Here is a 57,671-nt window from a genome sequence, read left to right as displayed (position 1 = left end):
CACACTTGACACTCGCAAGTCACCCAGGTCCGGCGAGCCGTCCGAGGAGTCGTAGACGGCGAACATGACCTGGACGACCGGGGTGTGCGCGAGGTCGCGCTCCGGCGCCAGCTCCTTGACCAGCCGCTCGAACGGCAGGTCCTCGTGCGCCTGGTCGGCCAGCCGGGCCACGCGGACGCGGTCGGCGAGGGTGGCGAAGTCCGGGTCGCCGGACAGGTCGCCGCGGGCGACGACGGTGTTCACGAAGAACCCGACCATGTGCTCCAGTTCGGCCCGGCCGCGGCCGGCGACCGGGGTGCCGACCGCGATGTCCGTGCGGCCGGTGTGCCGGCCGAGCACGACGTACGCGGCGGCGAGCAGGGTCATGAACGGCGTCGCGCCGACGGCCTTGCCCTGCTCGACCACGGCGGAGGCGGCGCCGGCGGGGATGGTGAAGCGGACCGACGCGCCGTGGTGGTCGCGCTGGGCCGGCCGCGGCCGGTCCGCGGGCAGCTCCAGGGTCTCCAGGCCCGCCAGCCGCTCCTTCCAGTACGCGAGGTCGGCGGTGTACGCGTCCACTCGGGACTGTTCCCAGGCCGCGAAGTCCGCGTAGGACAGTTCGATCGGCGGCAGCTCGGCACCGGTGTAGAGCTTGCGGAGGTCGTCCATCAGGATCGGCAGGGACCAGCCGTCGCAGGCGATGTGGTGGACGTTCAGGGCCAGGACGTGCCGCTCCGGCGCTTCCCGCACCAGCAGCGCCCGGAACACCGGGCCGGTGGCGAGGTCGAAGGGACGGCTGACGTACTCGGTCAGTACCGCGTCCAGGTCGCCTTCGACCACCGGCAGGTCGACCGGTGCCGGAGCCCCGATCACCTGGCGCGGCCGGTTGTCCTCCGCGGTGTACGTCGTGCGCAGGATCTCGTGCCGCGCCACCAGGGCGTCGAGCGACCGCCGGAGCGCGTCGACGTCGAGTGCGCCGTCGAGCCGCAGCAGGAGCGGCACCGCGTACTCGGCGCTGTCCGGGTCGAGGCGGTCGAGGAACCACAGGCGCTGCTGGCCCGCCGACAGCGGCAGCGGGCCACCGCGGTCGGCCGGGCCGAACGCCCGGGCCGGGGTGGCGGCCCGGCCGCGCAGCCGCTTCGCGAGCACCGCGGCCCGCAGCCGCGCGGCGCGCTCGGCGTCGGCCTCCGGGCGGATGTCGAACGTGGTCATGCGCTGGCCTCCTCGGAAAGGGAGTCGAGGAGCTCCTGCTCGGACATGCCGGCGAGCTCGGCCTCGATCTCGGTGTGGACCACGGCGGCGAGCGCGGCGACCGTGGTGGTCTGGAACAGCACGGGCAGGGGCAGGTCCACGCCGAACGCGGCCTGCAGCCGCATGCGGACCTTGGCGGCGAGCACGGAATGCCCGCCGAGGGCGAAGAAGTCGTCACCGAGCCCGACGCGGGGCACGCCCAGGACCTCGGCCCAGATGTCGGCGATCAGCCGCTCTTCCGGACTGCTCGGGGCGATGTAGTCCGCCGTCTCCTCGGCCGGTTCGGGCAGCGCGGCGCGGTCGAGCTTGCCGCTGGCGTTGACCGGCAGCTCGTCGAGCACGACGAACGCGCTCGGCACCAGGTGCTCCGGCAGCCGCTGCCCGAGGAACGTCCGCAGGTCCGCGGCCGTCACGTCGCCGGCGACGTAGGCGACCAGGCGTTTCTGGCCTGCCGGGTCGGGCTTGGCGAGCACGACCGCCGCGGTGAGCGCCGAGTGGGCCCGCAGCGCGGACTCGACTTCGCCGAGCTCGATGCGGAAGCCGCGGATCTTGACCTGGTCGTCGGTCCGGCCGAGGAACTCCAGGTCCCCGGCGCGGGTGCGGCGGACGAGGTCGCCGGTGCGGTACATCCGCCCACCGGCCGGGTTCGCCACGAACCGTTGGGCCGTCAGTCCCGGCCGGCCGAGGTAGCCGCGGGCGAGACCCGGGCTCGCGACGTACAGCTCACCCGCGACGCCGGGCGGCACCGGCTGGAGCCGGTCGTCCAGGACGTAGGCCTGCGTGTGCCGCAGTGCCTGGCCGATGGTCACCGCGGCGCCGACCACCAAGGGCTCCGACACCGTCGAGACGACCGTGGCCTCGGTCGGGCCGTACATGTTGAGCATCCGGCGGCCCGGCGCCCACTTCGCGACCAGCTCGGGCGGGCAGACGTCGCCGCCGACCACGACCGTCCGGAAGTCCGGCAGGTCCGGGTCCTCGACGGTGGCCAGCGCCGCGGGCGGGATCAGCGCGTGCGTCACGCGGCCCTCGGCGAGGACGTCCCGCAGCTGGTCGCCCAGCAGCGGGCCGGGTGGGGTGACGACCAGCGCGGCGCCGGTCATCAGGGACGCGCACAGCTCCAGGATCGAGGCGTCGAAGCTCGGCGAGACGTACTGCAGCACCCGATCGCCCGGGCCCACCCGGTAGGCGGCGATGGTGTTCGCCACCAGCGTGCCGAGGCCTGCGTGGCTGACGACGACGCCCTTCGGCCGTCCCGTCGAACCCGACGTGTAGATCACGTACGCCGCGTTCTCGGGCTTCACTTCGACGTCGAGCGGACTGTCGTCCATTGTGGACGTCGGCAGCTCTTCGAGCGTCAACACGGGGTTCGCGTCGTCGAGCATGTAGCGGATGCGCTCGGCCGGGTAGCTCGGGTCGATCGGGAGGAACGCCGCGCCGGTCTTGACGACCGCGAGCTGCGCGACGACCAGGTCGGCCGAGCGTGGCAGCAGCAGCGCGACCACCTTCTCCGGGCCGGCGCCTTGGCTCCGCAGTACCCGGGCCACGCGGTTGGCCGCCGCGTCCAGTTCGCCGTAGGTGAGCGAATCCGGTCCGGCCACGACGGCCGGAGCGTCCGGGGTCCGCCGCGCCTGCGCTTCGACCAGCCCGGCGAACGTCCCACCGGGAGCGGTGTCGTCCAGCGGCGCGAGTTCCGCCGCGTCGAGCATCGGGACGCGGTCGACCGGCCGGTGCGGCTCGGCCGCGAACCCGATCAGCAGCCGCAGGTAGCGCTCGGCGAACGCGGCGACCGTGTCCTCGTCGAACAACGCGACCGGGTACTCGAGGACGCCGCCGACCGTGCCGTCGGCCTGCTCACGCAGCACCATGGCGAGGTCGAACTTCGCCGCGCCCGTCTCGACCCCGACGGATTCGCAGTCCAGGCCGGCGAACTCCCAGCCGCCCTCGGACACCGTCTGCAACGCGAACATCAGCTGCACCAACGGGTTCCGGCTCGGGTCGCGGTCGGGCCGCAGCTCGGCGACGACCCGGTCGAACGGGACTTCCTGGTGGCTGAAGGAGTTCAGCGCCGTTTCGCGGACCCGGTCCAGCAGTTCGGTGAAGCCGGGCGAGCCGGTCAGGTCGGCGCGCAGGGCGAGGGTGTTGACGAACTGGCCGATGAGCCGCTCGGTGTCCGGGTGGTCCCGGCCGGCGACCGGGCTGCCGACCGCGAACTCCCGCAGCCCGGTGTGCCGGGCGACGAGCACCTGGAACCCGGCCAGCAGGGTCATGAACAGGCTCGCCCGGGCTTGCGCACCGACCTCGCCGAGGCGGGCGGCCAGGTCGGCGGGCACGCTGAACTCGTACCGCGCGCCCCGCGGGTCGCGCACCGGCGGCCGCGGGCGGTCGGTCGGCAGCTGCACCACCTGCGGCACACTCGCGAGCTGCGTCCGCCAGAACTCGACGTCCGCCTCGGTCGGTTGGGACCAGGCCGCGACGTCGGCGTACTGCACCGGCAACGGCGGCAGGTCGGCACCGGCGTAGAGGTCACGCAGCTCCTCGGCGAGGATGCCCTCCGACCAGCCGTCCAGCACGATGTGGTGCGCCGAGAGGACCAGGACGTGGTCGTCGTCGGCGAGCCGGCCGAGCGCGGCGGCGAACACCGGCCCGGTGGCGAGGTCGATGGGGTGCGGCCGAAGGAACGGCGCGATCTCGTCGATCTCGGTGACCGGCAACGGGACCGGGCCGGCCGCGTCGACGACCTGCTTCGGCTCGCCGTCGATCTCGACGAACCGGGTCCGCAGGATCTCGTGCCTGGCCACCAGCTTCGTCAGGGCCGCGGCGAGGGCGTCGACGTCGAGGGGACCGCGGAGGCGGACCGCGTTCGGCACCAGGTACTCCGCGCTCGACGGCGCCATCCGGTCGGCCAGCCACATGCCGACCTGCACCCCGGCCAGGGGCGCCGGGCCGTCGGGCCGCTTGGGGATGGCCTCGAACTCGCGCTTGGTGGCGCGGGCGACGGCGTCGGCCAGTTCCGCGACCGTGGGCGAGTCGAAGATGAGCCGGATCGGGATGTCCGCCGAGAGCCGCTTGCGCAGCTCGGCGACCACCCGGACACCGAGCAGGGAGTGTCCGCCCAGGTCGAAGAAGTTGTCGTCGGCACCGACCCGCTCGACGCCGAGGACGTGCTGCAGGACTTCGGCGACCAGTTCCGCGACCGGGCCTTCCGGAGCGCGGTACTCGGCGCCGGCCGCGGCCGGCGCGGGCAGCGCCTTGCGGTCGATCTTGCCGCTGGTCGTGGTCGGGAACTCGGGCAGCACGCTCAGCGCCGTCGGCACGAGGTAGACGGGCAGCCGGTCGCGCAGCTGCTCGCGGATTTCGGCTTCGGTGAGCGTGACGCCGGCCTGCGGGGTCACGTACCCGGCGAGCCGCTTGTCGCCCGGCACCGGCTGCCAGACCGTGACCGCGGCTTCGCGGACGCCGGGCAGTTCCAGGAGGACCTGCTCGACCTCGCCGGGCTCGACGCGGATGCCGCGGATCTTGACCTGCGAGTCCTGGCGGCCGAGGAAGGTCAGCGCGCCGTCGGGGGTGCGCAGGCCGCGGTCGCCGGTGCGGTACAGCCGCTCGCCGGGCTCGAACGGGCTGGCGAGGAACGCCGAGGCCGTCTTGCGCGGGTCGCCGAGGTAGCCGCGGGCCAGCCCGACGCCGCCGATGAACAGGTCACCGGGGACGCCGACCGGGACCGGCCGCAGGTGCTCGTCGAGGACGTGGATCTGGTTGTTGGCGATCGGCGAGCCGACGCTGACCGAGCCCGCGCCGTCCAAATCGGACCGGAGGCATTCGCGCATGGTCGAGTCGATCGAGACTTCGGTGGCGCCCCACTGGTTGTGCAGCGTTGCGGTGTCGCCCAGGCGGTCGAAGAACAGCTTCAGCAGTTCCGGCTGGAGGGCTTCGCCGCTGGTGATGACGTTGCGGACGGTCCTGAGCGCGGCGCGGTCGGCCGGCGTCAGCTGCTCCAGGAACAGCGTCAGCATGCTCGGGACGAACTGCAGGTTGGCGACGCGGTGCTTGATCGCGCCGGCCAGGATCGCGGCCGGGTCGCGGTGCAGGCCCGGCGGGATCAGGGCGACGCGCCCGCCGACGATGAGCGGCCACAGGCATTCCACGGCGGCGTCGTCGAAGACCAGGGTCGTCTTCTGCAGGACGCCTTCGCCCGGCTGGAGCCGATAGGTGTCCTGGTGCCAGCGGAGCCGGTTGACCCAGCCGCGGTGGGTGCTCGCGACACCCTTCGGCTTGCCGGTGGAGCCGGAGGTGTAGTAGATCGAGACGAGGTTGTCGGGGTGGGTGGTGTCTGTCGTATCCGGCGCTTCGCCGTCCAAATCGGACACTTCGAGGAAGGTGACCTCGCTGCTTTCCGGTGCCGGCGCGCCTTCGTTGACCAGGCAGACCGGCGAGTGGGCGTCGCCGAGGATGCCGAGGACGCGGGGTTCGGGGGCGTCGGTCTCGATCGGGACGAACGCGCCGCCTGCCTTGAGGATGGCGACCAGGCCGACGATGAGGTCGATGGACCGGTCCATCCGCAGGCCGACCGGGACGTCCGGGCCGACGCCGTGCTCGACCAGCCGCGCCGCGAGGACTCCGGCTCGGCGTTCGAGTTCGGCGTAGTCGATGTGGTCGTCGAGGTATTCGACGGCGATGGCGTTGGGAGTCTTTTTCGCTTGCTCGGTGATGAGGTGGTGGAGGCAGACGTCCTCGTCGTAGGCGACCTCCGTGTCGTTGACGCCGTGGACGAGGTGGTTCCGCTCGGTCTCGCTCAGGAGGTCCAGCTCGCCGACGGGGGTTTCGGGTGCCTCGGCGATCCGTTGCAGGAGAGTCGTGAAGTGGCCGGCCAGGCGCTCGATGGTGGTGGCGTCGAACAGGGCGGTCGGGTACTCGAAGATGCCGGTCAGGGCGCCGCCGGGGTCCTGGGCGAGGGCGAGTTCGAGGTCGAACTTGCTGACCTGGGTGTCGACGTCGAGCTTGTCGACGTCGAGCCCGGGCAGTGCCCAGCCGGCCTTTTCGTTGTTCTGCAGGGCGAACACGATCTGCACGAGGGGCGTGCGGGTGAGGTCGCGCTGCGGGCGGAGGAGCTCGACGATCCGGTCGAAGGGAACGTCGTCGTGGTCGAACGCGGCCAGCGTGGTGGTGCGGACCCGGCGGAGGAGGTCGGTGAAGGCGGGGTCGCCGGTCAGGTCCGCGCGCAGCGGCACGGTGTTGACGAAGTGCCCGATGAGCGGCTCGATCTGCGGGTGGCTGCGGCCCGACACCGGGGTGCCGATCGCGAAGTCCCGCATGGCGGTGTAGCGGCTGACGAGGACTTCGAAGGCGGCCAGGACGGTCATGAAGGGGCTGGCGCCGTGCTTCGCCCCGAGTTTCTGCAGGCGGTCGACGACCTCGGCGGGGACGTGCACGGGGGTCTTGGCGCCGGCGATGTCCCGGGTGAGCGGCCGCGGCCGATCGGCGGGCAACTCGGCGACGTGCGGCATGCCGTCGAGGGCTTGGCGCCAGAAGTCGAGCCCGGCTTGGTCATCGGCGGCGGCTTGCCAGGTGGCGACGTCGCCGAACTGAACGGGCAGGGCGGTGGGCTTGACACCGGCGTAGTGGTCGCGAAGTTCGGTTGCGAGGACGCCCATGGACCACCCGTCGGCGACGATGTGGTGCAGGAGCAGGACGAGGACGTGGTCGGTGTCCGAGATCCGGCCGAGGGCGGCCCGGAAGACGGGACCGTGCTCGAGGTCGAGCGGAACCTCGACCTGCGACCGGACGAAGGCGTCGATGTCGGTCACGTCGATGACCGGCAGCGGCACCTGCCGCACCGGGTCGACCACCTGCACCGGCTCCCCGTCCGCTTCCACGAACCGGCTCCGGAGCACTTCGTGCCGGGCCACTACCGCCGACAGCGCGCCCGCCAATGCCGCCACGTCGAGGTCTCCCCCGATGCGCAACGCCAACGGGACCAAGTACTCCGCCGAGCCCGGGGCGAGCCGCTCGGCGAACCACAACCCCCGCTGCACCGGTGACAACGGCGTGCGAACCCCGTGCCCACGCACCGGGATCGGCGCGAAGTCCACAGTGGATGCGTCCGGCACCAGCCGGGCCAACGAAGCAATCGTCGGGGCCTCGAACAGCGCCCGCACTCCCAGCCGGACGCCGAACTCCGTGCGCATCCGGCCGGTCACCTTCGCCGCCAGCAGCGAGTGCCCGCCCAGCGCGAAGAAGTTGTCCTCCACGCCCGGCGACGGAACCCCGAGCACATCCGCCCAGATCGCGGCCAGCGCGACCTCGATCGGAGTACGCGGAGCCACGTGCCCGGCGACGACCCGCTGCGGCGCGGGCAACGCCGCCCGGTCCAGCTTGCCGTTCGCGGTCCGCGGCAGCTCCGCCAAGGGCACGATCACCGACGGCACCAGGTACTCCGGCAACCGCGCCGCGGCGAACTCCGTCAGCACCGCCGGATCGACGGTCCCCACGACGTACGCCACCAACAGCCCGTCCCGGACCACGACCGCGGCCTGCGTGACCCCGTCGTGGCCGGCCAGCACGGCCTGCACCTCGCCCGGCTCGACGCGGAACCCGCGGATCTTGACCTGATCATCGGCGCGGCCGGCGTACTCGAGGACACCGGACGCGGTCCAGCGAGCCAGGTCACCCGTCCGGTACATCCGCGAACCCGCCACGAACGGCGAAGCCACGAACCGCTCAGCTGTCGCCCCCGGCGCGCCCAGGTAACCCCAGGCGGTGCCGACCCCGGACAGGTACAGCTCGCCGACGACCCCCGCCGGCACCGGCCGCAGCCGCGCGTCGAGGACGTACGCCTGCTTGCCGGTCAGCGGCCGGCCGATCGGCACCGGCCCGTCCACCGCCGTGACCTCGTGGAACGTGCTGAAGCCCATCGTTTCGGCCGGGCCGTACCCGTTGACCACCGCGACGTGCGGGTACGACCGCAGCACCTTCGCCAGGTGCGCGGGCGAGGCCGCCTCGCCGCCGGTCATCGCGCGGCGGACCGTCGCGAACACCGCCGGGTGCTCGTCGACCAGGAAGTTGAACAGGCTCGCCGAGACGTCCAGCACCGTGACGCCGTGCGCCACGACCAGCTCCTCGATCAACGCCGGCTCGGGCCGCTGCCCCGGCTGGAGCACGACCGTGCCGCCCGAAAGCAGCGGGCCGAGCAGCTGCGTGCCGAACGCGTCCCACGACACCGGCGCGCACTGCAGCCACACGTCGTCCGGGCCGAACCCGGCGTAGTCCTGGCCGGTCAGCGTGCCGGCGACCGCGCGGTGCGGGGCCGCGACCGCCTTCGGCACACCAGTGGAGCCGGAGGTGAACATGACGACGGCGAGGTCGTCCGGGCTGCCCGGCAGGCCGAGGACACCGCCGTCGCGGACGGCGATCGCGGCCGCGTCTTCGACGACGTCGATCCGCTTCCAGGGCAGGTCACGCCCGTCCGTGAGCACGACCGCGGCCGACGTCCGCCGCAACGCACCGACCAGGCGATCGGCCGGGAAGTCCGTGTCCAGCACGGTGTACGCGGCCCCCGCCTTGAGCACGGCGAGCAGCGCGACGGCCAGCCGCGGCGAGCGTCCGATGTGGACACCGACCAGGTCGCCCGGCCGGACGCCCTCGGCCACCAGGTGCCGGGCGAGCCGGTTGGCCTCGGTGTCGAGCTGCCCGTAGGTGAGCGGCGTGCCTTCGAAGACCAGCGCGGTCGCGTCCGGCGCCCAGGCCGCCTGCCGCTCGACCAGCTCGTGCAGCCGCATGGCCGGCGCGGTCACCTGAGTCGAGCCGAAAGCCAGCAGTTCGGCTCGTTCGCCGGCGCCGAGCACGTCCAGGTCTGCCACGGACACGTCCGGCGTGGTGACGGCCGCGGTGAGGAACCGGGCGAACCGCTCGGCGATCGCGGCAGCCGTGGCCGCATCGAACAGGTCGGTCGCGTACTCCAGCTGACCGCTCAGCCCCGCCGGGGTGCCATCGAGGGTGTGGTTCTCCTCGATGCCCGCGGTGAGGTCGAACTTGGCGACGTCCCGGCGGACCGTGACGCCCTCGGTGGCCAGCCCGGGCAGGCTGACCTGCGCGGTCGCGTTGTTCTGCAGCACCAGCATCACCTGGAACAGCGGGTGGCGGGCGGCCGAGCGCGCCGGGTTCAGCTCCTCGACGACCCGCTCGAACGGGACGTCGGCGTGCGCCAGCGCGGCCAGCCCGGCGTCGCGAACGCGGGTCAAGAGCTGCCGGAACGTCGGCTGCCCGGAGACGTCCGTGCGCAGGACCAGGGTGTTGACGAAGAACCCGGCGAGGTCGTCCAGAGCGGTGTCGCCACGCCCCGCGACGGCCGTACCCAGCGGCACGTCGTCCCCGGCGCCGAGCCGGGACAGCAGGGCCGCGAACCCGGCCTGCAGCGCCATGAACAGCGTCGCGCCGCTCCCCCGGGCCAGTTCGGTCAGTCCCTTGTGGACGTCCGCGCCGAGCGCGAACTCCACCGAGCCACCGCGGTGGCTCGCGACGGCCGGGCGGACCCGGTCGGCGGGCAGCGCCAGCTCCTCCGGTGCGCCGGCGAGGGCGTCGCGCCAGAACGCCAGCTGGCCGGCGATCTCCGGTTCGTCGAGGACTTCCCGCTGCCACAGCGTGTAGTCCGCGTACTGCACCGGCAGGGGTGTCCACTGTGGAGCATGACCGTCGAGGCGAGCCGCGTAAGCGGTGGCCAGGTCGCGCCACAGCGGCGCGGCGGACCAGCCGTCGGACGCGATGTGGTGCAGCACCAGCAGCAGGACGTGGTCGTCGGCGGACACCGTCACCAGGTGCGCCCGGATCGGCAGCTCGGCACGCAGGTCGAACACGTGCGCGGCGGCCTCGGCGAGGACGTCGTCCAGACCCTCCTCAGTGGACTCCACGAACGTCCACGGCACCTCGAAGGACGTCAAGATCTCCTGCCACGGTTCGCCTTCTTGCGACGGGAACACCGTCCGCAGCGACTCGTGCCGCTCGACGACGTCGGTCAACGCCGCTTGCAACGCGGCCACGTCGAGGGCACCGCGCAGGCGGAGCGCACGCGGGACGTCGTAGCCCGCGTTGGCCTCCTCGGCCTGGTCGACGAACCACAGCCGCTGCTGCGCGAACGACAGCGGCAGCCGCTCGGGCCGCTCGCGCCGGGCCACCGGCGGCCGGGCCGGAGCCGCGTCGCCGAGCACCTCGGCGAGCCCGGCGACGGCCGGCGTGCGGAACAGGTCCCGGATGCCCAGCTCGACACCGAGCACGGCCCGGACACGGCCGATCAGCCGGGCAGCCAGCAGTGAGTGCCCGCCCAGGTCGAAGAAACCGTCGTCCACGCCGACCTCGGGCAGCCCGAGCACCTCGGCGAACAGTCCGCAGAGGACGTTTTCGGTGACCGTCCGCGGCCGCCGCCGGGACGCCGCCGCGAAGTCCGGCGCGGGCAGCGCGCGGCGGTCGAGCTTGCCGTTCGCGGTCCGGGGCAGCTCGGACAGCGGCACGATCGCCGACGGCACCAGGTAGTCGGGCAGCCGCTCGGCCAGGTACGCCCGCAAAACCGCGGGCTCGGCCGAGCCGACGACGTAGCCGATCAGCCGCCCGTCGCGGACGACGACCGCAGCTTGCTCGACGCCGTCGTGCCGCGCCAGCACCGCCCGCACTTCGCCGGGTTCGACGCGGAAGCCGCGGACCTTGACCTGGTCGTCCGCGCGGCCGACGTACTCGAGGACGCCGTCGGCGCGCCAGCGCACCAGGTCGCCGGTGCGGTACATCCGCTCCCCCGGCAGATGCGGCGAAGCCACGAACCGCTCGGCCGTGGCGGCGGGCAGGCCGCGGTAGCCGTCGGCGAGCCCGTGGCCCGCGAGGTACAGCTCGCCCGTGACACCGGGGGCGACGAGCGACAGGTGCGCGTCGAGGACGTACGCGCGCTTGCTCGCCACCGGCCGGCCGATCGGGATGGCCGTGCCGCCGAGGTCCGCGGCGGTGATCGGGTGGAACGTCGTGTAGCCCATGCTCTCGGCCGGGCCGTACCCGTTGATCAGCTTGACGTCCGGGTACTCGCGCAGCGCCTTCGTGACGTGCTCGACCGACGCCGGCTCGCCACCGGTCATCGCCCGGCGCAGCACGGTGAAGACCTGCGGTTCCTGGTCGAGGAGGTAGTTGAACAGGCTCGCCGACGCGTGCAGCACGGTGACGCCGTGCTCGACGACCAGCGCCGCGATCCGCTCCGGCTCGGGGTTCTGGCCGGGCTGCAGGACCGTGCGACCGCCGTAGAGCAGCGCGCCGAAGAGCTGGAGCGCGAAGCCGTCCCACGAGACCGGCGCGCACTGCAGCCACACCTGGCCGGCGTCGAAGGTCGCGTAGCCCTGGCCCATGGTGGCGACGACCCCGCGGTGCGACGTCGCGACGCCCTTGGGAACGCCCGTCGAGCCGGACGTGAACATGACGCAGGCCAGGTCGGCCGGGGTCAGCTCGACGCCGGGGTTCGTGCGGTCGGCGTGGCTCGGCAGCGCCTTCAGGACCCGCTGCACGCCCGCCTGTTCGGTGACCGCGGCCAGCCGCTCGGCCGGGTAGCTCGGGTCCAGCAGGGTGTACGCGGCACCGGACTTGAGCACGCCGAGGACGGCGATCGCGAAGTCGAAGCCGCGCTCCATCAGGACCCCGACCACCTCGCCGCGGCGGACGCCGTCGTCGAGCAGGTGGTGGGCGACCTCGTTGGCGCGGGCGTTCAGCTCGCCGTAGGTCAGCGACTCGCCTTCGAACAGGATCGCGACGGCGCCGGGGTCCTGCCGCTCGACGATGGTGTGCAGGCAGTCCTGCGGCAGCGGCTCGGCCTCGACGGCGTTGCCCGCCGCCAGCACGAGGTCACGCTCGTCGGAGGTGAGCACGTCGTAGGCCGTCACCGGCTTCGCGGGAGCGTCGGCGATCTGCTCCAGCAGCCGCACGAACGCCGTCGCCAGGCGCTCGGCGGTGGCGGCGTCGAACAGCGCGGTCGCGTACTCGAAGGCACCGGTGATTCCCCCGCTGTGTTCCTCCAGAGCGAGGGTGAGGTCGAACTTGGCGACCGCGCGGGCCACCTCGTACGGCGCACACTCCACTTCGGACAGTGCGACCGGCGGGTTGTCCTGCTGCAGCACCAGCATCACCTGGAACAGCGGGTGCCGGGCGGCCGAGCGGGCCGGGTTCAGCTCCTCGACCAGGCGCTCGAACGGGACGTCGTCGTGCTCGAACGCGCTCAGGTCGGCTTCCCGGACGCGCTCGACCAGTTCGGCGAACGTCGGTGCGCCGCCGAGGTCCGTGCGCAGCACGACCGTGTTGACGAAGAAGCCGACGAGGTCGTCGAGCGCCGGGTCGGGGCGGCCGGCGACCGGGGTGCCGATCGGGATGTCGTCCCCGGCGCCGAACCGCGCCAGCAGCGTGGCGAGGGCGGCCTGCAGGACCATGAACAGCGTGGCGCGCCGCCCGGCCGCCAGCTCCAGGAGCCGCGCGTGCAGCTCGGCCGGGATTTCGACCGCCGCCGACCCGCCGGTGTGGTCCGCGGTGGCGGGCCGGACGCGGTCGTACGGCAGCGGCAGTTCCTCCGGCAGCCCGGCGAGCGCGTCCGCCCAGTAGGCGAGGTCGCTGTCGAGTTCTCGTTGCCACAGCGTGTAGTCCGCGTACTGCACCGGCAGCGGTGTCCACTCGGGAGCGAGGCCGCCCAGCCGGGCCGCGTAGGCGTCGGCCAGGTCGCGCAGCAGGACCGGGATCGACCAGCCGTCGCCCGCGATGTGGTGGGTCAGCACGAGCAGGACGTGCTCGTTCCCCTCGCTGAACAGCCACGACCGCACCGGCGGCGCGGCGGCCAGGTCGAACGGCGTCCGCGCGGCCTCGGCGACGGAGCCGGTGCCGGGCACGACCTCGAACGGGACCTCGAAGGAGTCCAGGACCACCTGGTACGGACCGGTCTCGTCCTCCGCGTAGTACGTGCGCAGGGCCTCGTGGCGACCGGCCACATCGGACAGTGCGGACGAGAGGGCCGAGGCGTCGACGTCGCCGCGCAGCCGCAGCGCGATCGGCATGTGGTACGCGGTGTCTTCACCGTCCATGCGCGCCAGGAACCACAGCCGCTCCTGACCCGGCGCCAGCGGCAGCCGGTCCGGCCGCGGCCGGCGCGTGACGGCCGGGCGCGCCGCGACGGCGTCACCGAGGCTCTCGCTGAGCCCCGCGACCGTCGGGGTCGCGAACAGCGCCCGCACGGTGACGTCGAGGCCGAGCACCGCGCGGATCCGCCCGGCCAGCCGGGTGGCCAGCAGCGAGTGGCCGCCCAGGTCGAAGAAGCCGTCGTCGATGCCGACCTCGGGCAGCCCGAGGACCTCGGCGAACAGCTCGCACAACGCGTGCTCGCGCGCGGTCCGCGGCACTCGGCCGGCGCCGGTTTCGAGGGCCGGCGCGGGCAGGGCCTTGCGGTCGAGCTTGCCGTTCGGCGTCCGGGGCAGCTCGTCGAGCAGCACGAACGCCGACGGGACCATGTACCCGGGCAGCGCGGCGGCCAGGTGGCGGCGCAGCTCCTCGGCGTCGACCGGCTCGCTGGGCACGACGTAGGCGACCAGGCGCTTGTCGCCGGGCCGGTCCTCGCGGACGACGACCGCGCGCAGCGCGACCGCCGGGTGCGCGGCCAGCACGGCCTCGATCTCGCCCAGCTCGATGCGGAAGCCGCGGATCTTGACCTGGTGGTCGACGCGGCCGAGGAACCGGATCTCGCCATCGCGGCGGCGGGCGACCAGGTCGCCGGTGCGGTACATCCGCTCCCCGGCCGCGAACGGCGACGCGACGAACCGGTCCGCGGTCAGGTCGGGCCGGCCGAGGTAGCCGCGCACGACACCGTCCCCGGCGATGTACAGTTCACCCGGCACCCCCGGCGGCACCGGCCGCAACGCGCGGTCGAGCACGTGGACCTGCGTGTTCGCGATGGCGGTGCCGATGGTCGGCGAGCCTTCGCCGACGCGGGCGGTCGTCGACCAAATCGTCGTCTCGGTCGGGCCGTACATGTTGGTGACCGACGCGGCCCGCGCCCGCAGCGCGACCGCGAGGTCGTCGGGCAGGGCTTCGCCGCCGACCAGGACGTGCACGTCCGACAGGTCGACCGGCTCGGCCAGCAAGGCGTGGAACAGGCTCGGCGTCGCCTGCAGGAGCGTGACGTCCTCGGCGAGCGCGGCCAGGGCGCGGGTGTCGCGCACGTCGTCACGGCTCGCGAGCACGACGGTCGCCCCGGCGAGCAGCGGCGCGAAGATCTCCAGGCCGGCGATGTCGAAGCCGACGGTCGTGACCGCGAGGAGCCGGTCGCCGGCGGTCATCCCGAACCGGTCCACCATGTCGAGGAGGAAGTTCAGCAGCGGCCGCCGCGGCACGACGACGCCCTTGGGGCGGCCGGTCGAGCCGGACGTGAAGATCACGTACGCCGGGCTGTCCGGCGACGCCGTGTGCTCGAGGTTGCCGGTCTCGTCGGCGAAGACGAGGTCGTCGCTGTGGAGGACGATGGCCGGGTCGGCGTCCTCCAGCATCATCGCCAGGCGGTCGGCCGGGTATTCGAGGTCGAGCGCGAGGTAGCCGGCGCCGGTCTTGAGCACGGCGAGCATCGCGATGATCAGCTGTTCGTCGCGCGGCAGGGCCAGGGCGACGTACCGCTCGGGCCCGGCGCCCCGGGACGCCAGGTGGTGGGCGAGGCGATTGGCCTGGGTGTTCAGCTCGGCGTAGGTCAAGGTCGTCGCGCCGAACTCCAGCGCCGGCGCGTCCGGGGTGGCCGCGGCCTGGGCTTCGAACAGCTCGATGACGGAGGTGTCCGGCAGCGGCAGCGCCGTCTCGCGGTTGGCCGTCTCGATGGCCGTGCGCTCGCCGTCCGACAGCAGGTCCACTGTGGACAAGGCGATCTCGGGCGCTTCGACGGCGGTCTCGAGCAGCCGGACGAACCGGGCGGCGAGGTCGGCCGCGGTGCCTTCGTCCAGGAGGTCGGTCGCGTACTCCAGGTACCCGCCGATGCCGGCCGGTTCCCCCTCGGCGCCGGTGTTCTCCTCCAGGTTGAGGGTGAGGTCGAACTTGGCGGTCTCGGTCGTCACCGGGACGTCCGCCGCGGCCAGGCCGGGCAGGGTCAGGTTGGTCGCGACGTTGTTCTGCAGCGCCAGCATGACCTGGAACAGCGGGTGCCGCGCGGTCGACCGCGCCGGGTTGAGCCGCTCGACGACCCGCTCGAACGGGACGTCGGCGTGGTCGAACGCGGTCAGCGCGGTTTCGCGGACCCGCCGCACGAGTTCCGTGGAAGTGGGATCGCCGCTGAGGTCGGTGCGCAGGACAAGCGTCGTGACGAAGAACCCGACGAGGTCGTCGAGCGCGGCGTCGGGGCGGCCGGCCGACGGGGTGCCGACGGCGACGTCGTCCCCGGCGCCGAGGCGGGACAGCAGCGCGGCGAACCCGGCTTGCAGGACCATGAACAGCGTTGCGTGCTCGCCCCGGGCGAGGTCGAGGAGCCGGGCGTGCAGGTCCGCGTCGAGACGGACGGGCAGCGTGGCCCCGCGGTGGCTCGCGACCGGCGGGCGCGGGTGGTCGAAGGGCAGGCTGATCTCGTCGGGCAGCCCGGCGAGCGCTTCGGCCCAGTAGCCGAGCGAGTCGTCGGTCAGCTCCTGTTGCCACAGCGCGTAGTCCGCGTACTGGACCGGCAGCGGAGTCCACTTCGGAGTCTCCCCGGCGACGCGGGCGGCGTACGCGGTGGACAGGTCACGCAGCAGCGGCGCGAAGGACCAGCCGTCGCTCGCGATGTGGTGGGTGACGATCACGAGGACGTGGTCGTTCTCCTCACGCAGCAACGCCGCGCGGATCGGCAGGTCGGTGGCCAGGTCGAACTCGCGCGCGGCGAACTCGGCGACGTCCACCGCTCCTTCGGTCCACGGCAGTTCGGTGAGCGGCCGGACTTCCTGGCGCGGCACGCCGTCGGTGTCCGGGAAGACCGTCCGCAGGGCCTCGTGGCGCTCGACCACGTCGGCGAACGCCCGGCGCAGCGCGGTGACGTCGAGGGCGCCGGTCAGCCGCAGCGCGCGGGGCACGTTGTAGGTCGCGCCGGCCTGGTCGAGCTGCTCGACGAACCACAGGCTGCGCTGCGCCGACGACAGCGGCAGGACGTCCGGCCGCGGCCGGGCCACGACGGCGGGCCGAGCGGCCCGGGCGCTCTCCAGGACGGCGGCCAGGCCGGCGACGGTCGGCGCGCGGAAGACGTCGGCGACGCCGATCCGGGCACCCAGCACCGAGCCGATGCGGGCGACGAGCCGGGCGGCGAGCAGCGAGTGCCCGCCGAGGGCGAAGAACCCCTCGTCGACGCCGACCGCCTCGACGCCGAGGACGTCGGCGAAGAGTCCACAGAGGACCTCCTCACGCGGGGTGCGCGGCGCGCGGGTCGTGCTCACGCGCTCGGGTGCGGGCAGCGCGCGGTGGTCGAGTTTCCCGTTGGCGGTCAGGGGAAGCGCGTCGAGGTGGACGAACGCGCTCGGCACCAGGTGTTCCGGCAGCCGTTCGGCGAGGTACGCGCGGAAGTCGGCAGGCTCGCCGACGACGTAGGCGACCAGCAGCTTCTGGCCGGGCCGGTCCTCACGGACGACGACGGCGGATTCGGTGACCGCCGGGTGCGTGCCCAGCGCGGTCCGGACCTCGCCCGGCTCGACGCGGAACCCGCGGATCTTGACCTGGTCGTCGGCGCGGCCGACGTACTCGAGGACGCCGTCGGCGCGGCGGCGCACCAGGTCGCCGGTGCGGTACATCCGCTCCCCCGTCTCGAACGGCGATGCGACGAACCGGACGGCCGTCAGTTCGGGGCGGCCGACGTAGCCGTCCGCGATGCCGCCGCCCGCCGCGTACAGCTCGCCGACGACGCCGGGTGCGACCGGCCGCAGCCGCTCGTCCAGGACGTAGGCGCGCTTGCCGTTCAGCGGCACGCCGATCGGGATGGGTGCGCCGAGATCCGCTGTGGTGACGCGGTGCGAGCTGACGAAGATCATGTTCTCGACCGGGCCGTAGGCGTTGGTGAACGCCACGTCCGAGAAGGTCTCCAAAGCCTTCGTCAGGTGCGCGACCGAGGCGACTTCGCCGCCGGTGTAGACGTTCCTGACCCGCGTGAAGACGGCCGGGTACTCGTCGATCAGGAAGTTGAGCAGGCTGGCCGAGAGGAACAGCGTCGTGACGCCGTGCCGCTCGACCAGGTCGGCGATGAGCGCCGGCTCGGGTTTCGGGCCGGGCTGCAGGACGCAGGCGGCGCCGGTGAGCAGGGCGCCGAACAGCTCGAACGCGAAGGCGTCCCAGGAGACGGGCGCGGTCTGCAGCCAGACGTCGTCGGTGTAGCCCTGGCCGAGGATCGTGGTGACGACGGCTTCGTGCGACGCGACGACACCCTTCGGCGTGCCGGTCGAGCCGGAGGTGAACATGACGCAGGCGGGGCCGGCCGGGGACACCGTGTTCTGCGGCGCCACCGACGTGGGCTTCGCGAAAGACAGGTCGTCGAGCACGATCGGCGCGTCGACCTGCTCGGCGAGGAGCTGACGGCGTTCGGCGGGGAACGACGGGTCCAGGAGCGTGTAGCCGCAGCCGGCCTTGAGCACGCCGAGGATCGCGGCGACCAGGTCCGGGCCGCGGTCGAGGCAGATGGCGACGATCCGGCCGGGCTCGACGCCGGTCAGGAGCGCGGCGACGCCGTTGGCGCGGGCGTCCAGCTCGACGTAGGTGACAACCTCGTCCTCGAACAGCAGGGCGGTGCGGTCCGGCGTGCGGCGGGCGTAGCCCTCGATGACCTCGTGCAGCGTCACGGCGGGCGCGGCGGGGGCGAGCAGGCCGCCCGTCTCGGCCTGGCGCCGCTCGGCCGGGTCGAGGAGGTCGAGGTCGCCGAGGCGGACGTCCGGGTTCGCGGCGACGGCGGCCAGGACGCGCAGGAGACGGCCGGCCAGCGTGGCGGCGGTGGCGCGGTCGAACAGGTCGCCCGCGAACTCCAGGAGGCCGGTCAGCTCGCCGTCGCGCTCCTCGAAGATCGCGGCCAGGTCGAACTTCGCGTACCCGATGTCGACCCGCTCGCCGGTGGCGCGGACGCCCGGCAGGTCCAGTTCGGCGGCGAGGTTGTTCTGCAGCACCAGGAGGACCTGGAACAGCGGGTGGCGGCCCAGCGAGCGGGCCGGGTTCAGCTCTTCGACGACCCGCTCGAACGGCACCTCGGAGTGCTCGAACGCGGCCAGGCAGGTTTCGCGGGCGCGGTCGAGGAGCTCGCGGAACGTCGGGTCGCCGCCGGTGGCCGTGCGCAGGACGACGGTGTTGACGAAGAACCCGACGAGGTCGTCGAGGGCGGCGTCCGTGCGGCCCGCGACCGGCGAGCCGACCGGGACGTCGTCGCCGGCGCCGAGACGGGTCAGCAGGGCGGCGAACGCGGCCTGCAGCACCATGAACAGCGTCGCGCCTTCCGCCGCGGCCAGGTCGGCCAGCTCGCGGTGGACGTCGGCGGGCACGTCCATCGGGACGACACCGCCGCGGTGGCTCGCGACCGCGGGACGCGGGCGATCGGTGGGCAGCGGCAGTTCCTCGGGCAGCCCGGCCAGGCTGTCACGCCAGTAGGCGAGGTCGCGCTCGACGGGGAGTTCCTTTTGCCACAGCGTGTAGTCCGCGTACTGGACCGGCAGCGGTGTCCACTTCGGAGGGTTCTGCTCGAGGCGGGCGGTGTAGGCCGCCGACAGGTCGCGCAGCAGCGGGGCGAACGACCAGCCGTCGCTCGCGATGTGGTGCACGACCAGCAGCAGCACCGCGGTGTCGCCGGGCAGGGAGAACAGCGTCGCGCGGATCGGCAGTTCGCGGGCGAGGTCGAAGCCCGCCTCGGTGGCGGCGGTCAGGTCGGCCGCCAGGGTGTCCTCAGTGGACTGTTCGATCTTCAGCGGGACTTCGCCTTCGGCGAGGACGTGCTGGACGGGCTCGTCGCCGTCGGTCGTGAAGACCGTGCGGAGGGTTTCGTGCCGGGCGACGACGTCACCGAGGGCCAGGCGCAGCGCGTCGGCGTCGACCGGGCCGTCGAGGCGGACGGCCTGCGGGATGTGGTAGCTCGCGTTCCAGGTGTCGGCCTGGTCGAGGAACCACAGCCGGCGCTGGGCGAACGACAGCGGCATCGGCTCGGGACGGCGGCGCGGGGTCAGGGCCGGGCGCGCCTCGGGCGCGTCGTCGAGGAGTTCGGCCAGGCCGGCCGGGGTGGGCGCGCGGAAGACGTCGCCGATGCCGGCCTCGACACCGAGCGTGGCGCGGATGCGGGAGACGAGCTTGGCGGCCAGGAGGGAGTGGCCGCCGAGGGCGAGGAAGCCGTCGTCGATGCCCACGCCGTCGACGCCGAGGATCTCGGAGAACAACTCGCAGAGCGCCGCTTCGCGCGGGGTGCGCGGGGCGCGGCCGGTGCGTGACGCGGACCAGTCCGGCGCGGGGAGGGCCTTGCGGTCGAGCTTGCCGCTCGGGGTCAGCGGCAGGTCGTCCAGGACGACGAACGCGGCCGGGACCATGTACTCGGGCAGGTTCTCGGCCAGCGCCGCGCGCAGGGCTTCGACGTCGGGCGCGGCGCCGTCCGGGACGACGTACCCGACCAGGCGCTGGTCGCCCTCGCGGTCTTCGCGGGCGAGCACGCAGGAGCCGCCGACGCCGGGCTGGCGGTCGAGGACGGCCTCGATCTCGCCCAGTTCGACGCGCAGGCCGCGGATCTTGACCTGGTGGTCGGTGCGGCCGAGGTAGTGCAGGGCGCCGTCGTCGGACCAGCGGGCGAGGTCGCCGGTGCGGTACATCCGCTCCCCCGGCGTGAACGGGCTGGCCACGAACCGCTCCGACGTCAGGCCGGGCCGTCCGTGGTAGCCGCGGGCCAGCTGGATCCCGGCGAGGTACAGCTCACCGGCGACGCCGGGCGCGACCGGCTTCAGCTCGGCGTCGAGGACGTACGTGTGGGTGTTCCACACCGGACGTCCGATGGGGACGGACGTTTCGGCGGGCTTGCACGCCCAGTACGTGACGTCGACCGAAGCTTCGGTCGGGCCGTACAGGTTGTGCAGCTCGACGCCCGGGAGTGTCGCGAAGAAGCGGGCCTGCAGTTCGGCGGGCAGGGCTTCGCCGCTGCACAGGACGCGGCGCAGGCCGGTGCAGGTCGCGGCGGCCGGGTCGAGCAGGAACGCCTGCAGCATCGACGGGACGAAGTGGACGGTCGTGATCCGCTCGGTGCGGATGAGCTCGGCCAGGTAGGCGGGATCGCGGTGGCCGCCGGGGCGCGCGACGACGAGCGTGGCCCCGGTCAGCAGCGGCCAGAAGAACTCCCAGACGGAGACGTCGAAGCTGGACGGCGTCTTCTGCAGGACGCGGTCTTCGGCGGTGAGGCCGTACTCGGCCTGCGTCCACATGAGACGGTTGACGATGCCTTCGTGCGGCACCAGGACACCCTTGGGCCGGCCGGTCGAGCCGGAGGTGTAGATGGCGTACGCGAGGTCCTTTGTGGACGTCGGGGGTTCCGGCGCGGTGGTCGTGCCGAGTTCGAGGGTGTCGAGGCAGATCGTCTCGGCGTCGATTCTCGCGGCGAGGTGGGTCTGGGTGAGGACGACCGGCGCGGCGCTGTCGGCGACCATGTAGGCCAGCCGGTCGGCCGGGTAGTCCGGGTCGAGCGGGACGTAGGCGCCGCCGGCCTTGAGCACCCCCAGCAGGGCGATCACCAGCTCAAGGCTGCGGTCGGCGCAGACGCCGGTGAGGACACCGGGGCCCACGCCCCGCTCGACCAGGAGATTCGCGAGCGCGTCGGCCCGTCGGTGGAGTTCGCGGTAGGTCAGGGTTTCGCCTTCGAACACCAGCGCCGTCGCGTCCGGGGTGCGGGCCGCCTGCTCGGCGAGCAGCCGGGTGAGCGTGCGGCCCGCCTCCGGGACGTCGGTGGTGGTGTCGTTCCAGGCCGCCAGCAGCTGCCGGGCGTCGTGGTTCACGGTGATCAGCTCCAGTTCGTTCACTGCCGGCGGGGAAGGGTCAGCGCATCGCGGCGACGAGGCTCGCCGGGCGCAGGTCGGTCCAGTTCTGCTCGACGTACTCCAGGCACGCGGCGCGGGTGTCCTCGCCGTGGACCTTCGTCCAGCCGGCCGGGACGTCCACGGTGGACGGCCAGAGCGAGTGCTGGTTCTCGGCGTTGACCAGGACCAGGAAGGTGCCGTTCTCGTCTTCGAAGGGGTTCGTCATGACTGCTTCTCCTCTGTGAGTGCGGCCCGGCCGAGTGCCGGGGTGGCGACGAGCAGGGCGAGCGCGACGAGCGCGACCGCGGCGTGGGCGAGCATGGTGAACGGGACGCCGAGCGTCTCGACGAGCACGCCGATCAGCAGGTTCCCGACCGGGGTGGCGGCGAGGGTGAAGAGAGCGAGGATGGACATCACGCGGCCGCGCATCTCCTTCGTCGACCACCGCTGGGCGAGGCTCACGAGCACGAGTGCGGTGAGCCCGGCGACGAGGCCGAGGGTGAAGAAGGCGGCGATGCCGACGGCGAGGTTCCCGGTGGCCAGCAGGGCGAGGCAGCCGACCTGCGCGGCGAGCCCCGCCGTCGCGAGCCGCCCGGCCTTTTCCCGCGGCGGCCACTTGACCGAGACGACGAAGGCGAGGGACGCGCCGAGCGTCATGGCGGTGAGGAGCCAGCCGGCGCCGGTCGTGCCGCCCAGCAGGACCAGGCCGAGGTTGATCGGGCCGGCGCCGCTGAGTTCGAGGAGGCCGGTGACGATCATGGCGGTTCGCAGCGCGGGCCGTTTGGCGACGTACCGCACGCCTTCCGCGATTTCCTTGCCGAGCTGCTTGATCTTGACCCGTTGCCGGGGTTCCTTGCTGGTCAGCGTTTTGGTGTTGCCGGCGGCGAGTGCGGAGACGGCGAAGCTGACACCGTTGACGACGGCGACGGTGACGAGCCCCCCGAGCCCGGCCAGCCAGGAACCGAGCGCACCCCCGGCGGCTTGCCCGCCCCGCACGGCGGCGAGGTAGACGGCGTTGCCGCGCACGAGGTGTTCGGGCGGGAGGAGGTTCGGGCGCAGGGCGTCGGAGGCCGGGATGAAGAAGGCACTCGCGACGGCCATGACGACGATGAGTCCGGTGAGCAGCGGGAGTTGGGGTCCCACGAGGAGGACCCCGGCCGCGCCGGCGAGCATGGCGCCTGCTCGGATGAGGTCGGTGGTGATGAGGACGCGCCGCGGCCCGGTCCGGTCGGCGACGGCGCCGCCGACGAGGAGGGTGAGGACTTTCGGGAGCGAGCCGAGGGCGAGGACCAGGCCGGCGAGGGCGGGGCCCGCGGTGCCGACGAGGGTGACGGAGAGGGCGATGAGCCAGACCGCGTCGCCGAAGGAGGACAGGCCCATGGCGAGGACGAGGCCGAGGAAGGGCGAGGGAAGCCCCTTACCGGTCGCCGTCGTGTCGAGCGTCGCGAATGACTCATTCGGGACCTCTGAAGACCCCAATGAGTCATTCGCGACCTCCGGACCGGCCGTCATGACAGCACCTGCTCGCGGACCTGCTCCGCCCGGCCCGGGAACCACACGTCGTCCGGGGTCAGCGCGTCCGCTCGGTACTGGCCCAGCGCGCTCAACAACAGCCGCAGCTCCAGCGCCAGCGCCTCCACGAAGCGGACCAACCCGTCCGCGGGGTCCGTGTCCACCGCCAGCAACGCCGCCCGGCCCAGACCCGCCGCGCGGGCCCCCAGCGCCAGGACCTTCGCCACCCGCGTCCCCTCCCACATCCGGCCCGATGCCAGCAGGCAGCCGGCCGGGGTTCCGATGCGGGACAGGCACTCCGCCAACGGCAACCCGACCGAACCGAACGACAACGGCGCCCAGCCCGAACCGCCCTCGGCGCCGTCCACCGTGACCGCGGACGCTCCGGCCGCCCAAGCCACCGCGGCCGCCGCGCCGATGTCACGCCCGGGCGGGAGCTTCACCCACACCCCGGCACGCGGGAAGTTGTTGCGCATCAGGCGGATCTGCTGCCGGAGGATCTCGTCGGTGAACGTCCCCGGCGAACTGCTTCGCAGCACCCGTGCGCCCAGCGAAGTGTCCACTGTGTACAAGTCAGACAGCGAGGCGGCAGCGGAAGGCGAGACCAGCGTCATCCCCCCGAGGCCCGGCTTCGCGCCCTGGCCCACCTTCAGCTCGAACGCGAGCCGGCCGGACTCCAGCAGCGGCAGGGCCGACGGGTCCGAATACACCAGGTTCCACACCTCGGCGTCCGCGTCCTCCGTGCTCTGCTGGACGACCACGCCGCCGAGCCCGTCCGGGACCGCGTCCGCGTACGCCCGCAGGCGCTCCAGGAGCGTCCCGGCCGACGCGCCGTCCACACGGCCGTGGCCGTGCATCGGGACGACGTTCTCGCCGATCACCATCGGGATCCCGAGCCGCGCGGCCTGGGCCGACGCCGCCGCGCCGAGCCCGCGGCCCGCCACCTGCGTCGACCCGAACGCCGACAGGTACAGCGGCAACGCCGAAGCGAACCCGCCGATCGACGTCGAGAGCGAAACGTCGCCGTACAACGGTTCCCGGCCCAGCTCGATCAGCTTCTCCAGCCGCCGCGGGACGAACACCGGCGGCACCAGCCGCGCCTGCTCCAGCAGATCGGCGGAATCGACCGGAGACCCGCCGAACAACGAAGTCCCGTAAGCGGAAGCGGGCGGGAACACTGCCGACGCGCCTTCCAAAGCGCGCGCCCGGACGAGGTCAGCGGGAAAGCCCGAAGCCTCCAACGCGGTCACGGCGAGACCACCCCCGGCAGCTTCGGGAACGCCGTCGCCTGCCACACCGCGTCCAGCCCGGCCACGTACCGGGTGAACCGCTGCACGCCCAGCCCGAACCCGGCGCTGGCCGGAATGCCCGTGCGGACCAGGTCCAGGTACCACGCGTACTTCGCCGGGTTCTCCCCCGTCTCGCGCATCCGCGTGACGATCCGGCCGTAGTCGTGCTCGCGCTCGCTGCCGCTGCACAGCTCGCCGTAGCCCTCGGGCGCGATCAGGTCGAAGTTGCGCAGGACGCCCGGCGTGGAAACGCTTTCCCGGTCGTAGAACCCGCGCGACCCCTTCGGGTAGTCGACCAGGAAGAACGGCCGCGCGTGCTTCTCCGACAGGATCGCCTCGCCGGCCCAGTCGATCTCGGCGTCCTCGCTCTGCGGGTGCCCGAGCTCGCGCAGCGTCTCGACGGCGGTCGCGTGCGACAGCCGGCCGAACGCGCCGCCAAGCAGGTCGGCGAACGCGCCCGAGTCGCGCCCGAGCGCCTCCAGCACGTCGCCCGCGTCCTCGACGACCCGGCGGACCACGTGCGCCACCAGGTCCTGCAGCAGGTCGAGCACGTCGTCGCGCGACGCGCCGGCCACCTCGACGTCGAGCTGGTGGAACTCGGCCAGGTGCCGGCTCGTGTTCGCCGTCTCCAAGGGTTCCAGCCGCACGTTCGGCGCGACGTAGAAGATCTTCGAGAAGCCCAGCAGCGACGCCTGCTTGTACAGGATCGCGCTGGTCATCAGCTTGTACCGGTGCCCGTAGAAGTCGACGTCGACCTGCTTCGCGCCGCGGCCGCCCGGGTCGGTGACCGGGCCGATCACCGGGGGCAGCAGCTCGGTGAAACCGCGGGCGGCGAGGAACGCGCGCGCCTCGGCGAGCATGCGGTGCTGCAGGCCCAGCACGTGCCGCGTGGTCTCCGACGTCAGGTGCGTGCGCGGGTCCGGCGGATCGGTGTACTCCATGGCGTTCTCACTCCCAGCTGGTCGTGCGGATCAGGACAGGACCGGGTCGAGCCTTCGGCGGTGGTAGGACAGGTCGGCGAGCAGCCGGGTCGCGGTGACCCGGCCGTGGCCGCGGCGGCCGCCGAGCGCGGCGGGCAGCGGCATCCGCCCGGTGTGCCACCACTGCAGGCGGCCGTCGTCGTCGAGCACGCACCGGGTTTCGTTCCCGTTGTCGGGGTGCAGGCAGTACGGGACGTCGAGCAGGCCGCGCTCGAACGCCGCCGGCAGCGCTTCGGCCAGCGTCGGGGCGAGCGACCGGACCTCGTCGACGAGGTACCGCGCCTGGGCGTACACCTCGGAGTCGCCGGGCGGCGCGGCCGAAGGACGCTCCTCCAGCGCGACCGAGTGCGCCAGCCGCAACGCCGAGACGTTCTCCTCGACGGTCGGGATCCGGTGCGCCTCCGCCGTGGTCTTGACGATCAGCCGCTCGGTGCCGGTGCGCACGGCCAGCCGGACGCTTTCGGCGACCAGCTCCCGCGCCCCGGCCGCGGACTCCGGGAACAGGCCCATGTAGGTGTAGAGCACCACGTGGTGGTCCACAGTGGACAGTTCTTCGGCGCAGAGCCGCCGCATCGCCCACAGCGCTTCGGCGTCCTGCTCCGGGCTGGTCTGCTGCGCGTAGCTGGCCGAGACGCTGCGCACGCCGTGTTCGGCGAAGAACAGGCACTCCAGCACCGACAGCGCGACCAGCAGCCCGGGCGGGCACAGCTGCCCGAGCATGCAGCCGCCGAAGCTCTCGAGGTGGCAGTCCACGGTCTGCTCGGCGAGCAACGACGCCGACCGCGACCACGACCGCGTCGCCGTCCGCAGCGGGACGCTGCTGTAGGGCAGGCAGTAGGACACCGGCCCGCCTTCGGAAGCGTCGAGCCCGGCTGCGAGCATCGCGGCGAAGATGTCTTCCGGCTGCGCGGAGCCGTGCCGCACCTGGACCGGGAAGCGCGGGCCGTACAGCCCGTCCACCAGTTCGGCGGTGGCGCCCGCGCCGAGCGCCACCAGCGGGTAGCCGTTGAGCGGGACGCCGGAGGCGATCGACATGGCGGCGAGGTCGTGCTGCCCGGTGCGGGTGTAGCTGTCCAGGGTCACGGTGCCCACGGCCGGCACGCCGGCCTCGGCCACCGCGCGCAGCCCGCGGCGCATCACGACGGGGTCGGAGAACCCCATCCGCGGCTGCACGACCAGCGTCCGGCGGCGCCGGTGCTCGGCCACGAAGCTGCTGAACACCGACCGGGCAGCGGTCACCGCAAGGTCCGGACGTTCGCGGCGACGAACTCGCGGAACGACTCGATCGCCTGGCCGGAGTCGCCGGCGCCGACGTGGAAGACCGCGTCGTAGCCCAGGGCCAGCAGCTCGGTCTCCAGTTCGGCGTTGGCGTCGCCCCGGACGCCGAGCTTGCCGCCGATGACGGCGGGCAGGCCGGCCAGCGCGGGGTCGGCGCGCAGGGCGGAGATCACCCGGGCGCCGTCGACGTGCCCGTGGCCGTTGATGGTGCTGATCACCAGGCAGTCGGGGCGTTCGTCGCGGCAGGCGGCCAGCAGCCGCTCCACCGGCACGCAGGCGCCGAGGTTGACCACCTCGTGCCCCATCTCCTCCATGATCAGCTGGAGGGCGACGAGGTTCCACATGTGCGAGTCGGACTGGACGCTGGACAGGACGAACTTGAGCGGGGACCCGGCGGCCACGCCGGGCCCGTCGGGGGTCTGCTCGATCTGGAACGTGGTCATCGTGCGTCGCTCCCTGTGCGTTCGGGGAACGTCCGCGGGGCGAGCCGCGAACTTCTCACGACGAATCGTCATCGGCGCGGGGCCGGCGCACATGGGTGCGACGGACCCGCATTCCCCCACCGCACCCGGCCCGTGGTCCGCCTCGCGCGCGGGCGACGCGGCCGCGCGCGCGACCGCGGAGTCCGGTGGGGCGGGGGTGCCCCGCATGGGGGATCGTGGGTGCGCACGCCGTCGTCAACCCCTGTCGGGCCCGCCCGCCTTGCGGCGTAACCGCCACGTCCGAACGGCGTAACCACCCACTCGGCGACCAGGCGTTTTCCCGGCGACGCCCCCATGAACCCCTACGAAGCCCCCATGCCGCGCGGGAATGCGGGCGTAGCACCCCCATGTAACCCCCGTCACCCGCTGGCATGCTCGATCCCGTGATTCCCCCGCAGCCGAACCCGGCGACCACGACGCTCCCGCCCACCTGGTGGGCCGCGGCGCTGACCACGCAGGAGCGTCGCCCCGGCGGCGCCCGTCCCGCGTGGGTCGACTTCGCGGAAGCGGCCCTTTCCCGGGAAAGCGCCGCCGTGGAGCTTTCACGTGAAAGCTCCGACCTGCAGGCCGAGCTTTCACGTGGAAGCTCGCACTGGCGCACCGCCTTCGCCGCGGTGTTCCGCCCCCTCACCGACGCGGCCCGCGCCGCGATCGCCGGCGCCGCAGCGGCTTCGCCCGCCGTCGACGCCACCGCGGTCGCCGACGGGTGCGCGACGCGGCTGGGGCACCAGCTCGCCGGACTCGCCGCCCGCAGCCTGGTGCTCGAGCTGGGGCGGGCCCGCCGCGCGGGGACCCTGGCCGGGGACACCGGGGAAGAGCGGTTCGCCGACTTCGTGCGGCGGACCGGCACCCCGGCCGGGCTCACCGACCTGCTGCACCGCTACCCCGTGCTCGCCCGGCTCGCCGCGCAGGCGTCGCTGTACGCGATCGCGGCCGTCACCGAGCTGCTCGGCCGCTTCGACGCCGACCGCGCCGCGCTCACGGCGTTCACCGGCCCGGAGCCCGGCCCGCTCGTGGAGATCAGCGGCGGCACCGGCGACGCGCACCAGCGCGGCCGCTCGGTCCGCGAGCTGCGGTTCGCCGGCGGCGCGCGGGTCATCTACAAGCCGCGCCCGCTCGACCTGCACGCGGCGTTCACCGGCCTGGTCGAGTGGCTCAACCCGCGCGTGCCCGGCCTCGAGCTGAGCACGGTGGACGTCCTGGTCCGCCCCGGCTACGGCTGGCTCCGGTTCGTCGAGCACCGGCCGTGCGCCGACCTCACCGAGGTCGACCGGTTCTACCGCCGCCAGGGCGTCCTGCTCGCCCTGCTGCACGCCCTCGACGGCACCGACGTGCACTTCGAGAACATCATCGCCGCCGGCGACCAGCCCGTCCTGATCGACATCGAGACGCTGTTCCAGCCGGTGCTGCCCGCCGACACCGGCGACGTCGACCCCGCGGCCGAGCTGCTCACCCGGTCGGTGCACCGGACCATGCTGCTGCCGCAGATGATCGTCGGCGAGCACGGCGCGGTCGACATCTCCGGCCTCGGCGGCGGCCGCGCGGCGGCCCCGGCGCTCACCCGCGTCGACTGGCTCGACGCCGGCACCGACCGGATGCGGCTGACCCGGGTGCCCGGCGGCGTCGGCACCGGCGTCAACCGGCCCACCCTCGGCGGCGTCGACGTCGAGCCCGCCGAGCACGGCGCCGCGCTGCTGGCCGGGTTCCGCGCCGGCTACGACGCCATCGCCGCCGGCGCCGGGGAGTTCGGGTCGCTGCTCGACCGCTGCGCCGACGCCGAGATCCGCGTCCTGGTCCGCCCGACCAGCTTCTACACGCGGCTGCTCGACGAGACCACGCACCCGTCGCTGCTGGCGGACGCCGCCGCCCGCGACGAGGCCTTCGGGCTGCTGCACGACGACAGCACCGACGACGTCCGCCGCGGGCTGGTCGCCGCCGAGCTGACCGACCTGTGGGCGGGCGACGTCCCGATGTTCACCGGCCGGCCCGGCGCCACGGACCTCTGGGACGCCGAAGGCAATCGGCTGCCCGGCCTGCTGGCCGAGCCGCCGCTCGTGTCGGTCCGCGCGAAGGTCGCCGGGATGACCACGATCGACCGCCGGGACCAGGAGTGGCTGATCTCCGCCGCGCTGGCGACCCGGCCCGCCGCCGAAACCCACACCGGCACCGGGGTGACCGACACCGTCCTGCCGAGCAAGAGCCCCGAACCGGCGCACCTGCTCTCGGCCGCCTGCGGCATCGCCGACGCGATCGTCGCCCGCGCGGCCTCCGGCGGCGGGGGTGTCAACTGGGTCGGGCTGGAGCTCGTCGACGAGAAGTACTGGACCGTGCTGCCGATGGGCGCCGGGCTCGGCGAGGGCTACACCGGGGTCGCGCTGTTCCTGGCGCAGCTGGCCGAGCTGACCGGCATCGACCGCTACCGCGAACTGGCCGGGAAGGCGCTTTCCGGGCTGCCCGGGCTGGTGGCGGCGCTGGAGGCCGACCCGGACCTCGCCGCCGCGGCCGGTCCCGGCGGGCTGCTCGGGCTCGGCGGCGTCGCCTACGCCGCGGCCCGGCTGTCGCGGCTGCTCGACCGGCCCGACCTGCTGGACCTGACCGCCCGCACGGTCGCCGTCATGCCCGCGCCGACGCCCGAGACGTCCCCGCGCTACACCACCGGGCTCGCCGGCGGGCTGGTCGCCCTGCGCTCGGTGGCCACCCAGACCGGGCTCGCCACCGCCACCCTGCTGGCCGACGCCTACGCGGCCGAGCTCGCCGTCCGCTCGATCGACCCCGACCTCGCCGACCCCGGGTTCGCGCACGGCGCGGCCGGCGTCGACTGGGCACTGGCCGGGTACCCGCGCGAAACCCCGACCCTGCCGCCCGCGAAGACGGCCACCGGGCACGGCTGGTGCTCCGGCCTGGCCGGCCAGGTGCTCGCCTACTCCGGCGACCCCGCGCTGCTCGGCCTCGACGAGCAGGTCGCGGCGCTCGCCGGCCAGGACCCCCTGCGCGACCTGAGCCTCTGCCACGGCGAAACCGGCATCACCGACGTCCTCGGCTTCCTCGCCGAAAGCGGCCACCAAGGCGCCGCCGCCGCGGTCGCCACCCGCACCGGGCAGCTGCTCACCGCCGTCGAGCAGGACGGCGCGCGCTGCGGCACGCCCGACGGCGTCGCCTCCCCCGGCCTGCTGACCGGCCTGGCCGGCATCGGCTACGGCCTGCTGCGCCTCGGCTTCGGCCGCCGCGTCCCGTCCGCCCTGCTCTTGCAACCCCCGACCCGCTGATCCCCTTCCCCACCCGAGGAGAGAACGAAAGATGCGCGAAACCACCGCCGAGACCGTCGAAGCCACCATCGGTGCCCTGGTGCTCCCCCGCGCGAACCGCGCCGGCGCCCGCAACCAGGCGCTGGCCGGCACCCGGCCCCGGCTGTCCGGGATGACCCTCGAGACGCTCGGTGGCCCCACCGTCGTCACCAACGGCACCTTCGCCCTCTGACGTCCGTCCCCTGACCCGATCGCGACCGAAAGCGGAGAACACGCCATGAGCGAGCACGACTTCGTCGGCACCGACAACCCCATCGGCGACCCCACCCTCCCGGCGCCGACCCGGACCGGCATCCGCAACCGCGCCCTCGCCGGCCGGACCGCGCGGCTGAGCCACCACGGCGCCGACACCCTCGACATCACGCCCGTCTTCACCGTCAGCATCGGTTTCGCCGAATAACCGTCCGACCCCAGCACTACCGAGAGTGGAGCCACCAGCATGACCGAGCACGACTTCGACAACCCGATCGGCGACTTGACCCTCCCGGCGTCGGCCCGCACGGGCGCCCGCAACCACGCTCTGTCCGGCCGGGCGGCGCGGGTCAGCCAGAACTCCCTGACCACGCTGGACATCACGGTCGTCACGGGCGGCTTCACCGAATAGTGAGACGCCCGGGCGTCGGTAATTCGACCTACGTCCGGATGTGGCCAGTCCGGTTATAGTGACCGCGATGGGCATCCGGTCGACGCGTCTCATCGGACGCGACAGGGAGCTCGGCGCGCTGTCCCAGGCTCTGGAGAAGGCCCGCACCGACCACGGTGGGGCCTTCTTCCTTGTCGGTGAAGGCGGGATCGGGAAGTCCCGGCTCGCCGCCGACATCGCCTCGCGGGCGTTGGCGACCGGGCTCCCGGTGCTACGCGGACGCGCCAGCTCGATCGGCCCGATGGTGCCGTTCCGCCCGCTGGCCGAAGCCCTGTTGTCGCACTTCCGCGGCGGCCTGCCGCCCGCCGCGCCCGAGCTCGACCCGCTCGTGCCGGTGCTCGCCCGGCTCGTGCCCGACTGGTACCGCGGCGACCGCCCGCACGACAACGGGAACCTGCTCGTCCTGGCCGAAGCGGTGTTCCGGCTGCTGTCGGTCGCCGGCCGCGACGGCGGCTGCCTGATCGTGCTGGAAGACCTGCACAACGCCGACGCGGAGACGCTGTTCATCGTCGAGTACCTCGTCGACAACCTCGCGTCCAGCCGCGTGATGCTGATCGGCACCCTGCGCGGTGAACCGGGCGAGGCGCTGCGGCTGGCCTCGGCCGCGGCGCAGCGCTCGTCCAGCCACACCTTCGAACTGACCCGGCTCGACGCCGAGCGCACCCGCGAGTTCGCGGCCGCCTGCCTGGAGACCGAGCCGGCCGCGGTGCCCGCCGCCGTCGCGAACCTGTTGTGGCAGAACAGCGAGGGCGTGCCGTTCGTTGTCGAAGAGCTGCTGCACGGCATGGTCAGCGACGGCCTGCTCGTCGGCGGGCCGGGCGGCTGGCAGGTCGTCGGCGAGGTGCAGGCACGCGTGCCCGAGGCGCTGATCAGCAGCATCGCCGCCCGCGTCGACGCACTCGGCGAGGACGGCGAAACGCTGCTCTCGGTGGCCGCCGTGCTGGGCCGGCGGTTCCCGCTGTCGGTCGTGCAGGCGGTGACCGACATGGACGACCGCATGCTGCACAACCACATCAGCGCGAGCGTCGCCGCGCACCTGGTCACCACCGACGAGACCACGCCCGGCTGGTACGCCTTCCGCCACCCGCTGACCGCCGAGGCGCTGCTGGCCCGGCTCGTGCCGTCGACGAAGGCGAGCCTGGCGCGCCGGGCCGCCGACGCCGTCGAGCAGCTGCACCCCGGCCTGCCCGGCGAGCTGTGCGCGCTGGCCGCGGCACTGCGGCTGACGGCGATGGACCACCCCGGCGCCGGGCGGCTGTTCGCCGAGGCCGGCCGCCGCGCGCTCGACGGCGGCGCGGCCGACTCGGCGGTGACGATGCTGACCCGCGCCGTCGAGCTGCTGGCCACCGCGAGCCCCGACGACCGGGCCGACGCCCTCGAAACCCTGCTGCACGCCCTCGGGCAGACCGGGCAGTTCGACCGCGCGGTCGAGTTCTCCGCCCGGTTCGCCGAGATCGGCCGCCTCGAACGGGCCGTCGACCTGCACATCCAGCTGGCGTGGGCGGCCTACATCGGCGGCCGCCACGACGAGTGCCTCAACCAGATCGAGCAGGCCCGCGCCCCGCTCGGCGGCGAGATGACCGAAGAGCAGAACGCGGGTCTCGACGCCGTCGAAGCGACGCTGTGGCTCGACATCCCCGGCCCGGCCCACACCGAACGGGCCCGGAAGCTGGCCGAGCAGGCGTGGGAGGTCGCCGAGCGCGCCGGCGTGCCGTTCGTGTCGTGCCAGGCGCTGCAGGTGCTCGGCATGGTGGCGCTGGAGAACGACCTGACCGAAGCGGAGCGGTACCTGCAGCTGGCGCGGCGGCTGGCCGAGCGGCACCAGCTGACGCACCTGCGCACCCAGGTGCTGGTCCGCCTCGGCGGGCACCGGATGCTCGCCGAGGGCGACATCCGGACGTTCGACCTGGCCCGCGCGGAGGCCCAGCGCACCGGCGCGATCACGCTGACCTGCGCGGTCGACGCGAGCCGCGCGGTGCACGCGGTGATGCGCGGCGAGTTCGCCCACGCCGACCGCATCCTCGACGAGAACCTCGCGGTGCTCGGCCGGCTCCGGCTGGTCGCGTTGCTGCAGTACACGCACATGACGCGCGCGATGGTGGCCGCCCACCAGGCGGACCGGCCGCGCATGGAGCGCGCGCTGGAGGACTTCCGCGCGGAGGGCGGCACGACGGCGCAGGAGCTCGTGCTGAGCGTCGGGCTGGCGCAGGTGTTCTGCTCCCTGCTCGAAGAGGACGCCGAGCGCGCCCGCCGCGAGCTGGCGCAGGTGCTGGCGTTGGAGGAGCGGCAGCCGAGCCGCTTCCACCTGGCCGGCCAGCACGGTCTGCGGTTGCTGATCGAAGCGCTCGACGGCGCGCCGCCGCCGGACCGGCCCCCGGCGGCGGTGAGCGGCATGCGCTGGAACCGCCAGTTCGTGCTGCTGGGCGACGCGGTCCGCCACGGCCGCGCGGGTTCGGTGGAGCAGGCCGACGCCGCGGTGGCCGCGGCCATCGAGGCCGCGGCCCCGTACCCGGTGAGCAGGCACCTCGGCCTGCGCATGGTGGCCGAGTCCGCGGCGGCCGACGGCTGGGGCAACCCGGTGACGTGGCTCAAGGAGGCCGAGGAGTTCTTCCACCAGGCGGAGGTGACCGCGGTGGCGAGCGCGTGCCGCGGGCTGCTGCGCAAGATCGGCGCCCCGGTCGGCCAGCGCCGCACGGGCTCGGACCGCCTCCCGGCCGAACTGCGCTCGGCGGGCGTGACGGTCCGCGAGTACGAGGTGCTGCAGCTGCTGGCGGACAACATGGGCAACAAGGACATCGCCCGGCGGCTGCACATTTCCCCGCGTACGGTGGAAAAGCACGTGGCGAGCTTGATGGCCAAGTCCAATTTGGAGAACCGCAGCGCGTTGACCGAGTACGCGCGCAACACTCCACAGTAGACTCAGGAGCCCAGGACGCCCAGCGGGTCCAGGTGTCGCGGGGTCCAGCCCAGCTCGCGCTGCGCCTTGCCGGACGTCAGCCGCTGGTCGAGCGCGAACGCGTCGGCGATCGGGCCCATCCGCTCGCGGGCCTCGTCCAGCGTGATCGAGACGGTCTTCAGCCCGGCAGCCCGGGCACACGCTTCGGCGACCTCCTTCGCCGTCGGGTCGACGCCGCCGACCCCGAGGTACACCGAGCCGGCCGGTGCCGTCAGCGCGGCCGCGTAGAGCCGGGCGAGGTCGTCGACGTGGATCAGCGCCCAGTGGTTGCCGCCGTCGCCGAAGTACGGGATCGCGCCGCTTTCCTTGCCCGGCTGGACGAAGAAGGCGTCGATCAGGCGGTTCTCGCCGCCGTAGAGCAGGCCGGGCTGGACGACGACGGGCCGGCCGCCGTTCTCCGCGCGGGCCAGCACCGCGTCCTCGACCGCCTTGCGCCACGCCACGACGGCCGGCGGGTTCCACGGCGCCGTCTCGTCCTGGACGCCGTCGGTGTCGCCGTAGACCCAGCTCCCACCGGTGTGCACGTAGGTGCCGCCGCCGACGCCGTCCTGCAGGGCGGTGGCCGCGGCGAGGTCCTCGTCGCCACTGGTCGCCTGGGCCAGGTGGATGACGGCTTGCGCGCGGGCCGCGGCGTGGTTGAGCACGTCGAGGTCGGTCAGGCCGACGCGGACCGCCGTCGCCCCGGCGGCGACGACCGCGGCCTCCGCGCGATCACTGCGGGCGAGCGCCTCGACGGCGTGCCCCTGCCGGACCAGTTCGGCGATCGTCGCGCGGCCGATGTAGCCCGATCCGCCGGTGAGGAAGACCTTCATCGCTGTCCTTTCGGTTGGGTGACTGCGCTTTCCAGCGTGTCCCGCCGGGGTGTGGCGCGTCCAAGACCCGTTGCGCGCGCTGTGATGCCCGGGCGGCATCACGGGGACGTGCGATGATCGGAGCGGAACAGGAGGTGGTGACCCACCGTGGACCTCGATTTGCGGAAGCTGCGGTACTTCGTCGCCGTCGCCGAAGAACTCCACTTCGGACGGGCCGCCGCGCGGCTGCACGTCGCGCAGCCCGCGCTCTCCCGGCAGGTCCGCGCCCTCGAAGACGAGCTGAAGACCGCCCTCTTCGTGCGGGACCGCCGCGGCACCGTCCTGACGCCGGCGGGCGAGCAGCTCCTCGAAGACGCGCGCGGCCTCCTGTCCGCGGCGGACGCCGTCCGGCGGCGGGTCGCCGCGGCCGGCGAACCCGTGCTCACCGTGGGGTTCATGCCCGGCATCGTCGTCACCCCGGCGGTGCGGGTGCTGGCCGAACGGCAGCCGGACCTCGCCGTAAGGCTGCTGCGCACCAGCTGGCACGACCAGGTCGAGGTCCTGCACGACGGCCGCGTCGACGTCGGCGTCGTCCGGCTGCCGATCGACCGGCGCGGGCTGACCGTGCGGCCGCTGTTCGAGGAACCGCGCGTCGTCACCGTGCCGGCCGGGCACCGCCTGGCGGGCAAGGAATCCGTCTCGGTCACCGAACTCGCCGACGAGCACCTGCTGCAGGACCCCGACGCCGTCCCGGAGTGGCGGGACATCGCGGTCGAGCCGCCCGGAAAGGTCCCGCCGATCCACAGCGTCGAGGAAAAGCTGGAGCTGGTCGCCGCCGAGGCGGGGATCAGCATCATCCCCCGATCGACGGCGGCGTTCTACACGCGGCCGGACGTGGTGGCCGTCCCGGTGGAGGACATCGCGCCGAACCGCGTGTGCCTGGCGTGGCTCGCGTCAAGACGGTCGCCGCTGATCGAAGCGTTCGTCGACGCGGCGGCCGCGCTGGTCCCCCACGAGGGCTGACCGGCGACCGGTTACGGCGTCTCCTCCTGGTGGGCCTCGGCCAGCCGCTCCTGGACGCGGGCGTGGCGGAACTGGTAGACGCCACCCGCTTGCCGGAGCACGCCGCGGCGGTGGGCGTCGTCGAGGAAGTGCATCAGGCGCCACGGCAGGCGGCCCGTCGCCGCCAGCCAGACGTGGTTCACGAAGTAGTTGCCCCACGCCCGCGTCACCAGGACCGCCAAGCCGATGCCCACACCGAAACACACGCCGGCCACGATCGGCAGCACCGGGGTCGTCGCCGCCGGGAACACCTGGCCGCCGGCGATCGCGCCCGCCAGGGCATAGCACACCGCCGCGACGCCGCGGGCCATGAAGAACCCGAACGACGCTCCCGCCACCGCGCCGGCGATGGCCAGCGCCAGGTCGTACCGGCCGCCCAGCACCGGCAGGAACCGCGTCTGCGCGGTGAACGCGAACGCCATCCCGTCGAACAACCCCAGCGACACCAGGAAGGAGACCGACAACGCGATCGCGCCGGTGCGTTCGTTGCGCAGGATCGTCCGCGGGCTGGACACGCGGCTGGCGTCGACCGGTTTGGCGAGCCACACGTGCACCGCGAACACCAGGCCGAACACCAGCGCCAGGAACACGACCAGGCCGGTGGCCAGCGACCAGCCCAGGCCGAGCAGCACGCCCACGACGGCCCCGATCGCGAACCGGCCGGCGAACTTCCGCGCGGCCCCGGCGAAGCGCACTTCGGTGCGCAACGGCTCGGGCGCGCGCCCGAAGCGGTGGGTCAGGTACGCGGCGCCGCCGAACGAGACGCCGTAGATCGCGGCCAGCGCCGGGCCGTCGTCGACCCAGCCGGTGACGACGAAGAACACCGCGACCAGCGCGCCGGCCAGCGCGGACCGGGTCCGCGCCGGCACCGCCCGGTACAGCTGCCACCACGCCAGGTCGCGGCTGCGCGCCTGTTCGAGGTGCCGGGCCAGGAACCCCAGCCAGCGCGTCGCCTGCGCCGCGGTGTACCGCCCGGACGGGCTCGTCTTCGGGTTCCGCCCCGGCGGCTGCGGCACCTGCGCGTAGGCGTTGGGGACGAACGAATCGAGCAGCTGCCCTTCGAGAACCTCGACGTCCGATGCGCCGAGCAGCTCGGCCGGATCCGCGCCGGGACGGCCGTAGCCGATCCGCGCGAGGTCGACCATCAACGGCGTCCGCAGCACCCGGGCCAGGGCCGCGTCCGGGTCGCGGCGCAGGCGCTCGGCCACCGGGAGCCAGCGGTCCTGCCCGTCCCGCGCGGACAGGTACGTGACCGCCTCCTGCCGCGCGACCGGTTCGAGCCGCACCACCGTGGCGGCGCTCAGCACCGCGCCGGCTTCGCGCACGACCTGGTCGTACTCGGCCGAACGGCACGTCAGCACGAGCGCGCGGCCCGCGCCCATCGTCTGGTCCAGTGCGTCGAGCGCCGCGGCGCGCAGGTCGGCCGGCATCTCGTCGAGGCCGTCGAGCACCGGGAGGACGTGCCCGCCGAGGACGAGCCGGGTCGGTGCGTCGCGCCCGTACTCGCGGGCGTTGAGCAGCGCCGGGTGGTCGTCGGCGAGCCGGGCCGCGAGCCACCGGTCGAGGTGGTCGCGCCGCGGGTCCCACGACGCCAGCGAGAGCAGCACCGGCACCGGGCCGCCCGACGCGCGGGCGCGCAGCAGCTCCAGCGTCAGCATCAGGGCGAGCACCGACTTCCCGGAGCCCGGTTCGCCGAGGACGACCAGCTGCGGCACCGGCAACGCCGTGAAGGTCTCCGCGATGTCGTCGAGATCGCCACGCGGTTTTCCCCGCCGCGCCGACCAGCGCAGGGCGATCGGCTGCGGCCGGTGCAGCGACCGCAGCTCGGCTTCCGCGCGCCACTGCCACGTGACGGCTTCGGCCAGTTCGGTGACCGCGCGGTCGAAGGAATGGCGCTCGGGCGCGGGATCGGGTTCGCCGGGCGTGGCTTCGGCCAGGATCTGCTCGTGCAGCCGCCGCAGTTCGGGGTTCGGGTCGACGCCGAGCTCGTCGGCCAGCCGCCGGCGCAGGCTGTGGAACAGCGTCGATGCTTCGGCGTAGCGCCCTTCCTTCGCGAGGGCCCGCATCAGGAGCAGGTGGGACAGCTCGCGCATCGGGTGCTCGCCGCAGAACTCGGTCAGCTCGCGGACGACCTCGCCCGTTTCGCCGAGCCGCAGCCGCCATTCGGCGCACAGTTCCACGGCGTCGGCGCGCTGCTCGTCGAGCACCGCGGCCCGGCCGGCCAGCGTCGTCGTCCGCAGCCCGTCGAGCGCCGGGCCGCGCCACAACGCCAGCCCGGTCCGGATTTCCTCGACGGCGTCGACGAACTTCGCCTGCCCGGCCAGCCCTCGCGCGGCGGCGACGTGCCGGCGGAAGCGGAGGGAGTCGAGGTCGTCGGCGCCGGTCTGCAGGCGGTACCCGGGGCCGTCGGTGACGATCAGCGCGCCGGCGTCGCCGAGCCGGGCCCGCAGCGCGGAAACGCAGTTGCGCACCTGCTTCACGGCGGTCGCGGGCGGCTCGTCCTCCCACAGCGCGTCGATCATGCGCTCCACCGGGACGACGGCGTCCGGGCTGAGCAGCAAAGCGGCGAGCGCGCGCTGCTGGCGCGGGCTCGCCAGGGTGACCCGGTCCCCGGACACGCGCACTTCCAGCGTCCCGAGAACCCGGAACCTCATCGCATCCCCCTTGTCCCGCAAGGCTAGCGCCGCGCACCCGGCTCCGAAACACGCAGGTCGCACCCCCGGATGCCGGCGCGAGGACGAAACGAGGACGGCGTCGGGAACCTTAGGGGCACGGCGAAAGAGGGGGAATGCCGGGGCGACCCGGTGGCGGGCGCGTCGTTGGGGGTCGCGCCCTCCACCGGGCTAGCGCCCGAACACCTCGGCCGCGAACCCGGCCGCCGCGGCGAGCTTCGCGAGCTCGCCGGCGCGGGCCGCGGGCAGCAGCACGAGCGGGTAGCAGTCGGACTCGATGTCGAGGACGGCGAGCGCGGTTCCGGTGCCGAGCAAGCGCTCCCCCGCCGTCTCGAGGAACTCGTACGTCGGCAGTTCGCTGCTCGCCAGTGACGTCCACAGCTCGTCCGCCGCCGGCGCGGACCGCAGGGCGCGCAGCTGGGCGGTGATCTCGTCGGGTGCTTCCTTCCAGTCGACTTCGGCCAGCAGGCCGTGGTCGGCCAGTGCGTCCACGAGCGCGATCCACGGCAGTCCCGGGAAGGGTTCGTCGATGCCGCGGTCGTCGAGCCGGTCGGCGTGTTCGCCGACGTAGGCGCCGGGGTCGTCGTGGGCGGCCGCCGCGCGGGCGGCGACTTCCGGGACGTCCGGGGCCAGCAGGGTGGCCACCGCCGCGAGCGCGTTCATCGTCGTCCTCCGTGGGCCGGGTGGTCGGTCGGGGGCATGATCGCACCATGACTTCCCCCCGCCGCGACGGCGACACGTGGGACCTCGCGTCCAGTGTCGGCGCGACCGCGACCATGGCCGCGATGACCCGGGCGATCGCGACCCGCGCCGCGCTCATCGACGACCCGTTCGCCGAACCGCTCGTCCGCGCGGTCGGCATCGACCTGCTCACGCGGCTGGCGACGGGCGAAGAGCCGTCCGGCGACCTGGTCGGGCGCGCGGCGATCGACGGCGCCCGGGTGCGCACCCTTTTCTACGACGAGTTCTTCCTCGACGCCGGCCTCGCGCAGGCGGTGATCCTGGCTTCGGGACTGGATTCCCGCGCCTACCGGCTGCCGTGGCCGGCCGGCACGGTGGTGTACGAGCTGGACCGGCCCGACGTCGTCGAGTTCAAGACCCGGACGCTGGCCGGGCTGGGCGCGGAGCCGACGGCGGAGCGCCGGGTGGTGGCGGCCGACCTGCGTGAAGACTGGCCCGAAGCGTTGCGCGCGGCCGGGTTCGATCCGGCGCTGCCGACGGCGTGGAGTGCCGAGGGCCTGCTCGGCTACTTGCCGCCCGACGCGCAGGACCGCTTGCTGGAGACGATCACCGAGCTGAGCGCGCCGGGCAGCCGGGTGGCCACCGAAAGCCGGCCTAACCCGCGCCCGGGCGAAGAGGACCGGACGAAGCAAAGCTTGAACCGGATCTCGGAGCTGTTCCGGTCGGAGAACTTCGACGCGGACATGGCCAAGCTGCGCTACTTCGGCAAGCGCAACGAGGCGGCGCCGTACTTGACGGGACTCGGCTGGGCGGTGACGGGGAGGACGGTCCGGGAGCTGTTCGAGGTGCACGGCTTGGCGCCGCTCGAGGAGGACGATCTGCGGATGGCCGAGGTGCGGTACGTGACCGGGGAACTCACGAAGTAGCCGGCGGGGCGACGCTCAGGAGTTCGGGAGCGGCCTCGCCCAGTTCGCCGTGGAGCACCCGGGCCTGGTCGCCGTGCTCCCGCGCGGTCTCCGGGTCGGCCGCCGCGCGGGCCAGACCCCGGTGCGCACGGGCGATCTGCTCGTGGCAGCCCCAGCGGGTGGCCACCGCCAAGGCCTCCGCGTGGTGGTCGCGCGCCGTCTCCGCCGAGCCGGCTGCTTGGTGCGCCTCACCCAGCCCGTTCAGCGCCCACGCCTCGCCCGCCCGGTCTCCGTGGCGGCGGAACAGATCCAGCGCCTCCCGGTGGTGGACCGCTGCCGCCGCCGGGCGGCCGTTCGCCGACTCCGCGCGGCCCAGCCCGTCGATCGCCCACGCTTCGCTATCCCGGTGCCCCAGCTGGCCGAACACCGCCGCCGCGTCGAGGTGCAGGCGGACCGCTTCGGCCGGGCGGCCCTCCAGCACCGCCAGCTCGCCCACGCCCACCTTCGCCCACGCCTCCCCGAACTGGTGGCCGGCCTGCCCGTGCAGGTCCATCGCCTGCCGCAGGTGGCGCCGGGCCGCCGGGGCCCGCTCGAGGCGGGCCTCGACCGTGCCGAGGCGGGTCAGCATGTGGGCCCGGCCGGTCACGTCGGCCGCGCGCCGGAACATCGCCGCCGCCCGCGTGTAGTAGCCCGACGCCAGGAGGTACCGGCCCGCCGTCTCCTCGATCATGCCGACGTTGCCCAGCGCCCGCGCCTGCCCGATCACGTCCCCGATCTCGGCGAACAGCGCGTGCGCCGCCCACATCTCCGCCGCGGCCGGCCCCGCGCGGCCCGCCTGCTCGTGCACGCCGCCCAGCGCGATGCGGGCGTTCGCCTCCGCCACGCGGTCGCCGAGCGCGTGCGCCGCCGCGTGCGCGTGCCCGTTGATCGCCAGCGCCGCCGTCTCGTGGTGGCCGTCGAGGTAGCGGAACAGCAGCGCCGGCAGCGTCACCGCGTCCTCGGGCCTGCCGTGCGCGGCCGCGTGGGCGACGAGCGCCTGCAGCGACGGCAGCTCGGCGTCCAGCCAGTCGCGGGCCCCGCGCGCGTCCGGGAACACCGGCGGCCGGACCGGCGACGCCGCGACAGCCGGCCGCCGGTGGGCTTCGCCCGGGTAGAGTTGGTCCATCGCGGCCGCGACGGCGGCGCGGTAGTAGCCGTAGACGCGGCCGAGGCCGACGTCGTCGCCGAGCTCCGCGGCGTAGAGCTTGAGCAGGTCGTGCATGCCGCAGCGGTCGGCGCCGGCGGGGTGGACCAGGTGCGCGCGGACGAGCGTGTCCAGCACGCTGCGCGCTTCGTCGAGCGGGCGGTCCACGAGGGCCGCCAGGACGTGGGCGTCGAACAAGGGTGCCGGGAGCCGGCCGAGCGCGGCGAACGCGTGCCGCACGCCGGGGCTCAACGGCCGCAGCGACCAGGAGAACACCGCGCGCACGGCGGCGCGCCGATCACCGCCGCCGCTGAGCAGGTCGAGCGTGCGCTGGGCCGCGCGCAGCTCGTCGACCAGCCGGCTCAGCGGGGTCATCGGCCGGGACACCGCCTGCTCGGCGGCCAGGCGCAGGGTCAGCGGCAGCCGCACGCACCGCTCGGCGAGCGCCGCGGCGGCCACCGGCTCGGCGGTCACCCGCTCGCCGATCAGCCGCCACAGCAACGCGACGGCGTCCGCGGGCGGCAGCCGGTCGAGGTCGATGCGCCGCGCGCCGTGCAGGGCCACCAGGCCGGCGAGCGAGTCGCGGCTGGTGACCACGACGACGCACGTCTTCGAACCCGGCAGCAGCGGGCGGACCTGCTCGACGGTCGCCGCGTTGTCCAGCACGACGAGGATTCGCCGGGTCGCGACCTCGGTGCGGAACCGGGCGGCGCGCTCGGCCTCCCCCGGCGGGATTTCCGCGCCTTCGGGCAGCAGCGCGCTCAGCAACGCGGCCAGCGCGTCGGCCGACGACAGCGGCTCGCCCGGGTCGTAGCCGCGCAGGTCCAGGTACAGCTGCCCGTCCGGGAACCGGTCCCGGACGCGGTGTCCCCAGTGGACGGCCGTGGCCGTCTTGCCCGCGCCCGCCGTGCCGGTGACGCAGAGGAACACCGGTTCGTCGCCGGCGCGGGCGGCCAGGCGGTCCAGCTCGGCCAGCTCGCCGGCCCGGCCGGTGAACGCGGTGACGTCGGCGGGCAGCTGGGCGGGCACCGGCGCTTGGGGCACCTGCCCACGCGGCAGCTCGTGGTGCAGCACGGCTTCGTGCACGGCGGCGAGCTCGGGACCCGGGTCCACGCCGAGCTCCTCGCGCAGCGCCCGGCGGGTCCGCTCGAAGCACGCCAGCGCGTCCGCGCCGCGGCCGACCGCGTACAGCGCGCGCATCAGGACCGCGGCGGCGTTCTCCTGCAGCGGCTGCTCGCCGGTGAGCTCGGTCAGCCGGGCGATCGTCGACGCCGCGTCGCCGCCGCGGACCTCGGCCTCGGCCCACGCCACGACCGCGTCCGCGTGCTCCTGGCGCAGGGCGTGGCGCGTCCGTTCCGCCCAGGGCCCGCGCAGCCCGGCCAGCGGTTCGCCGGACCAGAGCCGCAGGGCGCCGCGCAACGCGACGGCGTCGGTCCGGTGCTCGCGCAGCGCGCTGCGGAACCGGAACACGTCGACCTCGTCGGGCCGGACGACGAGGCGGTAGCCGCCGGAGTCCCTCGCCACGTGCGCGCCACCGGGATCGGCCTGTTCCAGCACCCGCCGGATCCGCGTGATGTGGGCCTGCAGCGACCGCCGGACCCGTTCGGGCGGGGACTCGCCCCACACGCGGTCGACCAGCACGTCGACGCCGACCGTGCGGCCGGCCTCGAGCAGCAGGACCGCCAGCACCGCCTGCCGGCGCGGCTCGCCGACTTCGATCGTTCTCCCGGCCGCGCCCAGGCGGACCGGTCCCAGGACCCGGAACTCCACGTTTTCCCCCGCCTCCTCCGATCGGCCATGGTAAGTCGCCCATTCCGCCCGCCACAACACATTCACAACATTTCCGGCGGTGACCCGTGCCGACAATCGTTTCCGTCGCGAAGACAACGGAAACGCACGATTCGAGGAGGAAATGTGCGCACACCGAGAACGATCTTGCCGGCGATCGCCGGACTCGTTGCCGTGCTGCTGGTTCCGGGCACGGCGACCGCCGCCACCGGCTGCGCCGAACTGGCCAGGGGCAGCAACACCGACGCGGCACTGGCGGCCACACCGGACGGCCCGGTGGACATTTTCCAAACCGGTCTGGTCGGCAATGTTTTCCGTACGCGGATAGATCCGCGCACGAATGCCGTGGCGAGCTTCCAGGACCTGGGCGGGGTCTCGCGCTCCGAACCGGCGGGCGTTTCGATGGGCGCCGGGCACACCGCCGTCTTCGTCCGCGGTGGCGACGACGCGCTCTACTTCCAGGACTTCACCAACGGCGTGGCGTCCGGCTGGCAGAACCTCGGCGGGCAGCTCACCTGGAACCCGCACGCCGTCTCGACCGGCCCCGGTCAGCTCATCGTGTTCTACCGGGGCACGAACAGGCAGCTGTGGTACCGGGAGTTCGCCAACGGCGTCTGGGGCCCGCACACGAGCCTGGGCGGTGTCCTGACGTCGAGCCCGATCGGCGTCTCCACGAGGCAGGGGCACGTCGCCGTCGTCACGCGTGGGCAGGCGAACGACCTGTACTTCCTGGAGCGGACCGAAGCCGGCTGGAGCGGCTGGACCGGGCTGGGCGGCCGGTTCGGCGTCGACCCGATCGCGGTGTCGCGCGGGCCGGGGCTGCTCGACGTCTTCGTGACCGGGGGCGGTTCGAAGGTGTACGGGATTTCGTACAACGGCTCGTCCTGGAGCCCGTGGCGGGACCTGGCGGCGCCGCCGGGCGGCGCGGTGTCCGAGCCGGGCGCGGCGGCGACGGGCTCGGGCGAGCTGGTCGTCTTCGCCCGCGGCGGCGAGGTGCGCACGCCGGTCCGGCCGATCTGGCGGAACTCTTCGTTCGACGGCGGGGCGACCTGGTCGGGCTGGCTGAACGTCGACGTCGGGTACGGGACGCCGTCGCCGAACAACCCCGAGGCGACGGCCAACGCGTTCGGCGGCTGGACGGTGGCCGCGACGAACTTCCCCACCGGGGCGCGCGTCGGACCGCTGCGCGTGTGTTCGTCGACGCCGTGAAGACGCGAGCCGCGGCCGGGAGACAGCGGGTCCCCGGCCGCGGTTCGTCACGCCCGGTCGAGCAGGGCGGCGACGTTCTTCCGGTCCGCGCCCAGGCGGACGTAGAGGCCGGCCCACTGCCGGTCGGCTTCGGTGGGATCGCCGCCGTCGCAGTACTTCTTCGCGCCGTTGGCGGTGTAGTAGCGCAGCAGGGCGAGGATTTCGTCGGTGCGCCTGAGCGTGTCGTCGGTGTAGCGCGGGCCGGGCCCCCGAGGCTGGTGCTTCAGGCAGCTCAGCTCGGGAACGACCCCGCCGGCGGCCTCGTCCTCGAAGCGGGGACCGGGGTCGGGCGCCGGCGCGGTGCACGCGACCAGGCTGACGAGCAACGCGCTCAGCAGCAACGGGATCCGCCTCATCGGGCACCTCCGAGGTTCGCCAGCGCGGTCCGCGCGGCGGGCGCGCCGACCGGGGAGAAGTGCGGGTTGATCCGCAACGCCTCGGTGAGCGCCGTGACGGCTTCGGCGTTCCGGCCGAGCCCGGCCAGGATCATGCCGCGGTGGTAGGCGGCCGCGGCGCTGCGCCAGCCCGTGCTCGCGGCGCGGTCGGCGTAGGTCAGCGCTTCGGCGTCCCGCCCGTTCAGGTGCAGGGCCCAGGCCACGGCGTCCGCGACGAACACGGGCTGCCGCCGCGACCATTCGGCCTGGGCGAGTTCGAGCGCCCGTTTCGCGTTCCCGCGGTCGACGGCGACCAAGGACGCTTCGAGGTCGATGTTCGCCCCCGATGCCGCGTCGATGCCTTGCTGCTCCTCGATGATCGCGTACTGGCGCGCGGCCGGTTCCGGTTGGCCCGCCGCCGTCAGCAGCAGGGCGTACTCCTGCAGGCCGTCCAGGCTCGGCTGCCGGGCGACGATGTCCTGCAGGCCCGCCAGCGCTTCCGCGGTCCGCCCGCGGGCCGCCGCGACCGTCGCCTTCCCCTGCAGCAGCGAACCCGCGTCCGGGACCGCGCGCAGGCCGGCGTCGAAGTGGCGCTGCGCCGTGTCGAAGTCGCCGTTGTCGAAGGCCAGCTTGCCCAGCAGGTGCCGGCAGAACACGACGTCGCCGGGATCGACGGCGTCGGCCAGGGCCCGGTCGAGCGCGTGCCGGGCGTCCTCGACGCGGCCGTGCAGCTCGAACTCGTAGGCGGCGCGGGTGAACGAGGCGACGCCCGGTTTGAGGTCGAGCATGCGCTGCAGCGCGTCGGTGGCCGCCGCGGTGTCCCCGAGCTGGGTGTAGGCGTCGGTGAGCACGCCGTACACCTCGGCGTTGTCGGGCAGCACGGCCTTGGCCTGCTCGCCCCAGTCGCGGGCGGCGGTGAAGTCGTGCCGCGCGTTGGCGAGCGCGCCCAGGCCGCTCAGCGCGGGCCCGTTGCCGTCGGGTTGCTGCGCCAACGACTTCCGCAGCGCTTCTTCGGCTTTCGGGTAGTAGGTGGGGTCGCCCTTGGCGCGGGCCGCCTCGACGTAGGCGGCGCCGAGGCCGGCCCACGTCCGCGGGTCCTGGTCGCGCCGCGCGAGCTTGTCCCGCGCCGTCGTGATCGCCCGGTCGAGCGCGCTGGGCGCACCGGCCGAACCGGCGGCGGCGACCGGACCCGGCGGGTCGGACGGGGCGAGCGTGGTGAAGCCGACGGCGATCAAGCCCGCGACGAGCGCGAGCAGGACGGTGGTGAGCAGCGGGCCCGGGCGCCGGGCACCGGTCGTGCTGGGTGGAGCTGACATCGGACATCCCTTCCACGAGTGTGTCGTGGGTGTCCGGGGAGGCGCCCCGGACACCCACGACCGTTCTGCGGGTCAGCGCGACGAGTTGACCGCGGCGGTGTTCGGCAGGGCGACGTACGGGAAGACCGTGCCGAACGGGACGTTGTTCGCGTCGACCCGGTCACCCGCGGCGAGCGCCTGGACGATGCCGCTGGACGCGGCGCCTTCCAGCACCTGCAGGCTGATGTCGAGCGCGTCGTCGGCGAGCCGTCGGCCGTTCGGGAAGCCCTGGCGGTCACCGCCCAGCAGCCCGAGCCGGCTGGGCTGCGCGGCCGGCGGGATCGACGTGTTCAGCCGCAGCTGCTCCGACGGCGCGAAGTTCGCCGGGTTGACGTCGAGGTTGTTCAGCTGCGAGTTGAGGTCCAGGTTCCCGAGCTGGTTCCCGAACTTCGTGGTGATCCCGTAGAGGAAGATCTCCACCAGGTCGTTGCGCGGCGTGACCGGCGCCGGGATGCCGTAGATGCGCTGGACGAGCGTCGGCACCTCGGGGACGTTCACCCGGTTCACCAGCGCGGGCAGCGTGCGGTCCTGCTCCGGCAGCAGCGAGTTGAACTTGTCCTTCAGCCCGGCCGGCACGACGACTTCGTTGACGAGCGGGTTGCCCAGGCGCGACACCTGGACCTCGGTGCCGCTGGACTGCTGCGTCCCCGGCGCGCGCACGGTGAGCGAGTAGCGCTCGGTGTCGCTCCAGATCCCGATGTTCGGGTTCCGGGTGGGGTTGTTCCCGAGCGTCAGCGCGCTCTTGGGCACCTGCAGCGCCAGGCTGTTGACGTTGTAGCCGGCCACCGTGTCCTGCCCGACCTCCGACAGGTTCCCGCCGTAGAGCAGGTCGAAGACGCGCAGGTCCAGGAAGAACGGGTCGTCGGCCTGCCCGGCGAAGCTCTGCCCGCCGCCCGCGATGGGCGTGATGGCCTGGTTGCGCAGCACCCCGTAGTTCGGCATGGAGGCCACACCGACGTTCGACGGCGCGACCTTCGCGTTGCTGGCCAGGGTGGTGACCCGCCCGTTCGGCCGGTCGATGAGCGTCAGGGTGTAGGTCTGCCGGAACAGCAGGTCCGGGTCGTCGAACGACGTGACCGGGTCGTCGTTGTAGAGGAAGGTGTCGTTTCCCCGCCGGTCCTCGGTGCGGAAGTCCCACCGGTAGGTCAGGTCCGCCTTCGCGTCGCCGTTGTTGTCGATGTTGAGGTCGTAGTGGGCGTCGGTCGCCCACGGGTAGAAGGTCGGCCCGCCGTTGGGTTCTTCGAACGGGTACCAGTTCGCGATGAGCGTGACGGTGTCCGGCTTGTCGGGGCTGACGAAGGCGTACACGTCGGTGTTGTCCACGGGCGGGTCACCGGAGATGAGCGGAGCTTCCCGGTGACTGGACGCGAGCACCGGACCGGCGGGCACCCCGGCCAGCACGGCGCCCCCGACGGCGAGCACGACCGCAGCCCTCCGGCTGCTGCGGCGCGCGGAATGGCGTAGCGACATTTCCCTTTCCCTTCCTGAGAGCCGCGGCCCCGGGCGAATGGGCGCCCGGGGCCGCCGGAAGAGTCCGGGTCCCTCGTCCTCCTCCGTACGCCGATGGTGTCCGGCGCCGTCAGTGGCGAAGTTGTGGGAATGTTGTGGCGGTGGGTCAGCGGAAGCGGGTCCGCAGCTCGCCGACCACGCGAGGGCGGGCTCACGCCGGGCGAACCGGCAAAGTGCGCGGCTCGACCCGACTCCGCCGAACGGGCGCCGGCCGAGCCGTGCACACCGGCTACGGCCCCGGCACCGAAGGCCGCTCCGGCCCGGCGACTGCCGGGCGCCGGCGCGTCAGCGGAACCCCGTGGGTCAGCGGAAGCGGGTCCGCAGCTCGCCGAGGCCGTCGATGCGGCTGGTCAGCACGTCGTCCGTCGTGAGGTAGCGCGGCGGCGTGCGGCGGTTGCCCACCCCCGCCGGCGTGCCCGTGAAAATCAAATCACCCGGCAGCAACGGGCAAACCGCCGACAGCCGCGCCACCAGCGACGGCACACCGAAGATCATGTCCGCCACCGACGCCTTCTGGACCACCTCCTCACCGAGCAGGCACGTGATCGACGCGTCCGGAGCCACCTCGGTCACCAGGTGCGGTCCGATCGGCCCGAACCCGGGAAACGACTTCGCCAGCGAGAACTGCGGCGGCTCCCCCAGCATCTGGACCCGCCGCTCCGACAGGTCCTGGCCGACCATGTACCCCGCGACGTGCGACAAAGCGCGATCCGCACCGATCCGGTGACCGCCGCGGCCGATCACCGCCACCAGCTCGACTTCCCAGTCGACGCGGTCGCCGGGCAGCTCGACCGTCTCGTCCGGGCCTGCGATGCACGTCGGGAACTTGGTGAACACCAACGGGTCCGACGGCGGCTCGAACCCGGCCTCGGCCGCGTGCGGCGGGTAGTTCAGCGCCACCGCGAAAACCTGCCGGGGCCGCGGCACCGGCGGCCCCAGCAGCGCGGGGTCGTACGGACTGCCGGCCGGAACCACCGATCGCGCCCACTCCGTGAACGCCGGCCACTGCGACAGGACGTCCATCGGGTCGGGGCCGAACCCCCCCGCCTCGAAGACGTCCAGCGCGCGGTCCCCGAAGACGAGCACCGCTCGGCCGTCGAGGTTCGCCAGCCGCGTCATTCCGCCCACGGCGCGCCGTACGCGTCTTCCCACGAGACGATCCGGTTGCGCAGCACCCCGAGCTTCTCGATCTCGGCCTCGACCACGTCCCCGGGCTTCAGGTAGTACGCGAACGGGTCGTCGGTGCTCGCGGCGACGCCGGCCACCGTGCCCGTCGTGATCAGGTCGCCCGCGCTGTAGACCTGCGGCGAGTGGTAGGCCACCAGCTCCGGGATCGTCACCGACATCCGCGAGGTGTTCGACTTCTGCCGCACCTGGCCGTTCACCCGCAGCTCCATGTCCAGGTCGTGCGGGTCGCCCACCTCGTCGGCGGTGACGATGTACGGGCCGATCGGGCAGAACGTGTCGATCCCCTTGGAGAACGAGAACACCCCGGACTCCATCTCGCGGCGCTGGATGTCGCGCGCGGTGATGTCGTTGAAGACCAGGTACCCGGCGATGTGCTCGGCCGCCTGCTCCGCGCCGAAGAACTTGCCGGGCTTCCCGATCACCACGGCCATCTCGAGCTCGTAGTCCAGCTCGTTCGTCAGGTGCGCCGGGTACACGACCGGGTCGCCGGGGCCGACGATCGCGTCGACGTTCTGGAAGAACACGATGCCCTTGTTGACCGGGTGCGACCAGTTGACCCGCGCGAGGTCGTCGTGGTGCTCGCGGAAGTTCCCGGCCGTGTGGAAGAACTTCTTCGGCACGATCGGCGCGCGCAGGCGCACCTCGGACGCGCGGAAGCGGCGCCCGGTCTCGGGCACGCTCCCGCCGCGTTCGAAGAACTCGCGCGCCGAGGCGGTGTCGAGTTCCAGGACCAGGTCGTCGGCGAGGCGGCCGACCAGGCCGTCGTCGAAGGTCACGAGCTTCACGGCTGCTCCACGGGGACGGTGACTCGGAAGACGCGCAGCTGCAGCGCCAGCGTCGCGTAGTAGCCCACCAGCGTGGTCAGCTCGACGGCCACGCGGTTGCCAATGGTTGGCACGACTTCGTCGTAGGTCGCGTCGTCGACGTCGCCTTCCAGCAGTGCGTGCACGAACCGCAGGGCCGCCGCTTCGACGTCGGGGAGATCGTCCGGCAAGGAGTGCGCCGCGAGCTGGGCGTCCGTGACGCCGGCGGCGCGCGCGGCGGGCTCGTGCGCGTACCGCTCGAACGCGCAGTCCCAGTGGTCCGCCACCGCCAGGATCGCCAGCTCCCGCACGCGGTCGCCCAGCGCGGTCTCGTACCGGACGGCCGCGCCCAGCCGCTGCAGGGCCTGCCCGGCCGGCGGCGCGAACAACATCGCGTTGAACGGCCCGGTCAGCGCCCCCGCGGCGTCGGTGAGCGGGAACGGCCCGCCCGCGCGAAGGCCGCTGGCGATGGCGTCGTAGAGCTCGCGCTGGTCGTCGGTCAGGTCGGCCGGAGTCAGCCCGGGCAGTCTCGTCATGCCCCGATCCCAGCAGCGCCGCAGCGAAGTACGCGCTCGCTTGCCATTGAATGGCACGTCCGTTCCCGCGAAACGGCTCCCGCGCCTAGCGTCGCCGTCACATCGGGAGCAGGGAGCGGGAGTGGACTGGCTGGGTCTGCGGGGCAAGGGCGCGCTGGTCGCCGGCGCGGGCGGGATCGGCGCCGCGGCGGCCCGCGCACTCGCCGAAGCCGGGGCCGACGTGGTCGTCGCCGACCGCGATCCCCAGCGGCTCGGCGAACTGGACCTCCGGACCCTCGAAGCCGACCTCACCGACCCCGACGGCGCCCGGGACTGCGTCACCCGCGCCGACGAACTGCTGGGGCGGCTCGACGTCTTCGTCCACGCGGTCGGCGTCAACGACCGCCGCCCGGTCCTCGACACGCCCGACGACGTCTGGCGCCGGATCCTCTCGGTCAACGCCGACAGCGCGTTCTGGACCGGCAGGGCGGCGGGCGAGCTGATGGTCGCCCGCGGGTACGGCCGGATCGTCTACCTGTCCTCGGTGTCCGGCCTGCTCGCCCACCCGCACCACGCGCCCTACGCGGCCAGCAAGGGCGCGGTCGACCAGCTCGCCCGGGTGATGGCCCGCGAGTGGGCCGCGTCCGGTGTCACGGTCAACGCCGTCGCGCCCGGCTACACCGAAACCGGACTGACCCACGACCACCTCGAAAAGCCGGGCGTCCGCGACGGCCTTACCGCGTTGGTGCCGGCCGGACGGCTGGGCACCCCGGCCGACCTGACCGGCCCGATCCTGTTCCTCTGCTCCGACCAAGCCGCCTTCGTCACGGGACACGTCCTGTACGCCGACGGCGGCCGCACCCTCGTCTGAAGGAGTCCTCAGTGCGTTTCACCGGCAAAACCGTCCTCGTCACCGGCGCCGGCACCGGGTTCGGCGCCGAGATCGCCGTCCGCGCCGCCCAGGAGGGCGCCGACGTCGCCGTGCACTACCGCGGCTCGCGCGCGGGCGCCGAGCGCACCGCGGCGCGCGTCGAAGAGCTGGGGCGCAAGGCGTTCCTCGTGCAGGCGGACATCTCGGAGCACGCCCAGATCCAGCGGATGGCCGACGAGGCGTGGAGCCACTTCGGCCGGGTCGACGTGGCGATCAACAACGTCGGCGACGTCGCCCGCGACCAGATGTCGTGGCGGGACCTCACCGAGGAGTCCGTCGACCACGTCCTCGCCGTGGACATCAAGGGCACGCTGCTGTGCACGCACGAGTTCGGCGACCGCATGCTCGCCCAGGGCGGCGGCGCGATCGTGAACATCGGCTCGACCGTCGTCGCGCGCGGCAGCGCCCGCGCCCCGCAGTACGCGGCGGCGAAGGCCGGGATCATCGGCCTGACCAAGTCGTACGCGCACGCGTTCGCCCCCACCGTGCGGGTGAACGTGTTCGCGCCCGGCTTCATCGAGACCGAAGCCACGCTCGGCCGCGAGGACTGGCGCAACGGCCGCGCGGAGAAGCTGCGGGACGCGACCCCGATGGGGCGGATCCCCAAGCCCGAGGAGCTGGCCGGGACCGCGTTGTTCCTGGCCACGGAGGAGGCCGCGCACATCACCGGCGGTTTCCTGGTCGCCGACGGCGGCTACACCATGCTCGGCGCCTGACTTCGCCAAGGAGGACGGACATGACAGCGAGGATCGTGTTCACCGGCGGCCGCGTCTTCGACGGCAGCGGCTCCCCCGCCGTGCCGGGCGACGTCGTGGTCCGCGGCGACCGGATCGAGCACGTGGGTCCGGGCGTCGAGGTCACGCCGGACGACCGGCTGGTCGACTGCCGCGGGGCGACGGTCCTGCCCGGCCTGGTCGAGTCGCACTGCCACCTGACGTTCCCGTCGGCGGTCGGGCACGTCGACCCGTCGTTCAACCCGCCGGTCGACGTCAGCTTCTTCCGGAGCATGCCCAGCCCGGACGAGCACCTGGCGATCGCCGAACGCAACGCCCGGATCCTCCTGGACCACGGGTTCACCAGCGCCTACTCCGCCGGGTCGCTGACGCCGGTGCCCACCGAGGTGCGGCTGCGCGACCGGATCGCCGCGGGCCTGGCCGCCGGGCCGCGGATGCGGGCCGCGTCGTTCGAACGGGACAACAACCCGGTCCGGATGGGCCCGGACGGCCCGGCCCCGCAGGAGACCGGCCCCGACGCCGTGCGCGCGTTCATCCGCGAACAGGCGGAACTCGGGTTCGACAGCGTGAAGCTGCTGATGAGCAACGACGACGTCTTCTTCGAAGGCGGCTCGATGGTCACCCAGTACAGCGCCGAGGAGGCGAACGCGGCCGGCGAGCAGGCACGCGAGTCCGGCGTGTGGCTCAACTGCCACGCCCAGGCGCCCGAGTCGATCAAGCTGGCCGTGCGGGCCGGGTTCCGGTCGATCTACCACTGCTCCTACGCCGACTCCGAAGCCATCGACCTCCTGGAAGAGCACAAGGACTCGATCTTCCTGTCCCCCGCCGTCGGCATCATGTGGGCGAACGTCCACGAGGGCGCCGAGTTCGGCATCGACGCGGCGATGGCGGAGAAGATGGGCTCGGTGAAGTCGCTGGCGGCGATGGAGCAGCTGTACCCGGAGCTGCGCAAGCGCGGCCTGCGGGTGCTGCCCGGCGGCGACTACGGGTTCCCGAACAACCCCATCGGGCGCAACGCGCGGGACCTGGAGCTGTTCGTCCGGCTCTTCGGCTACTCCCCCGCCGAAGCGTTGCGGGCGACCACTTTCCACGGCGGCCAGGTGATGGACCTGCCGGTCGGGCTGCTCACCGAGGGCTACTTCGCCGACGTGCTCGTCGTCCGCGGCGACCCGACGTCGGACGTCACGCTGCTGCAGGACCCGGCCAACCTGGACGTGATCATGCAGGGCGGGCGGTTCCACAAGGCGGCCGCGTGATCTACCGCGAAGTGCCGGGGTTCCGGCCGCTGGAGCTGGACGTGACGTCGGCGGACGACCCGGTCGCGACGATCGTGTACCTGCACGGCGGCGGCTGGCGGCGCGGGTCGCGGCACGGTTCTCTCCCCGGCTTCGAGTCGTTGACCGGCGAGCTGGCGGCGCAGGGGTTCCGCGTCGCGGCGGCCGACTACCGGCTCAGCGGGGAGGCGATCTTCCCCGCGCCGCTGGACGACGTGCGTGCCGCGATCGAGTTCGTGCGCGACGAGAAGCCCGTGTTCGTCTGGGGCGAGTCGGCGGGCGCGCACCTCGGGCTGCTCGCCGCGTTCACCGGGTCCACTGTGGACGGCGTGGTGGCGTGGTTCCCGCCGACCGACCTGCTCGGCCTGACCGGCGACGTCTCCCGCGAAGCCGCCCTGCTGGGAGCGTCGCCGGAGTCGGTGCCGGACCTGGCCCGCGAGGCGAGCCCGCTGACGCACGCCCACGCCGGCGCGCCGCCGGTGCTGCTGATGCACGGCTCGGACGACGATCTGGTGCCGTCGTCGCAGAGCGTCCGGCTCGCGGACGCACTCCGGGACGCGGGCGCGCCGGTGGAGCTGCACCTGGTCCCCGGCGCCCGCCACCGCTGGACGGGCGCCGATCCCGCGGCCGTCGTGGCCACGTCCGTCAAGTTCCTGCGGGGCGCACTGACTCGCTGACGTGCCCGAGCGGGAACAGCGGGTCCGCGGTGCCGCCCGGCCGGTCCTCCGGGTGGGCTTCCACCGCGGCCATCGACGACGGCAGTTCGATCGGCAGCCGCCCCTCGGCTCGCGCGTGGCCGAACACGACGTCCAGGACGGCGTCGTCGGCCGCGCCGAAGTCGGCCAGCAACGCGGCGGCGTGCTCGGCGAGTTCCGGGACGACGGCCGCGCGGTCCAGGAAGACGTCGACGACCGTCGGGACGGTGGCCATGAGCGCTCGCAGGTGGTCGCTCGCCTCCCGGGGCAGGTCGAGCCGGCCCTGGTGGAAGAACGCCTCCGGGAGGCGCGGCCTCGGTTCGTACGGGGTGCCGATCCGGACCACCGCGGCGTCGGCCTCGGCCGGTTCGTCCACAATGGACCCGTAGCGCGCGGCGACCGCGGGGTCGATTCCTTCGACGTAGAGCCGGATCCCGGGCTCCAGCGGAAGGGAGCCGGCGAGCAGCACCATCGACCGGCGTTGCGCGTCGGCTCCGGCGGCCGTGAAGTCCGCCCGGCCGACGGTCGCGACCGCGTGCCCTTCGTCGACGTACGGGTTCTCGAACAACCCGAGCCGGAACATCAGCGCCAGAACGCGCCCGGCCGACTCGTCGAGCCGCGGCTCCGGCAGCCGGCCCGCTTCGACGAGGCCGACGACGACGTCCGGGCACCACTCGCCGCCGAACTGGTCGACACCGGCGTCGAGCAGCCGCAGCACGCGTCCGGCGACGTCGAGGTCCTCCGCGCCCCACGCGCGGGCGGGCCACACCGAGCCGCCGGGCAGCACGACGTCGGTCAGCAGCCCGAAGTCGGTGCACACCAGGCCGTCGAAGCCCTCATCGCGGCGCAGCTGGCCGGCGATCACCTCGCGGTCGAACGCGAACCCGACCCCGGCGAGCCCGGGCACGCCGACCGGGCGGCCGTAGTACGGCATCACCGCGGCCGCCCCGGCCCGCAGCGCCGGGCGGAAGACGGCGCGGTGCTCCTCGTAGCGTCCGTCGGGGTAGACCTGGTCCTTGCCGGACGCGAAGTGCGCGTCCTCGCCGCCGGCTTGCGGACCCGCGCCCGGCCAGTGCTTCACCATCGCCGCAACGGAACCGGGTCCGAGGTCCGTCCCTTGGAGACCTTCGACGTACGCGGCGGCCAGCCGCGCGACGAGCTCCGGATCGGCGCCGAACGTGCCCGACGTGCGGCACCAGCGGGGTTCGGTCGCGAGGTCGGCCATCGGGTGCAGCGCCAGCCGGATCCCGACCGCGGTGTATTCGGCGCGGACGACTTCGCCGAAGGCGCGAACGGCATCGGCGTCGGCCAGTGCGCCCAACCCGAGCGGTTCGGGCCAGCGCGAGCAGCCGCCCGACGGCACCGAGGTCAGCGGGTTGTCGTTCGCCGAGTGCCGCGGGTCGGACGAAACGAGCACCGGGATGCCCAGCCGGCTTTCCGCGGCCAGCCGCTGGACGTCGTTGTGCCAGCGGGCCAACGGGCCGGCCGCGACCGGCGCCATCAGCGAGAGGCAGCGGAGGTGCTTGACCCGCAGGACATCGGTCGTCGGCGCGGTGGGCAACGGCCCGGCGGGATCTTCGACGAAGCCGCCGTCCGGCCGGACGGCGACCGGGGCGTGGAAGAGCAGCCCGGCCTTCTCCGGCAGGGTCATCCGGCCGAGGAGGTCACGGACGCGTTCGCCGACCGGTCGCGCCGGGTCCTGGTAGGTGAACATGCGGCCGAGCATGACAACCGGCCCCGGGGCGGGCCCATCGGCGTGCCATTCAATGGCATGTCCGCGCGGCCGAGCCGAAGACCGGCGCCGCCACCGGCACCTCAGCGCGCGCCCAACTCCCGCGGCCGAGAAACATCGAGCGGAAGGGCAGCCACCGATCCCTCAGCGCGCGCCAAGCTCCCCGCCCGAGCCAGGTAATCCCGGCCGAAGACCGGCGCCCCCAAGACCTCAGCGCGCGCCCGGCAATCGCCGACCTCAACGCGCGCCCAACTCCCGCGAAATTCCTCGCGCCGCAGTCTGGACCGCCAACCCGAGATGCCGCGGCTGCGCCACCCGCTTCGGCACCAGCACCCCCAGCACCCCCGCCGGTACCTCACCGCGCCCGAAAATCGGCGCCGCCACCGAAACGATCGCGACCGTCTCGTCCTGGCGGCGGAAGATCGCCAACCGTTCCCGACGCACCTCGGCCAGCGTCCGGCGCAGCTTGTCAGCCGGGATCAACCGGTTGTCCGGCTCGCTGTACACCGGCTTGGCCAGCAGCTCCTCCTGGACCTCCCGGGGCGCGAACGCCAGCAGCGCCAGCCCGACCCCGGTCGAGTGCAGCGGCAGCCGGCCGCCCGTGCGGTAGTCGACCGGGGCCGCCTGGTGGCCGGACAGCCGCTCCACCAGCAGGGCCTGCATGCCGTCGCGGACCGCCAGCTGGACGTGCTGGTGGGTGACTTCGGCGAGGTCGTTCATGAACGGCAGCGCGACCTGGCGCAGGCCGTGCCCGCGCGGGGCGAGCGTCGCGACCTCCAGCAGGCGCAGGCCGACGCAGAAGCGGCCGGCGTCGTCGCGTTCGAGCGCGCCCCATTCCCGCAGGCGGTTCGCCAGCCGCAGCGCCGAGCTCGGCGGCATCTCGCAGCGGCGGCTCAGCTCCGCCAGCGAGAGCGTGCGGTGCTCGGCGTCGAATGCGGCCAGCAGCGCCAGCGCGCGGTCGACGACCGGCTCGCCGTGCGCCGGACGGCGGCCGCGCTTTCCATTGGTTGGCACAAGCGCTGACCGTACCCGAAGCCGCTGGTCATCCTTCCCGGCAACCGTGGCGAAAGGTGCCCAACGATGAGTGCTTCCGTCGAAACCACCCCGGCCCGACCCGGACCGGCCGTCCCGCGCCGGGGTTTCCTGTTCTTCCTCGGCCTCGCGGCGGTCGGCGCCGCGATGGCGAACCTCGTCCCCGCCGTGCTGACCCTGTCCCTCAAGGCGACCGAGCTCGACGCCGCCCGCGCGACCACCACCGTCTCGGTGGTCACCGGCGTCGGCGCGCTGGCCTCGCTCGTCGCCTTTCCCCTGCTGGGCCGGCTCAGCGACCGCACGACCAGCCGCCTGGGCCGGCGCCGGCCGTTCCTCCTGCTGGGCTCGGCGTTGTTCGCCGTCGGCGCAGTCGTCCTGCTCGTCGCCGGCAGCACGCCGGTGCTGACGCTGGCCGCGGTCGCCACGTTCACCGGGTTCAGCTCGGTGACGGTCGCCTGCACGGCGGTGCTGGCCGACCAGGTCCCGCCGCACCGGCGCGGGCCGGCGTCCGCGGTGCTCGGGCTGAGCCTGCCGCTGGGTGCCGTCCTCGGCCTGTTCGGCGCCCAGCTGGTCGCCCCGGACCTGGCCGCGATGATCCTCCTGCCCGCCGGTGCGGCGATCGCCGGCACGCTCGCGTTGTTCGCGTTCCTGACGGACGCGCCGATCACGGAACGTCCGCCGTTCGACGCGCGCGAGCTGGCCCGGACGTTCTGGGTGAACCCCCGCCGCCGTCCCGACTTCGCGTGGGCGTGGGCGAGCCGGCTGCTCGTCTTCCTCGGCGTGGCGGCGATCCAGGCGTACCAGACCTTCTACCTCATCCTGGTGCTGCACTTCCCGCCCGATCGGGTGGCGAGCGCGGTGTTCCTGTCCACTTTGGTCCTGACGGCCGCGGCCGTGGTCTTCGCCCCGATCGCGGGCGAGCTGTCCGACCGCGTCCGCCGCCGCAAGCCGTTCGTGGTGGCGGCCGCGCTGATCTTCGCCGCCGGGCTGGTGCTGGCGGCGTTCGCGCACTCGTTCCCGGCGTTCCTGACGGCGGTCGGCGTCGTCGGGCTCGGCCAGGGCGTGTACCTGAGCGTCGACATCGCGCTCGTCACGCAGCTGGTGCCGGATCCGGCGAACCCGGCCAAGGACCTGGGCCTGATGAACATCGCGAACACCCTGCCCAGTTCCCTGGTGCCCGCGGTCGCGCCGGCGATCCTCGCGCTGGGGGCGACGCCCGAGGCACCGCAGAACTTCGCGGCGCTCTTCGTCTTCGGGGCGGTCGCGGGACTCCTCGGCGCCGTCCTGGTCCTGCCGATCCGCCAGGTCGCGTGACGCCCGGTCAGTGCGTGCCGAACGCCCGCAGGAACGTGTCGACGATGACGTCGGCCGCCTGCGCGTCGCCGAGGTCCGGGAGATCCTTTGTGGACAGGTGCACCAGCTGGCCGAGCACGGCGCCCGGCCAGCGGTCCGGCAGCCCGGTCCGGAGGAAACCTTCGTCGGTGGCGCGCTGGAGGAAGGCGTCGACCTCGTCGATCGCGCGCAGGC

General features: G+C 73.6%; 34 protein-coding genes (2 of these 34 only partly in view). 13 read left to right on the top strand and 21 right to left on the bottom strand.

Annotated elements, in window-relative coordinates; all coding sequences use genetic code 11:
• The 8 genes in view from ACIQWX_RS15960 to ACIQWX_RS15925 are tightly spaced (at most 30 nt apart) and all read right to left on the bottom strand, a layout consistent with a single transcriptional unit that may run on beyond the window.
• Positions 1-1,191 carry the beginning of an amino acid adenylation domain-containing protein gene (locus tag ACIQWX_RS15960; protein ID WP_400870627.1) on the bottom strand. It extends 2,784 nt beyond the left edge of the window, so 1,191 of the gene's 3,975 nt are visible here — the first part of the coding sequence; the start codon lies at positions 1,189-1,191; the stop codon falls past the left edge of the window.
• Positions 1,188-21,230, bottom strand: a complete 20,043-nt coding sequence (locus tag ACIQWX_RS15955) for a non-ribosomal peptide synthase/polyketide synthase (RefSeq protein ID WP_400870624.1) — start codon at positions 21,228-21,230, stop codon at positions 1,188-1,190. The genes ACIQWX_RS15960 and ACIQWX_RS15955 overlap by 4 nt, the downstream gene beginning before the upstream one ends.
• 16 nt (positions 21,231-21,246) lie before the next feature.
• Complete coding sequence (locus ACIQWX_RS15950; protein WP_400870621.1) at positions 21,247-21,453, bottom strand: MbtH family protein; 207 nt, start codon at positions 21,451-21,453, stop codon at positions 21,247-21,249.
• Complete coding sequence (locus ACIQWX_RS15945) at positions 21,450-22,739, bottom strand: MFS transporter (protein WP_400870618.1); 1,290 nt, start codon at positions 22,737-22,739, stop codon at positions 21,450-21,452. The genes ACIQWX_RS15950 and ACIQWX_RS15945 overlap by 4 nt, the downstream gene beginning before the upstream one ends.
• Positions 22,736-23,989 carry a glutamate synthase-related protein gene (locus ACIQWX_RS15940; protein ID WP_400870616.1) on the bottom strand — a complete coding sequence of 418 codons (1,254 nt, stop codon included), beginning with the start codon at positions 23,987-23,989 and terminating at the stop codon, positions 22,736-22,738. The genes ACIQWX_RS15945 and ACIQWX_RS15940 overlap by 4 nt, the downstream gene beginning before the upstream one ends.
• Positions 23,986-24,969: an asparagine synthetase A gene (locus ACIQWX_RS15935; protein ID WP_400870613.1), complete on the bottom strand. Its 984-nt coding sequence runs from the start codon at positions 24,967-24,969 to the stop codon at positions 23,986-23,988. The genes ACIQWX_RS15940 and ACIQWX_RS15935 overlap by 4 nt, the downstream gene beginning before the upstream one ends.
• A gap of 30 nt (positions 24,970-24,999) precedes the next feature.
• Positions 25,000-26,247, bottom strand: coding sequence for a methylaspartate mutase (locus ACIQWX_RS15930; protein WP_400870610.1), 1,248 nt, complete (start codon positions 26,245-26,247; stop codon positions 25,000-25,002).
• Entirely contained in the window at positions 26,244-26,729 is a 486-nt protein-coding gene (locus tag ACIQWX_RS15925) for a cobalamin B12-binding domain-containing protein (RefSeq protein WP_400870607.1), read from the bottom strand. The genes ACIQWX_RS15930 and ACIQWX_RS15925 overlap by 4 nt, the downstream gene beginning before the upstream one ends.
• A 410-nt stretch (positions 26,730-27,139) precedes the next feature.
• On the opposite strand from ACIQWX_RS15925, the gene ACIQWX_RS15920 reads away from it, so the two are divergent.
• The 5 genes from ACIQWX_RS15920 (at position 27,140) to ACIQWX_RS15900 (ending at position 33,633) form a co-directional block, all read left to right on the top strand.
• Positions 27,140-30,034: a type 2 lanthipeptide synthetase LanM family protein gene (locus ACIQWX_RS15920; RefSeq protein WP_400870604.1), complete on the top strand. Its 2,895-nt coding sequence runs from the start codon at positions 27,140-27,142 to the stop codon at positions 30,032-30,034.
• Between the two features lie 31 nt (positions 30,035-30,065).
• Positions 30,066-30,245 carry a hypothetical protein gene (locus ACIQWX_RS15915; protein ID WP_400870601.1) on the top strand — a complete coding sequence of 60 codons (180 nt, stop codon included), beginning with the start codon at positions 30,066-30,068 and terminating at the stop codon, positions 30,243-30,245.
• Positions 30,246-30,290: 45 nt separating this feature from the next.
• On the top strand, positions 30,291-30,473 hold the full coding sequence (locus ACIQWX_RS15910; RefSeq protein WP_400870599.1) for a hypothetical protein: 183 nt from the start codon (positions 30,291-30,293) through the stop codon (positions 30,471-30,473).
• Positions 30,474-30,512: 39 nt separating this feature from the next.
• Positions 30,513-30,677, top strand: coding sequence for a hypothetical protein (locus tag ACIQWX_RS15905; RefSeq protein WP_400870596.1), 165 nt, complete (start codon positions 30,513-30,515; stop codon positions 30,675-30,677).
• Between the two features lie 67 nt (positions 30,678-30,744).
• Positions 30,745-33,633, top strand: coding sequence for a helix-turn-helix transcriptional regulator (locus ACIQWX_RS15900; RefSeq protein WP_400870594.1), 2,889 nt, complete (start codon positions 30,745-30,747; stop codon positions 33,631-33,633).
• Between the two features lie 2 nt (positions 33,634-33,635).
• Here the strand turns inward: ACIQWX_RS15900 and ACIQWX_RS15895 are convergent, their stop codons facing one another.
• The gene (locus ACIQWX_RS15895; protein WP_400870591.1) at positions 33,636-34,484 is read right to left on the bottom strand and encodes an NAD-dependent epimerase/dehydratase family protein; all 849 of its coding nucleotides are present in this window, start codon (positions 34,482-34,484) and stop codon (positions 33,636-33,638) included.
• Positions 34,485-34,631: 147 nt separating this feature from the next.
• On the opposite strand from ACIQWX_RS15895, the gene ACIQWX_RS15890 reads away from it, so the two are divergent.
• Positions 34,632-35,486 (top strand): LysR family transcriptional regulator, encoded by an 855-nt coding sequence (locus tag ACIQWX_RS15890; RefSeq protein ID WP_400870588.1) that lies wholly within the window; start codon positions 34,632-34,634, stop codon positions 35,484-35,486.
• A gap of 11 nt (positions 35,487-35,497) precedes the next feature.
• On the opposite strand, the gene ACIQWX_RS15885 is transcribed toward ACIQWX_RS15890, so the two are convergent.
• Both ACIQWX_RS15885 and ACIQWX_RS15880 read right to left on the bottom strand, forming a co-directional pair.
• Positions 35,498-38,179: a BTAD domain-containing putative transcriptional regulator gene (locus ACIQWX_RS15885; protein ID WP_400870585.1), complete on the bottom strand. Its 2,682-nt coding sequence runs from the start codon at positions 38,177-38,179 to the stop codon at positions 35,498-35,500.
• Positions 38,180-38,368: 189 nt separating this feature from the next.
• Positions 38,369-38,860, bottom strand: a complete 492-nt coding sequence (locus tag ACIQWX_RS15880) for a DUF6630 family protein (protein ID WP_400870582.1) — start codon at positions 38,858-38,860, stop codon at positions 38,369-38,371.
• A gap of 47 nt (positions 38,861-38,907) precedes the next feature.
• Here ACIQWX_RS15880 and ACIQWX_RS15875 point away from each other — a divergent pair, with 47 nt between their 5' ends.
• On the top strand, positions 38,908-39,804 hold the full coding sequence (locus tag ACIQWX_RS15875; protein WP_400870580.1) for an SAM-dependent methyltransferase: 897 nt from the start codon (positions 38,908-38,910) through the stop codon (positions 39,802-39,804).
• On the opposite strand, the gene ACIQWX_RS15870 is transcribed toward ACIQWX_RS15875, so the two are convergent.
• Positions 39,794-42,736 (bottom strand): BTAD domain-containing putative transcriptional regulator, encoded by a 2,943-nt coding sequence (locus ACIQWX_RS15870; RefSeq protein ID WP_400870577.1) that lies wholly within the window; start codon positions 42,734-42,736, stop codon positions 39,794-39,796. The two genes, ACIQWX_RS15875 and ACIQWX_RS15870, sit on opposite strands and share 11 nt — an antisense overlap.
• Positions 42,737-42,880: 144 nt before the next feature.
• Between ACIQWX_RS15870 and ACIQWX_RS15865 the strand changes: the two genes are divergently transcribed.
• On the top strand, positions 42,881-43,963 hold the full coding sequence (locus ACIQWX_RS15865; protein WP_400870575.1) for a hypothetical protein: 1,083 nt from the start codon (positions 42,881-42,883) through the stop codon (positions 43,961-43,963).
• A 47-nt stretch (positions 43,964-44,010) separates the two neighbouring features.
• On the opposite strand, the gene ACIQWX_RS15860 is transcribed toward ACIQWX_RS15865, so the two are convergent.
• From ACIQWX_RS15860 to ACIQWX_RS15835, 6 genes are all read right to left on the bottom strand, one after another.
• The gene (locus ACIQWX_RS15860; RefSeq protein WP_400870572.1) at positions 44,011-44,358 is read right to left on the bottom strand and encodes a hypothetical protein; all 348 of its coding nucleotides are present in this window, start codon (positions 44,356-44,358) and stop codon (positions 44,011-44,013) included.
• Complete coding sequence (locus ACIQWX_RS15855; protein WP_400870569.1) at positions 44,355-45,692, bottom strand: tetratricopeptide repeat protein; 1,338 nt, start codon at positions 45,690-45,692, stop codon at positions 44,355-44,357. Before ACIQWX_RS15855 ends, ACIQWX_RS15860 begins: the two co-directional genes overlap by 4 nt.
• Before the next feature lie 72 nt (positions 45,693-45,764).
• Positions 45,765-47,201 (bottom strand): DUF4331 domain-containing protein, encoded by a 1,437-nt coding sequence (locus ACIQWX_RS15850; RefSeq protein WP_400870566.1) that lies wholly within the window; start codon positions 47,199-47,201, stop codon positions 45,765-45,767.
• 342 nt (positions 47,202-47,543) lie between these two features.
• A complete protein-coding gene (locus tag ACIQWX_RS15845; protein WP_400870564.1) occupies positions 47,544-48,359 on the bottom strand; it encodes a fumarylacetoacetate hydrolase family protein in 816 nt (271 codons plus the stop codon).
• Positions 48,356-49,213 carry a fumarylacetoacetate hydrolase family protein gene (locus tag ACIQWX_RS15840; protein ID WP_400870561.1) on the bottom strand — a complete coding sequence of 286 codons (858 nt, stop codon included), beginning with the start codon at positions 49,211-49,213 and terminating at the stop codon, positions 48,356-48,358. Before ACIQWX_RS15840 ends, ACIQWX_RS15845 begins: the two co-directional genes overlap by 4 nt.
• Positions 49,210-49,767, bottom strand: coding sequence for a carboxymuconolactone decarboxylase family protein (locus tag ACIQWX_RS15835; protein WP_400870558.1), 558 nt, complete (start codon positions 49,765-49,767; stop codon positions 49,210-49,212). Before ACIQWX_RS15835 ends, ACIQWX_RS15840 begins: the two co-directional genes overlap by 4 nt.
• A gap of 121 nt (positions 49,768-49,888) precedes the next feature.
• Between ACIQWX_RS15835 and ACIQWX_RS15830 the strand changes: the two genes are divergently transcribed.
• The 4 genes from ACIQWX_RS15830 to ACIQWX_RS15815 are packed head-to-tail and all read left to right on the top strand — an operon-like array spanning position 49,889 to position 53,362.
• The gene (locus tag ACIQWX_RS15830; RefSeq protein WP_400870555.1) at positions 49,889-50,617 is read left to right on the top strand and encodes an SDR family NAD(P)-dependent oxidoreductase; all 729 of its coding nucleotides are present in this window, start codon (positions 49,889-49,891) and stop codon (positions 50,615-50,617) included.
• A gap of 11 nt (positions 50,618-50,628) precedes the next feature.
• Positions 50,629-51,393: an SDR family NAD(P)-dependent oxidoreductase gene (locus ACIQWX_RS15825; RefSeq protein ID WP_400870552.1), complete on the top strand. Its 765-nt coding sequence runs from the start codon at positions 50,629-50,631 to the stop codon at positions 51,391-51,393.
• Positions 51,394-51,413: 20 nt separating this feature from the next.
• Positions 51,414-52,667 carry an amidohydrolase family protein gene (locus ACIQWX_RS15820; protein WP_400870550.1) on the top strand — a complete coding sequence of 418 codons (1,254 nt, stop codon included), beginning with the start codon at positions 51,414-51,416 and terminating at the stop codon, positions 52,665-52,667.
• Positions 52,664-53,362, top strand: a complete 699-nt coding sequence (locus tag ACIQWX_RS15815; protein ID WP_400870547.1) for an alpha/beta hydrolase fold domain-containing protein — start codon at positions 52,664-52,666, stop codon at positions 53,360-53,362. Before ACIQWX_RS15820 ends, ACIQWX_RS15815 begins: the two co-directional genes overlap by 4 nt.
• On the opposite strand, the gene ACIQWX_RS15810 is transcribed toward ACIQWX_RS15815, so the two are convergent.
• On the bottom strand, positions 53,331-55,094 hold the full coding sequence (locus ACIQWX_RS15810) for a glycoside hydrolase family 3 protein (protein WP_400870544.1): 1,764 nt from the start codon (positions 55,092-55,094) through the stop codon (positions 53,331-53,333). The genes ACIQWX_RS15815 and ACIQWX_RS15810 overlap by 32 nt on opposite strands.
• Before the next feature lie 255 nt (positions 55,095-55,349).
• Positions 55,350-56,126, bottom strand: a complete 777-nt coding sequence (locus ACIQWX_RS15805; protein WP_400870541.1) for an IclR family transcriptional regulator — start codon at positions 56,124-56,126, stop codon at positions 55,350-55,352.
• 66 nt (positions 56,127-56,192) lie between these two features.
• Here ACIQWX_RS15805 and ACIQWX_RS15800 point away from each other — a divergent pair, with 66 nt between their 5' ends.
• A complete protein-coding gene (locus tag ACIQWX_RS15800; RefSeq protein WP_400870538.1) occupies positions 56,193-57,458 on the top strand; it encodes an MFS transporter in 1,266 nt (421 codons plus the stop codon).
• A 7-nt stretch (positions 57,459-57,465) separates the two neighbouring features.
• Here ACIQWX_RS15800 and ACIQWX_RS15795 read toward each other — a convergent pair whose 3' ends face one another.
• On the bottom strand, positions 57,466-57,671 hold the 3' portion of the coding sequence (locus ACIQWX_RS15795) for a TetR/AcrR family transcriptional regulator (protein ID WP_400870535.1). 337 nt of this gene lie beyond the right edge of the window; 206 of the gene's 543 nt are visible here — the last part of the coding sequence; its start codon lies off the right edge, out of view; its stop codon occupies positions 57,466-57,468.

Source organism: Amycolatopsis sp. NPDC098790 (assembly GCF_044759945.1).
GTDB lineage: Bacteria > Actinomycetota > Actinomycetes > Mycobacteriales > Pseudonocardiaceae > Amycolatopsis.
The sequence above is the reverse complement of the archived record's forward strand: the minus strand, read 5'-3'. Positions and strand labels throughout refer to the sequence as shown.

Bases quoted from the DNA above. Each gene is read 5' to 3' on its own strand.
- ACIQWX_RS15895 (WP_400870591.1), bottom strand. From the start codon at position 34,484: ATGAAGGTCTTCCTCACCGGCGGATCGGGCTACATCGGCCGCGCGACG.
- ACIQWX_RS15845 (WP_400870564.1), bottom strand. From the start codon at position 48,359: ATGACGCGGCTGGCGAACCTCGACGGCCGAGCGGTGCTCGTCTTCGGG.
- ACIQWX_RS15905 (WP_400870596.1), top strand. From the start codon at position 30,513: ATGACCGAGCACGACTTCGACAACCCGATCGGCGACTTGACCCTCCCG.
- ACIQWX_RS15945 (WP_400870618.1), bottom strand. From the start codon at position 22,739: ATGACGGCCGGTCCGGAGGTCGCGAATGACTCATTGGGGTCTTCAGAG.
- ACIQWX_RS15950 (WP_400870621.1), bottom strand. From the start codon at position 21,453: ATGACGAACCCCTTCGAAGACGAGAACGGCACCTTCCTGGTCCTGGTC.
- ACIQWX_RS15900 (WP_400870594.1), top strand. From the start codon at position 30,745: ATGGGCATCCGGTCGACGCGTCTCATCGGACGCGACAGGGAGCTCGGC.
- ACIQWX_RS15885 (WP_400870585.1), bottom strand. From the start codon at position 38,179: ATGAGGTTCCGGGTTCTCGGGACGCTGGAAGTGCGCGTGTCCGGGGAC.
- ACIQWX_RS15800 (WP_400870538.1), top strand. From the start codon at position 56,193: ATGAGTGCTTCCGTCGAAACCACCCCGGCCCGACCCGGACCGGCCGTC.
- ACIQWX_RS15820 (WP_400870550.1), top strand. From the start codon at position 51,414: ATGACAGCGAGGATCGTGTTCACCGGCGGCCGCGTCTTCGACGGCAGC.
- ACIQWX_RS15915 (WP_400870601.1), top strand. From the start codon at position 30,066: ATGCGCGAAACCACCGCCGAGACCGTCGAAGCCACCATCGGTGCCCTG.
- ACIQWX_RS15855 (WP_400870569.1), bottom strand. From the start codon at position 45,692: ATGTCAGCTCCACCCAGCACGACCGGTGCCCGGCGCCCGGGCCCGCTG.
- ACIQWX_RS15850 (WP_400870566.1), bottom strand. From the start codon at position 47,201: ATGTCGCTACGCCATTCCGCGCGCCGCAGCAGCCGGAGGGCTGCGGTC.
- ACIQWX_RS15910 (WP_400870599.1), top strand. From the start codon at position 30,291: ATGAGCGAGCACGACTTCGTCGGCACCGACAACCCCATCGGCGACCCC.
- ACIQWX_RS15880 (WP_400870582.1), bottom strand. From the start codon at position 38,860: ATGAACGCGCTCGCGGCGGTGGCCACCCTGCTGGCCCCGGACGTCCCG.
- ACIQWX_RS15920 (WP_400870604.1), top strand. From the start codon at position 27,140: ATGCTCGATCCCGTGATTCCCCCGCAGCCGAACCCGGCGACCACGACG.
- ACIQWX_RS15860 (WP_400870572.1), bottom strand. From the start codon at position 44,358: ATGAGGCGGATCCCGTTGCTGCTGAGCGCGTTGCTCGTCAGCCTGGTC.
- ACIQWX_RS15875 (WP_400870580.1), top strand. From the start codon at position 38,908: ATGACTTCCCCCCGCCGCGACGGCGACACGTGGGACCTCGCGTCCAGT.
- ACIQWX_RS15810 (WP_400870544.1), bottom strand. From the start codon at position 55,094: ATGTTCACCTACCAGGACCCGGCGCGACCGGTCGGCGAACGCGTCCGT.
- ACIQWX_RS15925 (WP_400870607.1), bottom strand. From the start codon at position 26,729: ATGACCACGTTCCAGATCGAGCAGACCCCCGACGGGCCCGGCGTGGCC.
- ACIQWX_RS15935 (WP_400870613.1), bottom strand. From the start codon at position 24,969: ATGGAGTACACCGATCCGCCGGACCCGCGCACGCACCTGACGTCGGAG.
- ACIQWX_RS15835 (WP_400870558.1), bottom strand. From the start codon at position 49,767: ATGACGAGACTGCCCGGGCTGACTCCGGCCGACCTGACCGACGACCAG.